Source organism: Pseudomonas sp. GW821-FHT04D07 (assembly GCF_059420225.1).
This window is the reverse complement of the sequence record NZ_JBWKTH010000035.1, coordinates 216-57,159: the sequence shown is the minus strand read 5'-3', so window position 1 is coordinate 57,159 and position 56,944 is coordinate 216. Positions and strand designations below refer to the sequence as shown.

The following is a 56,944-nucleotide window of genomic DNA, read 5'->3' as shown; positions in this document are numbered from 1 at the left end:
CCCTGAAGGTGCTGGTCGTGCTGGCGCCTACGCGTTGATGATCAAAGATGAGCAACAGTACCTGGAGAAGTACAGTAAGATCGCCCCCCTGACTTCGCCACGTGATCTGGTGATCATCGATTTCATGCTCTTGCATTGTTCTGGTTATAACAAGAGTGATAGGGCGCGCTGGTCCATGCAGTTCAGGTACTTCAATTTTGCAGATCCTGTCGGCCGCTCGCATGGCTGGAAAGGGTCCTATGCAGCTGGCGTCGATTTTCGCGCCGTACACCCAGAATTATTTCACGCGGAGTAAAAGATGATGCACTGCAATGTTTGTCTCACTGAGATCGAGAAGCCGTTCTACGCGGCCAACTCGAATCAGTCCCTGACTTCGCTGTGTGAGCTTCGCGATGGACAAGTCAATGTTTGGTCGTGCCCGGTGTGCTCGCATCTGCGCAGCGAAGCTTTTAGCGACACGGTCGCTTATTATGAATCCGATTATAAAATTCTTCTGAGTGACGAAGAGGAAGATCAGATTTATGAGGTCAAAGACGGTGAAATTATCTACCGTACCGACCACCAGATAACGACTCTGCTGAGCAAGCTGAGTTTACCTGAAGGCGCGACTGTTCTTGACTATGGTTGCGCGAAGGCCTCCACGCTCAAGAAGTTGAATAGCGTACGGACCGACCTGAATATTCATTTATTCGATGTCAGCTCAATGTACAAAGAGTACTGGGAGAAGTTCGTCAGTACCGAAAACTACGCGATTCACACGACGCCTCAATCCTGGGCTTCGAACTTTGATGTGCTGACCTCTTTCTTCGCCCTGGAGCATATCCCTGAGCCTATCGACACGGTAAAAAAGGTTCACGCCTTGCTCAAGGACGGTGGTGTATTCTATGGCATCGTTCCTGACACTTTCGGCAACGTCGCGGATTTTGTGGTGATTGATCACGTCAACCATTTCACCACGCCTTCACTGGCCTATTTGCTGGACGCTGCCGGATTCACCGATATCCAGATCGACGCCGCCGCGCATCGGGGCGCTCTTGTCTTTACTGCTCGTAAAGGTAGCAAGAAGCCAATAGCTTTCGAGATCGCTGAAACGATCAAGGCGTCGGAATCGTTGGCTCATTACTGGGAGTCGGTCAACCTGCGTATTTCCGAAACTTCGAAAGCTCATGCCGGTGTCACCAAGGCCATTTATGGGTCGGGCTTCTACGGCGCCTATATTGCAAGTGCAATGAATGACTTCGATAAGGTCAGCTGCTTCCTGGATGCCAGTCCTTTCCAGCAGGGCAAAGCGCTGTTCGGCAAGCCGATCCTTGCCCCTGATTCACTGCCAGAGGATGTGAAGGTGCTTTATGTGGGATTGAATCCCAGCATCGCTCACGCGATCATCGACGGTTTGAGCTGGCTGAAAGATCGTGATATCTCCCTGGTGTATCTGGACGAGCAATCGGCATGATCGTTGGGAAAAACGTCCTGCTCCGCACTTGGCAAGAGGCTGACCTGCCGTTGTTGCGCGGCATGCGCAACGATATTTCGCTCCAGGCTCAATTGTTGGCCCGTCCACGGGGCAGTGATGAAAGTCAGGTGCGTGAGTGGCTGAAAGGTTTTTCCGGGGCCAGCGACAGCTTCATTTTTATCTTGGCAGATCCTGCCGATGACAAGGCATTGGGCTTTCTGCAGTTCAAAAATACCGATTTCGTCAGCCGGAACACAGAGTTGGGCATTTGCCTGGCTTCCAGTGCCCAGGGACGAGGTATAGGCCCTGAGGTACTGGCCCTGGCCAGTGTCTACATGCGCGATACCTGGGGGTTGAGCAAGATCTGGCTGAAGGTCAGGGGCGATAACGCCGCGGCAATAAGATGTTATGAAAAGGCCGGTTTCAAGCACTGTGGGAAGCTCTCGAATCACGTGTTCATTTCCGGTGCATGGCATGATGTGGTGCTTATGGAACTTTTTTTGAGCTGAGTGGGTTATGAACATCGTCATTTCACAATCGATGCTTTTTCCATGGGTAGGGCTCCTGGAGCAAGTACGCCTGGCTGACGTTTTTGTTCATTACGACGACGTGCAGTTCTCAAAGGGCAGTTTTGTCAATCGGGTACAAGTCAAGACACCTCAGGGTATGCGCTGGATGGCGGTTCCCCTGGTGGATCTTCATCTTGGACAAAAAATAAATGAGGTGCAGGTGCCGCCCAGCGCGAAATGGCGAGATGCTCACCTGGCATTGCTGGAAAGCAGCCTGGCGAATGCTCCCTTTCGTCGAGACGCTCTTGAGCTCGTTGAAGGGGTCTATGCGGCGGATTACGCCAATGTCGGAGCACTGGCTCGAGCATCCTTGATGGCACTGGTCGAGTACTTTGGCCTGGATAGCCATTGTCGTTTTATTGACGTGGAGTCGCTGGATATCCCGGGAAGTAGCAGCGATCGCGTCCTGTCCGTGGTCAAATGCCTGGACGGGGACAAATATATTACGGGCCATGGTGCCAGCCGCTACCTCGATCACGAGCTGTTCGAGCGTTCAGGGGTCGCTGTCGAATATATGACCTATAACTGCACGCCTTATCCTCAGGCACATGGCGACTTTACGCCGTATGTTTCTGCCCTGGACCTGGTGGCGAACTGCGGCAAGCTGGGACTTGAGTCTATAAATTCTGGAACTACAGATTGGAGAAGTTTTAAAAATGAACCCGCATGAGCAGTTTCGTCAGGAAGTCGCAGAGAACATTGAAGCGCTGGGAGCTGACACCGATCTGCAAGCCTTGTCCCGGGTTTGGGTTCGTGAAATCAGCCGACACAAGTGGGCCTATAACTTTTCCTGGTTCGGTCGCCCGGCAATCCAGTTCCCCAACGATACCTGGGCGATGCAGGAACTGATCTGGGATATCAAGCCGGACCTGATCATCGAAACCGGGATCGCCCATGGCGGGTCCTTGATTTTCAGTGCCTCCATGCTGGCGATGCTTGATTACTGCGAGGCCGTCGAGCAGGGTGTCAGCCTCGATCCACGGGCAAGCAAACGTCGTGTGCTTGGCATCGACATCGATATTCGCCAGCACAATCATGATGCGATCAAAGCGCACCCGATGTCGAACATGATTGAAATGATCCAGGGGTCGAGTATCGATGAAGATACGATCTCCAAGGTTCGGGAGTATGCGAAAGGCTATAAACGCGTATTGGTCTGCCTGGATTCTAATCATACGCATGATCATGTCCTTGCTGAGCTTGAGGCTTATGCGGGGCTCGTCAGCGTTGGCAGTTATTGCGTAGTCTTCGATACCCTGATTGAAGATATGCCAAAAGACCTGATAGTGGACCGATCTTGGGGCGCGGGTAATAGCCCTAAATCGGCTGTTCACGAGTATTTGAAGTCGCATGACGGTTTTGAAATTGACAAGAATATAGACCACAAGTTACTGATTTCCGTAGCTCCGGATGGGTATCTGAAAAAAGTAAAATGATGGAGGTGCTGGCCACGTGCCGGCACACTTTCTATTGTTATGTTGGCTGATGTGTTTGATATCTATTCGCAATAATGTGCTGGCGAGCGACAAGGTCAAGTTCTACATCGGTGATGTGCGCGATTCCGACAGCCACTCCCAGGTCACGCTCAGCGTGGACCATATCTTCCACGCAACGTATGCGATCCATGAACCCCACTGGACTTGCCCCTACCAGATCGGACACCAACTCCCCGTTAAATTGATGCCGCTGCCAAGCGCCTAAATTCTCTCGGCGACCTATATTTCAGCGCGCTGTGCGGATGCTGCTCGTTGTAATGCTCGAAGGCAATCGTCAGATTGCGCAGCGCTGTTTCTCGATCAGGCTTGGGCATGTGCGCCACGTAATCTCGCTTGATCGTCCTCACGAAACTCTCCGCCATACCGTTGCTTTGCGGACTGCGTACCGGTGTGGTCACCGGCTGCAAGCCGATCTGGCGGGCAAACAAGCGGGTCTGCTCGGCGATATAGGCTGAGCCGTTATCGCTCAGCCACTGCACGGGCGTGTTCGGTAGTTGGTCGCCAAAACGCTTCTCCACGCTTTCCAACATCAAGTCTCGGATGTCATCGCCGCTATAGCCCGTCGGACTGGCAACCCAGCCGATGGCTTCGCGGTCACAGCAGTCCAGAGCAAAGGTTACGCTCAACTTTGCACCGTCGTCGCAGCGGAACTCGAAGCCGTCCGAGCACCAGTGCGGATTCCATGACCATCCGGACACCCATTCCACCAACATCCGGACACTGATTCCACGCTGATCCGGACACTCATTCCACGAGCATCCGGACACCGATTCCACGGCCATCTGGACACTTTCAGGCAGGCAGCAACGCAGGATTATTCACTACCATCGGCCTCTTTTCTCGAAGCGAAGAGGTCGTCGTTGAGCGTATATCCATGCGTAAAATCCGAGAGGTACTGCGCCTAAAGTTCGACGTCGGCCTGTCCGTGCGCAAGATTGCGAAAAGCTTGTGTATCGGCCATTCGAGTGCGGGAGATTACCTTTGCCGCTTCGCTGCTAGCGGCCTCAAATGGCCCATCAATCTCTCCGATGCTGAACTGAATCGGTGCCTTTTTCCGCCGACAGTGCCTGCACCCAGCGATCAACGTCCGACTCCGGACTGGACTCATGTCCATGCCGAGTTGCGCCGCCCCGGCGTCACTCTGGCCCTGCTTTGGCAAGAGTATCGACTCGCTCACCCGCAAGGCTTCCAGTACAGCTGGTTCTGCGAGCACTACCGCCTCTGGGCTGCCAAGGTCGACGTGGTCATGCGCCAGGAGCACCGCGCCGGCGAAAAGCTGTTCATCGATTACGCGGGCCAGACCGTGCCGGTCATCGACCGGCGAACCGGCGAAATCCGCCAGACACAGATCTTCGTCGCCGTCCTCGGCGCCTCCAGCTATACCTTCGCCGAAGCCACCTGGTCGCAGAAGTTGCCTGATTGGCTGGGCTCGCATGTGCGCTGCTTCGCTTTTCTCGGCGGTACCTCGCAGATCCTGGTGCCCGACAACCTTCGCAGCGGCGTTACCAAGGCTCACCGTTACGAACCGGATATCAACCCCAGTTACCGCGACCTGGCCGAGCATTACGGCGTAGCCGTATTGCCTGCTCGCTCCCGCAAGCCTCGGGATAAAGCCAAGGTTGAGGTCGGCGTCCAAGTGGTCGAGCGCTGGATCCTGGCGGTGCTGCGCAACCGCCAGTTCTTCTCGTTGGGCGAACTCAACATAGCCATCGGACTGCTACTGGATCGCCTCAATCACAAGCCCTTCAAGAAGCTGCCCGGCTCACGCCGGTCAGCCTTCGTGACCCTCGACCAACCGGCGCTGCAAGCGCTGCCGGAGCACCCATACGTCTATGCCGAATGGAAAAAGGTGCGAGTCCACATCGACTACCACGTCGAGGTCGACGGTCACTTCTACTCAGTGCCATACCAGTTGGTGAAGCACCAACTCGAAGTGCGGCTGACGGCGCAGACCGTCGAGTGTTTCCACGCCAACCAGCGTGTGGCCAGCCACCTGCGCTCGCTGCACAAAGGCCGCCACACCACTCAAACCGAGCACATGCCCAAGAGCCACCGCGAACATGCCGAGTGGACACCGCAACGGCTGATCCGCTGGGCCGAGCAGACGGGGCCCAACACCACTGGCGTCATCGCCTACATCCTTGAACGACGAATCCATCCGCAACACGGCTTCCGTGCCTGCCTGGGCATCCTGCGCCTGAGCAAACAGCACGGCGAAGAGCGGCTGGAAGCCGCTTGCCAGCGTGCGCTGGCACTGGGCGCATGCAGTTACAAAAGCCTCGAATCGATCCTGCGCCAAGGGCTGGAACGACTGCCACTGGCCCAGCAAAACCTGCCGCTGCTGCCCGACGAGCACATCAACCTGCGTGGCCCCGGCTACTACCACTGACTGAAAAAGGAACACGAACATGCTGCCCAATCCGACACTCGACAAGCTGCAAACCCTACGACTGCACGGGATGATCAAGGCGCTCGGCGAGCAACATGCAACGCCCGATATCAACGACCTCAGCTTCGATGAACGGCTCGGCCTGATGGTCGACCGCGAGCTGACCGAGCGCGAAGACGCCCGCCTGACCACTCGACTCAAAGCCGCCCGACTGCGTCATAACGCTTGCCTGGAAGACATCGACTACCGCAGCCCGCGTGGCCTGGACAAATCCCTGATCCTGCAACTGGGCAGCGGCCAATGGCTGCGCGACGGCCTGAACCTGATCATCGGCGGCCCCACCGGCGTGGGCAAAACCTGGCTCGCTTGCGCACTGGCCCACAAGGCCTGTCGAGATGGTTACAGCGTCCGTTACCTGCGTCTGCCGCGCCTGATGGAGGAGCTGGGCCTGGCCCATGGCGATGGACGCTTCGCCAAACTAATGGCGGGGTATGCCAAGACCGACCTACTGATCCTGGACGACTGGGGCTTGGCGCCGTTTACCGCCGCGCAACGTCGCGACATGCTTGAACTGCTAGATGACCGCTACGGCAACCGCTCGACGCTGGTCACCAGCCAGATGCCGGTGGACAAATGGCACGCACTGATCGGTGATCCGACCCTGGGCGACGCGATCCTAGACAGGCTGGTGCATAACGCTTATCGAATCGAACTGAAAGGCGAATCGATGCGCAGACGAGCAACGAAATTGACGGCAACAGGGACTTCAGACTAACAATGCAAACCTGCGTCGCTGCGCTCCGACTGCCTGTCCGAATGAGCGTGGAACGAGTGTCCGGATGTTGGTGGACTGAGTGTCCGGATGGCGTGGAATCCGCAAGCACCAGCGTGTATCACTGGTGGTGACGGCGATGCGGCCCTCATGCCGGCGCTGTACGCCTGGCTGTTTAATACGCCGCGCCAGCAGCAGGTCGTGATCACGCATGACCCGATAAACCCGCTTCACGTTGATCGGTGGCAACGACTGGGTTTCACGCTCGCAGCGTAACAAGCCCATGACGCGACGGTAGCCATAGCCGGGCAGTTCGCTGACTTGCTGCTTAATCTCGGCGACCAATTCCGTATCGTTCACGAGCCGGCGTCGCCGTGCGACGGGCGATATCGATTGCTTGCCTCGAACCGTTAATTGCGAGCGCGACACACCGAGACATTCTCTGACCAGTTTCACTGGTCGTCCCTCGGCAACAAGGGTGAGTGCGCAATCCATTTTCGCGACCGGGCGATCTCCACGGCCTCTTTGAGGACTTCCGCTTCCATCGTCTTCTTGCCCAACATCCGTTGCAATTCGCGGATCTGTTTGAGTGCATCACTCAGCTCGGACGCCGGCACCACGGCCTCGCCAGCACTAACCGCCGACAGGCTTTCGCCCTGGTACAGCTTGCGCCACAGGAACAGCTGGTTGGCGTTGATGCCGTTGCGCCGGGTAACCACGGACACGCTTTGCCCAGGCTCAAGGCTCTCGCGAACCATGGCCAGCTTCTGGTCAGTGCTCCAGCGGCGTCGGCGTTCCTGGCCGAGCAGCTCACCACCCTTATCGTTGCTGTTAGTCATAAACATACCCGTTTGCCTATCCCTTATCTTAAGGGGAGAAAGGTGTCCTGTCTTTCATGGGGCTCGTTCATGGTGGCAGCCGAATCGTTGTATGTCGCAAGGCGGAAAAATATTTCTTGGTTTTGCTGAATTCTTTCTGGCTGCTAGTGCGAATATCTCGCAAATAGCACTTTCGCCTGATGGGCTATGCTTGTTCTGTCTTACTGTCGCAGGCGAGGTGGTAAGCTCCTAACATATTGACCTTGCCTCAGAAGAGTGTGCCTGGCTCAGTTGTCATGTCGATTTGCCGCCATCAATCAACGGGACGGTCGTCGGCTTCGAGTGATCCAAAGCTGATCGGTAAGCTTGGTGCGGACGCACGCCATCCTTGTCGCCAGGGGCATTGAGTCGTGTGGGGGCTCGGATATATATTCTGCGACTTTGTAAGGTGGGTAAGGGGTGGCCAGTTCAAGCTTGTTTTGATCGAGGCTTTGACAAGGGTAGGGTGTTGTGTGAACATGAAAAAGCTTTGCTTTGGAGTTAAATTGTTGAGGTTTAATAGTTTTATCCGGGTGTGGAAGTGTTTTTATTTAGAAGGTGGCTCGTTGGGTCGGCTTTCGAGTGTGGGGTTTAAGTGTCAACTTGGTGCGTATTAATATTTAGTGGGTTGGTATTTTGAGTATAGATACAGTGAAGGGTTTGTTTGTTTTTCCTGCCGCATTTATGGCGAATACATTTGCTATGATGCTGGTGATGATCGGGTTGAGCCTATTTGGTAAGCCTGAGCTGGCTGCGGAATTTGGTATCGTTCATGGCGCAACGGTAGCGCTGTTTTACTCATTTTCCGGAAATGCCCGGAGTCTTATCCTGAGCGGAAATAATCAGATAGAGAGCGCATATATATTACGTTTGCGCTGTTTTTTAGTGCTTCCGCTCTGTGCTTTAGCTTTTATGTTGAGCATTGGCTTGGTGGCATCCGGTTGGTTGATGGTTCTGCTGTTGGTTGCGCGTCGTGCATGCGAGTGGCTGGCAGAAGTGTTTCTCTGTGAGCAAGAGTATGAGCAACGCTCCGCACAGGCGTTACGTTCTTTTTTGACTCAAGCAGTGAGCGGTTTTTTAGTCTTGGTGACGCTCACTCTTGAAAAGTCTATTAGTTACTGGGTGTTAGCTGTATGGGCTGTGTCGCCACTCTGTTGGTGCATTCGTCCGAGTATGTTTGCAGTAGCGTTTAAGGATCCTCTCTACAAGGAACGGCGCTTGACGCTCCTGTTGCCTCACTTTGGTTCGACAGCAGTGATTGGTGTTTCAGTTTATGTCTTTAGGCTCTTTATTATTCTATTGACCGGGAGGCAGGTAGCAGGCGATCTTTTCTCGGCCTTTGCTATTGGAGGTATTCTCGGGGCGGTATTTTCCCAGGCGCTGGGACCTACCTTGGTATACAGCCAGAAACATTCGCAGGGCGCAGGTCATAGAATGTCTCGTTTGGTGAGCTTATTAATTGGCTTTTCGTTAGTTGTTGGACTGTTGATCGTAGGCGTTGCATTGCTGCGACCGGGAGCGTTGTTGTGGGTAGGGAAGGATCTTTTGTTTTGGTATGCGGTGGGCTGCTCGCTGATAGGTGGGGGGATTATGGTGAAAGCTCAAGAGGTCCGGTTGCGGCTTTTACAGCACGGTGAGGGGCAAGATGTTTTTGGATCCGATCTGTTGGCCAATATCCTGCTCATTGGTTGTATCCCATTTCTTTATTACGGGGTGGGTGTGTCTTCGTTGGCCGTGCTTTATTTGCTGAGCGCCATGCTGTCGTTGGTTTTTTATTTTAGTGAGAGGGGGGCGCTTTTTAGCTACAGGGGATTAGGCTTTACTGAGCGATGGGTGTTGCAGGGGTTGGTGTTTTTATTGTTTTTTCCTTTGTTTTTTCAGCTCTCTGGAGGGATTTATCAGGGCGGAGACTATTTTTCCAGTGGCGGAAAATTAGCATTATTGCCCATTCCCGTGTCGGTGTTGGCATGTTATGCCGGTATTGTTGTATTGGGCGGGTATTCAAAAGCCCGTCTGGCATTGATTACCGTGTTTTTTCTATTCCTGGGCATGTTGTTTACAAGTTTGTTGCTGGCAAGAATTGACGGTGCTGAGGTTCAGGCAAAGCTGGTTTTACTTGTTCAGTATATTCTTCCAGTATTTGCGCTGGTGCTTGGGCAGCAATACGGGTTGAGGAAAGGCTCTATTTTTTACATGGCTAGGATATTGTTTATAATATTGTTGGTTGTCGTGCCGTTGGAGATACTATCCACGCTGACCAAAGGCCTGGTGTTTCTTTCTCCATCAGTTTATGTGTTTGGTATCTATCAGCACTTGCAGTATGTTCCGGTGATTTTTGCAGGGGGGTTTGTAATCGCGTTGTTCTCTCTATCCGAGGAGGCGCCAGCTTATCGCCCCGGTCTTATGGTGTTGTCGGCCATTATGGGGGTGTATGTGTCATTTTCGATTTCGCTACTTGCTTGTGGTTTAATGGCGGTTGGGGCGTTGGCTTATTTCTTACGTAATTTATTTTTTCGAAAAAACGTCCGTTACGGACTTTTTGTTGTGTTGATTGTTTTTTTGAGTATTTTTCTTGGCTGTATTTTTCTGGTGAATCCTGAGTTTCTCGCTAAGAAGCTTGGTTATGATTTGTTAGGTAGTAAGGTGTCGGTGGAGGGGCTTAATAATCGAACGGAGCGATGGGTGTATTGGCAGTTTTATCTGTCCGGGATATTTGATAGTTTTAGTTCGTTTTGGTTGGGGCACGTCGGTGCGCCAGATAGAAAGGAATTTCCCAGTGCTCACAATTACTATCTTGACTTCATCTATAATTTTGGGTTTTTGGCGATCTTGCCTCTGCTAGGCTTGATGGTGTTTACCCTCTATCTTTCGATATGTAATTTTTTCAGGATCTGTGCCTCTCCCCGCGTGTTTGGAGTGACGGGTGTGTTTCTCTTTCTCTTGCTCGCAGATAACATGTTGAAAGTAGGTATGCGGCAACCCTATCCGGGAATTATGACTTTTTTCCTATGGGGGATTTTGCTATCTGTTTTTATCGATCTCAGAAGCAAAAAGGTAAGTGCCCCGTGATGCGCTCCTTCTGAGCCTAAGAAAGTGGTGTTACCTTTATTTTGGCATCTTTGGCGTAGTCTCGCGGGTGGTCTTAAGCTGATGAGGCGAAGGGGAGATGCCAGTACATGGTACTGCCGCGATAGGGGAGGGCTTGGGCGTTGGTTTTGCCGACGTTGAGCGAGCGCTTAAGTTGAGCCTTGGCCTCGTACTCCAGTTCTTACAAGCGATAACGACGCGCCCTGTCGTCTGCTCGATAGTGTTATCTTTGACCCGCTAGGGGCCTAGACGGGTTGCCACTGCTGCGGGTGAAATTGGGCTGAAGTGCCTTGGGCTCCGAGCAGTTGGCGACCCTCGATAGCTAGCAATTCCCCCCGGCGATGGTTCGTCATCTGACGGAAACCGCTACCCTGGTTGTCGAGCTGCTGGCAATGGCGCGTGTTCCTGCGGTTGAGTCGTCAATTACTTTGAAGCCATACAATGAGATAAACGGCATAATGGGCTTTTTTCGGTTGCGAGGCTTAGGATGCCCCCTCCTGCTAGGTAATCCAGGCTTATGACCGCCGCAGGCAGGCATCTCCGGTGTGGGTGGCTATTCGGATCCTGCCAGCCAGGACGGGTTTGTTAATTTTGTAACATGAATGCAGTGTCAGAGGGGGGGCTGATGCATGGCGAGGCTGAGGTGGTGCGAGTGCTTGCCCGGGAATTGTAAGGCAGATAGGCGAAGGAAAACATCAGCGACGAGTGGTGATTTCTGGCGAGTTGAAGTGTTAATCGTTTAAGAATTAGCGAATGGGAGTTTTACCTGATGTCGGGCATCAAGCAGGCGAGTGTTGGCAAGTTCAAAAGCAGAGAGGCCCTAATTGGTATCGTCGGGCTAGGTTATGTCGGCCTGCCTCTGATGCTGCGTTACAGTGCTATTGGCTTTCGTGTGCTAGGCATCGATATTGATGAGACCAAGGTCTCTCGGCTGAATGCGGGGCAAAGCTATATCGAGCATATTCCTGCAGAGAAAATACGCAACGCCCGGCAGAGCGGTTTCGAGGCCACCACCGATTTCCAGCGGGCAAGCGAATGCGATGCCTTGATCCTGTGTGTACCGACCCCCTTGAACAAGTACCGTGAACCGGACATGAGCTTCGTGATCAACACCACTGAAGCGATAAAGCCCTATTTGCGTGAAGGGCAGGTTGTCTCTCTGGAGAGTACTACCTATCCGGGCACGACGGAAGAAGAGTTGCTTCCGCGCGTTCAGGAAGCCGGGTTGAAGGTGGGTGAAAACATTTTCCTGGTCTATTCGCCAGAGCGTGAAGATCCGGGCAATCCGAACTTTGAGACTCGCACTATTCCCAAGGTGATCGGCGGACATACCCCGGCGTGCCTGGAAGTGGGCATTGCGTTGTACGAGCAGGCGATTGACCGTGTGGTACCCGTCAGCTCCACCAAGGCGGCCGAGATGACCAAGTTGCTGGAAAATATCCACCGTGCGGTGAATATTGGCTTGGTCAATGAGATGAAAGTGGTCGCCGATCGTATGGGGATCGATATCTTTGAGGTGGTCGATGCGGCTGCGACCAAACCTTTCGGTTTCACCCCCTACTACCCGGGGCCCGGACTCGGTGGGCATTGTATCCCCATCGATCCCTTCTACTTGACCTGGAAGGCTCGCGAGTACGGCTTGCACACGCGTTTCATCGAACTCTCCGGCGAGGTCAATCAGGCCATGCCCGAGTATGTGCTCAGCAAGCTGATGGATGGCCTCAACAACGACAGCAAGCCCCTGAAGGGCAGTAAAGTGTTGGTGCTCGGCATTGCCTACAAGAAAAACGTAGACGATATGCGTGAGTCGCCTTCCGTCGAGATTATGGAGTTGCTCGAAGCCAAGGGCTGTGTAGTGGCTTACAGCGACCCGCACGTCCCGGTTTTCCCCAAGATGCGCGAGCACCACTTCAATCTGTCCAGCGTGACGCTGACAGCTGAAAGTCTTGCAGGCTTCGATGCCGTTGTTCTGGCCACCGATCACGATAAATTCGACTATGAGCTAATTCGCCAGCACGCGCGATTGGTGGTCGATAGTCGAGGCAAATACCGCGCCGCTGAAGCCCATATCATCAAAGCCTGATTGCTGGAGTGCTCCCTTTGAAACGTTTCGCCCTTATCGGCGCCGCCGGTTACATCGCCCCACGGCATATGCGCGCAATCAAAGACACGGCTAACGAGCTGGTGTCGGCTTATGACATCAATGATTCTGTAGGGATCATTGATAGCCTTTCACCGCAGAGCGAGTTCTTTACCGAATTCGAACGTTTCATCGAGCACGCCTGGCAGCTCAAGCGCGATACGAGCGCGGCCCTGGACTACGTCTCGATCTGTTCGCCCAACTACCTGCACCACGCGCATATCGCGGCAGGCTTGCGCCTTGGTTGCGATGTGATTTGCGAGAAGCCGCTGGTACCCACCCCTGAAATTCTGGACGAGCTTGCCCTGGTCGAACGTGAGACGGGCAAGCGTGTATACAACATCCTGCAGCTGCGTCATCACCAGGCTATTCTCGATCTCAAGGAGAAGGTTGCCGGTGAGGCCCGCGACGGTAAGTACGATGTAGAGCTGACCTACATCACTTCGCGGGGCAAGTGGTACATGGAGAGCTGGAAGGGCGATCCGCGCAAGTCCTACGGGGTCGCGACCAATATCGGCGTGCACTTCTACGACATGCTGCATTTCATCTTCGGCAAGCTGCAGCGTAACGTTGTGCACTTTGCCAATGACTACAAAGCTGCTGGCTATCTGGAGTACGAAAAGGCCCGGGTACGCTGGTTCCTTTCGATTGATGCCCAGGATCTGCCGGATTCGGTCAAGGGGCGGAAATCGACTTACCGTTCCATCACGGTTGACGGTGAGGAGATGGAGTTTTCCGAAGGCTTTACCGACCTGCACACCACCAGTTACCGGGAGATTCTCGCCGGCCGTGGTTATGGCCTTGAAGATGCGCGCCACTGTGTGGAAACCGTGAATACCATTCGTTCGTCCGCCATCGTTACACCGCAAAACCAAGAGGGCCACCCTTTCCTTGCAACCTTGAGTCGCTGAGGCAGGCATGAATTATCAGATCCATCCTTCCGCTATTGTCGACGAGGGTGCGCAGATTGGTGACGGCTCGCGGGTGTGGCACTTTGTACATGTCTGCGCTGGTGCGCGTATCGGCAGAGGTGTCTCCCTCGGGCAGAACGTTTTTGTCGGTAACAAGGTGATCATTGGGGATAATTGCAAGATCCAGAACAACGTTTCGGTCTACGACAATGTAACCCTGGAAGAGGGTGTGTTTTGCGGCCCTAGCATGGTGTTCACCAATGTCTACAACCCGCGTTCGCTGATCGAGCGCAAGAGCGAGTACCTCGATACACTGGTCGGAAAAGGCGCCACTCTGGGAGCCAATTGCACCATCATCTGCGGTGTCACTATTGGTGAGTACGCTTTTGTCGGTGCTGGGGCCGTGATTAACAGGCACGTGCCAGCGTACGCCTTGATGGTGGGTGTACCGGCTCGGCAAATCGGCTGGATGAGCGAGTTCGGCGAGCAGTTGGACTTGCCGCTGGAAGGTGATGGGGTCGCTGTTTGCGAGCACAGTGGTACGCGATACGTATTGAGCGGTAAAACGCTCACCAAGGAGGCTGGGCAATGATCGAGTTTATAGACCTCAAGGCCCAACAGGCCAGAATCAAGGACAAGATCGACGCTGGCATCCAGCGTGTCCTGGCTCATGGGCAATACATCCTCGGTCCGGAAGTGGCGGAGCTGGAAGAACGCCTCGCTGCTTTTGTCGGGGCCAAATATTGCATCACTTGTGCCAATGGTACCGATGCATTGCAGATTGCCCAGATGGCCCTGGGCATAGGCCCGGGCGATGAAGTGATCACGCCGGGCTTCACCTATATCGCTACCGCGGAAACCGTTGCTCTACTGGGCGCCAAGCCAGTCTACGTCGACGTTGATCCGCGCACCTACAACCTTGATCCGGCTCTGCTGGAGGCGGCGATAACACCGCGTACCAAGGCTATCATTCCGGTCTCCCTGTATGGACAATGTGCGGATTTTGACGCGATCAACACCATCGCTGCCAAATATGGAATTCCGGTGATTGAGGATGCGGCGCAAAGCTTTGGTGCAACATACAAGGGACGTCGTTCCTGCAATTTGACGACTATCGCCTGCACCAGCTTTTTTCCAAGTAAACCCCTGGGTTGCTACGGTGATGGAGGGGCGCTCTTTACCAATGACGACAAGCTGGCTGTTGTTATGCGTCAAATTGCCCGCCATGGCCAGGATCGTCGCTACCACCACGTGCGTGTTGGGGTGAACAGTCGCCTGGATACGCTGCAGGCGGCCATTCTTTTGCCCAAGCTGGAGATCTTCGCCGAGGAACTGATGCTGCGTCAGCGGGTAGCTGAGCGTTACAGCGCGTTGCTCGGTGAGGTTGGAATTGCCGCGCCCTATGTAGAGGCTTGCAACAGCAGCGCTTGGGCCCAGTTCACGGTACAGGTCAATGCACGTGATCAGGTCCAGGAACGCCTCAAGGCGCTCGGTGTGCCCACCGCCGTGCATTATCCGATCCCTCTCAATCGTCAGCCGGCAGTCAAGGATGAGATGGCCGAGCTGCCTGTAGGTGATTCTGCTGCTTCCCGTGTCATGAGCTTGCCGATGCATCCGTATATTGATGAGGCCGCGTTGCACTCCATTATCTTTGCATTGAACGAAGGGCTTCGTGTGGCTTAGTTGTCAGCTGCCCATCTCTTTTGCCGGGACACCAAAAAATTTTGAACCGCTTGGGACATCACGATTCACAAAACTCATGGCTCCAATAATTGCGCCATCGCCGATGTTAACCCCCATTTGGATTATGGAGTTTGGGCCAATAAAAACGCCATCACCTATTTTGGTTGGTTTTCGGCTCGGCTCTATTTTACCGAATGAGGTGCTCCACTCTACAGTGTGGTGTGTGTATATCTGGACGCCAGAGCTAACAGAGACGTAGCTTCCTAATTCAAGTCCGCCAGAGCCATCCAGTACAACATTTGGTCCTATCCACGTGTTGGAGCCGACTTTTACTTCACCAATGACGAGTACGTTGTTATAGCAGGATGTTCCTTCTCCGAAGCCATAGAATTTGGCCGTCTCCCATCTGTCAGAAAGCAGGTCGTTTATCGATACGTGTCGTTTGAATTTTGAAAACATATCGGTGCGTAAATTTTTAATTATTCTTTTTAGCTGCATCAGAAAAGCATCGTCTGCTTGGGGGGGTGATATGTTTGAGTTGTTTTTTTTAGTCATGATTTTTTCATCCTGCATACTGGAAAGCAAAAATTTACTAGCTTAAGCCCGTGCGAGTATAACGCTCCGGGCCGTTTTCAAGGTGGTTGTCGCATCAGTGTAAGTGACTCGGGTGCCTCCCCTGGCACAAGGTTGAGTTCTGGTTTGCCGTGGGAGCTCTGGTGGTGGTGCAGCGGCAGCAACGCTTCGGTTTTCCAGCGATACAGCTGCCATCGTTGGTCTGGTCGGCGGAGCGCTATGTCAGGCGGGGCTGGGTGCGGCTGATGGCCTCCAGTCGCACAGAGTCGGTAGGTGGTGTCTGGTGGGAGTGAACACCAGTTATGAGATTGGCTCGTGTTGCTGATAAAGTGTCGGTCATTTTTGAGGTTATCCAAGTCAAGGAGATTGAAAATTAAAGTTCCCTTCATTGATCTCAAGCGCTTGGAACCTGGGTTCCATGCCGTATTGATGGAAAAATTCCATGCAATGACGATCAACGCCCAGTTCATTGGCGGTTCCGAAATTGTCGCCTTGGAATCGCGTTTGCAGTCGGAGCTGCAGGTGGCTCACGCGGTGAGCTGTGCAAACGGTACGGATGCTCTTCAACTGGCCCTGCGTGCGGTGGGCGTTGGTGAGGGGGATGTGGTGCTGGTTCCGAACGTGACCTTCTGGGCAACTTTCGAGGCGGTGGTCAACGTAGGCGCCAAGCCCATCACCGTTGATGCCGACATCACTGATGGGGGCGTCAGTTTTGCTGCGTTCGAGCAAGCTATTCGCGAGGCGTCGCCCAAGGCAGCGATCATTGCTCATCTGTATGGCTGGGGCAGCGCTCGCCTGCAGGATCTACGCGATCTTTGCAAGAAGCACTCCGTGTCCCTCATCGAGGATGGCGCTCAGTCGTACGGTGCTGAATTTCATAGCGAACCGATCTGCAAGGGCGCGTTTATCTCCACCACGTCCTTCTACCCGGCCAAGGTGCTGGGTGGTGCTGGCGATGGTGGTGCGGTATTCACTAATGACACTGCTCTGGCGGACAAGGTTCGGCGTCTCGGCAATCATGGGCGCACCGCTCATTATGGTTATGGCGACGTAGGTTGGAACTCGCGCTTGGACTCGCTGCAGGCGGCCTTCCTTAACTTGTCCCTGGAGCACATCGAGCAACGTATTGCCTCTCGTCGCAAATCGGTCGCGTTCTACAAAGATGCGCTGCCTTCAACTGGCATCGAATTGATGTCCGCGCCGGCATCTTACGAAGAAAATGGTTACTGCAATGTCTGCCTGGTGCCGGATGCGCAGACCAAGATCGCCTTGGAGTCTGCACTCAAGGCGGCAGAGATCGGTTTTGCGAATATCTATCCCGGAGTCATGTCGAGCCAGCCGGGCGCGGCGCCCTTTATCAAGGGGCACTTTGGTGGTCAGGTCGGTGAGCAGCTGTGTGCTTCGGTGCTTAACCTGCCACTGTTCCCCTACATGACCGATGAAGAACTGCACAGCGTGGTGTCTGTGGTCCGTGCAACGCTGTCCGGGGGTACCCATGGTCAATGACGTCTATATCCATCCGACGGCGAATGTCTCGGACAAGGCCAGCATTGGTGGGGGAACAAAGGTCTGGATCAATGTCCAGATCCGTGAGGGTGTGACAATAGGGGAGGGCTGTATCCTGTCCAAAGACGTCTATGTCGATCATGCCGTCAAGATAGGAAATCGTTGCAAGATCCAGAACAGCGTCTCTATCTACAATGGCGTGGAGATCGGCGACGACGTTTTCGTAGGTCCCAACGCTTGTTTCACCAATGACAAGGTACCGCGTGCTTTCAATGCCGACTGGTCCATCACCCCGACCTTTGTGCAAAACGGTGCCAGCGTCGGTGCCAACGCAACCATTGTTTGCGGTATCACCATCGGTGAGTACGCCATGGTCGCAGCTGGTAGTGTCGTGACCAAGGATGTACCGCCTTACACCTTGGTCATGGGTAATCCCGCTCGTGCGGTCGCCAAGATCGACAAGGCAGGCAATCGTGTTTCCGGAGACGTTTGAGATATGCAAGAAGTACTCAAGGTAGGCCTGATAGGCCTTGGGAATATGGGGCGTAATCACTTGCGTGTGCTGTCCCTGCTCAAGGGCGTGGAACTGGCCTTTGTCGCTGATGCCGATGCTGCCGTGGCGGCTCGTGCAGGCGAGGCTCACGGTGTGCCCGGAGTGGTCGATCCGGCCCCGCTACTCGCGAATGTCGATGCGGTAGTGATTTGTACACCGACCGTAACCCATGCTGACTACATCCGGCTGTCGGCTGGTCAGGTGAAGAACATTTTCGTTGAAAAACCGCTTGCTGCGACTTTGGGGGAGTCCCGTGATATTGCGACCTTCGCCAAGGAGCACAACCTGAATATTCAGGTCGGCTTCATCGAGCGCTTCAATCCGGCGGTACAAGCGCTGAAGGTGGTTCTGGACAAGAGTGAGCAGGTCATCAGCATCGACTTCACTCGTACCAACAAGGTGAGCTCACGTATCACCGATGTTGATGTCGTCACTGATCTGATGATCCATGACATTGATCTGGCGCTGTTTCTCAACGGCCCGGCGAAGTCCGTGGTTGCCCATGGTTTTGCTCACGGTAGCATGATCGATTTCGCCTCTGCCCTGATTACCCATGAAAATGGCCACTTCTCGAGGATCCAGGCGAGCCGTGTAACCGACAAGAAAAAGCGTCAGATCGAGGTCACCTGTACGGATATGTTCGTCGATTGTGATCTGTTGCGTAAGGAAATCATCATCAATCGTCAGTCCGAGACCAAGCAGGGTGACGTATTGCCCTACACCATCTCGGCGATTCAAGAGGCGGTTGCGGTTCCTCCTCAGGAAGCTTTGTTGTCCGAATTGCAGGCTTTCATGGCCAACTGCCGGCAGCCGTCCTCGGTTAACGTGCCGGGGGTTGATGCGGGTGTCGAGGCAATGAAGATTTGTGCGGTGATTCAAGCGGCGGTGCAGGCATGACGATTCGTGATGATTTGAAAGGCAAGAGCATTCTTGTCACCGGCGGTGCTGGCTTTATCGGTAGTCATCTGGTGGACAAACTACTTATCGAGGGCGCAGCGCATGTTGTCGTGATCGACAACCTGTTCGTTGGCTCGGAAGATAACCTGGAGGAGGCGCTGGCAACTGGCAAAGTCACCTTCTATCGTGACGATGCGGAGTTCAATACCAGCCTGGAGTACATTTTCTCCAGTCACCATATCGATATCGTCTTCAACTGCGCGACCAAGGCGCTGAACTACTCGTTCCTGAATCCGGCCAATGCTTTCGATACCAATGTGCGTGTTACGCTCAACCTTTTGGAACTGCAGCGTCGTGGACTGTTCAAGACGCTCTGTCATTTCTCCACTTCGGAAGTCTATGGGTCCGCCGTATATGAGCCGATGGACGAAGCCCATCCGCGCAACCCTACTACCACTTATGCAGCAGGTAAGGCCGCTGCAGATCTAGCGGTGGAAAGCTATGTGCGGATGTTCGAATTGGATGCCTTTATCGTGCGCCCATTCAATAACTATGGCCCGCGACAGAACTATAAAGGCATGCTCGCTGGCGTTATACCGATCACCGCCATGCGTTTACTGACTGGTGGTACTCCAGAGATTCATGGCGAGGGTACCCAGAGTCGTGACTTCATTTATGTGCAGGACACGGTAGATGCGGTGGTGAAGCTGTATTCGGTGCAGCCGTCGGGCGAAACGGTAAACATCTCCACGGACAACCAGATTTCGATCACGGAGTTGATTGAACGTATCTGCAAGGCATATGGCTACAGCGGTGAGATTCTGCGTAAACCGGCGCGTCATTCGGACGTGCTTTGCCACAATGCGAGCAACGAGAAGGTCAAAGGCCTGATCCAGTATTCGTTGACGCCCTTCGAAAAGGGGCTGAACGACACCTTGGACTGGTATACGCAACGAATTGGGGAGCGCTCATGAGCCAGATCCGTTTGATGAGACCCTATATAGGCTTTGATGAGGTCGAGGCTGAGTTCCGCGAAGTTTTCGAGAGCGGTATCTTTACCCGAGGCCAGCACGTGGAGGCCTTTCGTCAAGAACTGGCGGCCTACACCGGTGCCAAGCACGCCTTCCTGACTACCTCGGCGACTACCTCGTTATGGGTTTGTCTGAAGCTGCTTGGTGTTGGCGTGGGCGATGAGGTCATCGTCTCTGATTTTTCCTTCCCCGCCTCGGCGAACGTGATCGAGGATTTGGGGGCGCTGCCGGTGTTCGCCGATGTATGCCCAACAAGCTTCAACATGCGTCCTGAGGTTCTAGAAACCTTGATCGGGCCACGTACCAAGGCGGTCATTATCGTCGATGCATTGGGCAATCCGACCGGTATGGCCGAGATAAAGCGCATTTGCACTGAGCGGGGAGTCCCGTTGATCGAGGATGCGGCTTGCGCGATGGGCAGTTCGGAGCACGGCTTACACTGCGGGTCCATCGCCGATCTGACCTGTTTCAGTTTCCATCCGCGTAAGCTCATCAGCACCGGTGAAGGGGGCGCAATAACCACAAATCGTGACGATTGGGCTGAATGGCTGTCGGTCAAGTTGGCCCATGGTGCACAGGGGATGAAGGGGGTGGCGCTGGACTTTGTTGATTATGGCTACAACTTCCGCCTTTCCGAGTTGCAGGCGATCATGGGCCGTAAGCAGTTGGCTAAGATCGATGAAATCGTTCGTGAGCGGAACAACATTCGAGATCGCTACATCGCGCTTCTTGAACCAATGGGTTTTGTTGCTCAGGCCGTTGGCCCCTCTGTCGCTTACAATGTGCAATCGATGGTGTTCAAGGTGCCAGAGGGTTGTGCCCGTGACGGGCTGATTGCCAAATTGCGAGGTCAGGTAGAAACCACTATCGGTACATATGCTTTGAGCTCGGGAAGTTATTTCCTGAAGAAATATAACAGTCCGCAACCCGTCTCAACAGCACTGGAAGCCACCACGATCACCTTCCCATGTTTCACTGGCCTCGATGTTGATGTGGTTGCTCGGGCGGTGAGTAGAGCTCTGCCGTGTGTTCGATGACACTACTGAATATCTGCCTAAATTTAGGGGGTATATAGTTTAGGGATGGTTTGGAGTGGAAAGCCAGTGCTTTCCATTTTCTCCATCTTCCGTATGTTACCGTATCAATTTTTTGAGATTTTTTGAGGGGGGCGGCGTTGAGAGTTTGTATCGGGCCTCAAGAAATTGCTGGCATTGCGAGTGGACTGGCAAGAGGCTTGCGCGAGCTTGGTGTGGATGCCCGTGTACTGATTTCTATGCCTCACCCCTTTGGCTATGAGCAGTCCGCCCCGACGGGTTGGGTTTTTCAGGTATGGCAGCGTTTGGGATCTGCTCGTTTGTCTACTGCGCGTGCCCAGCTTGTGCGTAAGATCTTTCTGGTGACCGCACATAGTCTCTGGGGCTGGCTTGTGCTTGCCCGTGTATTGTTTCGGTTTGATGCTTTCTTGTTTATCTTTGGCCGGACCATTACAAATTCCCGCTTCGAGCTCTGGTTGCTACGTCGTCTGGGGAAACGAGTGGTGTTTATATACGTTGGCAGCGACGCTCGGCCGCCCTATATGGACGGCGGCCTGTTCCCGGGGGCGGTCGAAGATGCCTTGCCTGCTCAGGCACTGCTGCAGGCTGCAACCCGCCGAGGGAAGCGGCGTATCCAATTGCACGAGCGCTATGCTGACTACCTGGTCAATTCGCCAGCTACTGCGCAGTTCCATGAGAAGCCTTATATCAATTGGTTTGCCATGGGCCTGCCAAAAATGTTGAGCGCCCGGTCGGTGCCGCCGCGAGAGTTCAATGGCAAGGTGCGCATTTTGCACGCGCCATCCAATCCGTTGGTCAAAGGTTCACCGCAGATCCTTGAAATAATAGAGCGACTGCAGGCAAAGGGACATCTGATCGAACTGGTAAAGATTCAGGGCATGTCTAATGAGCGCGTCCTGGAGGAGTTGGCACGCTGCGATTTTGTCGTTGACCAGTTGTATTCCGATACGCCGCTTGCGGCTTTTGCCACCGAAGCGGCGTTTTTTGGTAAACCTGCGGTGGTCGGTGGTTATTTTTCCACTCAGGTGCATGAATATGTGGCGGCAGATGACATACCACCGAGCCTGTTCGTGCTCCCCGACGAGCTGGAGTCGGCAGTTGAGCGTCTGGTTCTAGATCCAATACTACGTGCGGAGTTGGGAGCGCGGGTTCGGCGCTTTGTCACTGAACGATGGGGTGTTAGGAATGTGGCCGAGCGTTATTGGGCTCTGCTGAATGGAGAGGTCCCCGCTCATTGGTGGAGCGATCCACGTGATATTCGTTATGTGGAGGGGTGTGGTCTACCGCGTGAGCGGGTGCAACGTCTGGTTGCCAGTTTGTTGACACAAGGGCCGGGGGATCTGCACGTGACCGATAAACCGGTGCTTGAAAAGGCACTTCTTTGTCTGGCGAGTGGCGTTTCGGCAGATCATAAGGCTTAAGGCTATGCCTTTCATTTCCTCGCCAGATCAGTGGGTACTAATGGCTGGCATGAAAGACATTGTCCATATAGCGGGTTTGAAGGTTGATGCTGCTTTGGCTGCCGGACATTAGCAGTTAAGGCTCATTGTATTAAATGGTCTGTAGTAAAGGCGTGGCGGACAGTGAGCAAAATTTTTGAGGTGGGTGCCCGTGCTTAAGGCCGCGCTGCGTGATAGTTTGATCTACGGCTTGGCTTCTATTTTGACCAAGGGGCTGGCTATTTTTTTATTACCACTTTATACAAGGGTGCTCTCGACTGGCGATTACGGCGCTTTCGACTTACTCATCACCCTGGGTGCGCTGTTGAATCTTACCGTTGCGCTGGAAGTGTCGCAGGGATTGGCGCGCTACTGGGGGGATGTCGAAGACCCGTCCGAGCGTCGGAAGCTTGCCAGCACGACGTTTTGGTTCACCCTGGGCATGTACGGCGTGTTTCTCGTGGCTGGCCTGCTGGCGTCATCACGTTTAAACCAGTTGATTCTCGGTGATGCGGTTTATCTGGATGCCTTTCGCTTTGGGCTGGGTTTCATCGCTATCAATGGCGTCTATTACCTGCTGCTCAATCAGTTTCGTTGGGAGTTGCGCAGTAAGGCTTATGCCATGGTCAGTTTCTCTTATGCGCTGATGACCTTGGTCTTCGCCGTTGTATTCTGCCTGCTACTTCGCAAGGGGCTGGTAGGGGTGATGCTCGCTCAGCTATTGGCTGCGTTTTGCTCAACCTTGATCTGTCTCTGGCTTCTGCGCAGCACCTTCGGTTTTTCCTTCGACGTTAACAGGCTGGGGGCGATGCTGAAGTTTTCTGTACCGCTGGTTCCTGCTGGCTTGGCCGTCTTTGTGAGTCTCTATATCAATCGCGTTGCGTTGATCCATTTTGGATCGCTGGAAGACGTGGGCTTGTTCGGCATTGGCAGCCGTATTGCAGGCCTTTCTGCTTTGCTGATTCTTGGCATCCAGGCGGCGCTGACGCCACTGGTCTACCAGCATTACCGGGAACCGGAGACTCCACATCAGGTTGCCCGGTTATTCGGCTGGTTTACTGCGGTGGCTCTGGCCGGCTGTCTGTTCTTGGCGGTGTTTGCACGTGACCTTATGGCTATTTTCGCAACAGCTGAGTACCTCAGGGGGGCGTCGTTGGTTGTCTTTCTGGCACCTGCCCTGCTTTTATCGCAGATGTATATTTTCGCACCGGGTATTGCCATCCGGAAGAAAACCATCTGGCAGCTTTGGGTGACGCTGCTGTCCGCTACCGTCAGCGCTGCCGGTAACTGGCTGTTGGTTCCGCGGTGGGGCGGGGCGGGTGCGGCAGTGGCAACACTCTTGGCCGCTCTGGTTTTCTTCCTCACCTGGCTGTTGATTAGCCAGCGCCTCTATCGGATTCCCTACAACTGGCGTGCCAGCCTCTTAGGCGTGGCGGCCTTTATTGTGTGTGCATTTCTGAGTGCACAACTGGATCGATTGGATCTCTATTTACCGTTGACCCTGATGCTGAAATCGCTACTACTGGCTGCACTGTCTGTCGTTGTGGTGGCGAGTGGTCTGTTGCCACTTGCAGATATTCGTGCGTTGCTGATTCAGCTTCGCCAGCGTGCCGGTCGACGATCTAATGTGTGATTCTGCAGGCTTGTTTGCCTTGTTTCTGGAGATTGGATAGTCATGTGCGGTATTGCAGGGGGATGGTGGCCGGCTCGGTCGTCCTTGGTGGATGACAGCCTGGCAAGGGCACTCAGCGCCATGCGCCGACGTGGTCCGGACGACCAGGGATATGAGCTGCTTGAGGTTGCAAACGCCGTCGTCGGCCTGGGGCATACACGCCTGTCGATCATCGATCTGTCATCGGCCGGGCATCAGCCGATGCATACGGCTGATGGGGCGCTATCAATCGTTTTCAACGGCGAGATATACAACTATCGGGAATTACGCGAGGAGCTTCGGTCGCTCGGTCATGGCTTTGTTTCTGATTCTGATACCGAAGTGCTGTTAGCCGCGTGGCGTCAATGGGGTAGGGCATGTCTGCCACGCCTGACCGGCATGTTCGCCTTTGCGGTGTTCGATCGGGTTGCGGCAACCTTGACCTCTGTGCGTGATGCTTTTGGCATCAAGCCTTTCTTTTATAGTCAGGAACAAGGTGCATTTTTGTTCGCCTCGGAGGTCGCGGCGATCAAAGCGCTGAAGCGGGAAAGGGCTGCGCTGGACTGGCAGAGTGCCTACGACTATCTGATTCACGGCGATTATGACAGTGGCCCCAGGACCTTTTTTGACGGCATTTCGAATCTATTACCCGGGTATTTGTTGACGGTTGACCTCAAGACCGGTTCGGTTAGCGACCCGCAACGTTGGTGGGTGCCCTCGATTACCGAGCGCGTGGATATGAGCTTTGCTGATGCCGCAGAGCTTGTCAGGGAGCGTTTTCTGCAAAGTGTTCGTTTGCACTTGCGCAGTGATGTGGCGCTTGGAGCTGCATTGTCCGGAGGGATCGATTCATCTGCTGTTGTATGTGCCATGCGTCATGTCGAGCCGAACTTGCCAATCAATACCTTCAGCTATATCGCTCGGGGGAGTGATGTAAGTGAGGAGATATGGGTTGATAGAGTCAATGAGCATGTCGGCGCCACGCCATACAAAATGGTCGTCAGTGCCGATGAGCTTGCACGAGATCTGGATTCAATGATCCTGGCGCAAGGTGAACCTTTCGGTAGTACGAGCATTTACGCTCAGTATCGGGTGTTTCAGTTGGCTAGGGAGCAGGGAGTTACTGTCACTCTGGACGGCCAGGGGGCCGATGAAATGTTGGCGGGTTACAGCGGGTATCCAGGGCAGCGTCTGCGGAGTCTGATTGAAAAGGGACATCTGTCCGAGGCTTGGAGCTTCCTTGATGAGTGGTCCAAGTGGCCCGGGCGCAGTCGGATGGGGGGGGCCAAACGATGCGTGGCTGAAATGACCCAAGGCGCACTGAATCAGGCGTTACGCTCATTGAATGGCATGAACGCATTACCTGCCTGGATCAAAAGTGAACCGCTTGTCGAGCGGGGTATTATCCAGCGTTATCCGCTTCAGCGTTCTGATGTGACTGCGTCCGGCCGACGTGTGGTTGCCGAGCTGGCGCTTTCGTTGACGCGGCGTGGCTTGCCCGCTCTGCTACGCCAGGGAGACCGCAATTCCATGCGTTTCTCTGTTGAAAGCCGGGTGCCTTTCCTTACTTTGGATATGGTGAACCTTTTACTTTCATTGCCAGAGTCCTATCTGATTTCTCCCCAGGGGGAGACGAAGTCTGTGTTCCGTGCTGCCATGCGAGGTATCGTGCCCGATGATATTTTAGATCGCCGTGACAAGATTGGTTTTTCCACTCCGGAACAGGTTTGGCTGACATCAATGGTGGATACAATTCGTGGTTGGCTACGAGTCGACTTGAAATTACCATTTTTCGATCAGGCCGAGGTGTTGCGTGAGTTTGAGTTGATTATGGCTGGCAAAAAACCTTTTTCCTGGCAGGTCTGGCGTTGGATTAATTTTTGTCGCTGGCATAGTCATTTTATTTCTTGATGCTGGGTCGTGGTTGCGCTGGTGTAACATGACAGGTAAGTAAGTATTTGGTTTTTTGAGGGTAAGGGTGTTATGAAGGTATTGTCTGTTGTGGGTGCGCGCCCCCAGTTTGTTAAGGCAGCTGTTGTGTCTCGTGCTTTCTCTGAGTATCCAGAAGAGATCACTGAAATTCTAGTACATACTGGTCAACATTATGATGCCAATATGTCGGAAATTTTCTTTGAGGAGCTGAATATTCCTCATCCGGACTACAACCTGGGTGTTGGAGGCGGTAGTCATGGTCAGAATACGGGGCAGATGCTTGAAAAGCTTGAAGGCTTGATGTTGAAGGTCAAGCCGGATTGGGTCTTGGTATATGGTGACACCGACAGCACTCTTGCCGGGGCGTTGGCGGCAGCGAAGTTACACATTCCTGTCGCTCATGTTGAGGCGGGGCTCCGGTCATTCAACCGACGAATGCCGGAAGAAATTAATCGCGTGTTAACAGATCACGTTTCGACCAAGTTGTTTGTGCCAACAGTTGCCGCACTCCAGAATTTGCAGGCGGAAGGGATATCACCTAGTAAAATTCACGTCGTTGGCGATGTGATGTGCGATGCCACTCGTTATTATGGTGAGCATGCGCGTAAACCAAGTTGGTTTGATGATCTCATCCTTGACAGCAATGATTTTTTACTCTGTACTGTTCATCGAGCTGAAAATACCGACTCTGCTGAGCGCATGCAAGGTATTATTGAAGGTTTGAAGAGGTCTGGTCGCTCAATTGTTTTGCCTTTGCATCCGCGGACTCGTAATAAGCTTGAGCAGTTTAAGATTATACTGCCGAATAATATTCGCGTGGTGGAACCCGTAGGGTACCTTGAGATGAACTGGTTGGAGGCGAACTGTCAGTTAATAGCCACTGATTCTGGTGGGGTACAAAAAGAGGCCTATTTTCATGGGAAGCCTTGCGTAACATTGAGGGATGAAACTGAGTGGGTTGAACTGGTTGAGGGTGGCTTTAATACCCTTGTAGGTGCAGATCCTGGTCTGATTGAGGCGGCTATAACGACAGGCAGAGATCTCAATTTCGATCTCTCTATCTATGGTGACGGGCACTGCGCACTTAAAATTGTCCAAGGGCTGTTGGCTTAAGGCGTTTATTGGCCATGCGCGACTAAAATAGGTAAAGTGAACGTTTGATGAAAATAGTTTTTATTGTGCATTATTTTCCACCTGTTAATAGTGCGGGTGCTAAACGAATTGAGGCTGTCTCAAAGTATTTGGCTGCGGCCAATCATACTGTTACGGTCATCACTACAAAAAAAACCTCTGCAGATGGTAAGTTTACAGAGGCTTTTCCTTGTGGTGTGGATGTTATTGAGCTCAATAATTTTGGTCGATGTTCAAGGTCGATAGAGGCTAATGTCTCCCCGGCGTCTACCCTTGTACTAAAGCCTTCCTGGCAGGGACGGCTAAAAAAGCGTGTTCAGAAGTATTTTGGGCAGATTCCAGATCCAAGGCTACTTTTCGCGTTTTCGTTTTTGAGCCCGATGCTGGATAAACGTGCGTGTCTGGCGTTGTCTTCTGCCGATGTCGTTATAGGATCCTCGCCACCATGGCCGTTACTTTTGGCGGCTGTTTTTTGCAAGAAGAGATTTGATGTTCCCTGTATTTTGGACTATAGGGATCAATTCAGTGAGTGCCATGGAATGCCAGGAGGGGCTTTCGCTAAATGGCTCGAGCGCCGCATTGATCAGTATTTGGTTCGTCTTGCGGACCATGTAGTCACTATTTCTGAACCGATGGCCTCTTACTATAAAGCGATGAATCCTGAGGTTTCGGTCATTATGAATGGCTATGATCACCAGGTTTTTGACGTCGTTCGTTCGAGGGCTGCAGAACCGCCGGCGGGGAAGGTGAGGATTCGTTATATGGGCTTCGTCTATCCTGGACGAATTCCGCATAACTTCATGAAGGCGCTCGTTCGTTTAAAAGAGAAGGATTTGCCTCGTTTCGAAAGTATCAGTGTGGAGTATTATGGTGGCTCAGATCTTGTAAAGGAAGCGGTAAGTGGCTGCTATCCTTCTATTCTGTCTGCGTTTCACTTTAGTTCATCGGTTCCTTACTTGGAGTCGTTACGATTAACCGTTGAGTCGGATTATCTTTTGTTTGCTGAAACCTCCTCAAAGGCGTCACTCAGTGCGCAGGGCATATTGACAACAAAGCTATTCGAGTACATAGGTTCCGGGCGGCCTGTCTTGGCGGACATCTCCGCGGATACTCTGGCGGGGTCGTTGTTACGCAGTGCAAGTAATCGGCATGTTATTGGCGATGAAGAGGAACTGTTTCTGGAGGTGCTAAGCCGTTCAGATTTTTATGTTCGTCAAGAAGACACGTTCTCAGAGTTTTCTCAGGGGTTGTCTCGTCAGGCTCAGGCTCTTCAGTATGCGGATCTAATCTGTTCCATCGCTAGGAAATAGTCAACATTACGAGGAATATTGGAAAATCAAGTGCGTTTGGTGATGCGGAGCATTAGCGTCGGGTTGAATTTCCTCTTCAGTCTCTCCAACGACCCGTGCTGGTCCATTTTCGGTTTGGTGATCCAGCACCTTTAAGCGGCAACTGCTTGAGTAAAATGGGATCGTCAGGACGGTCGTAGGCCATGGCAGTCAGGCTCGGATTATGCCGGGTCAAACCACGAAAGGTGGTGCCAAAACCTGACGCGCAAGGTTGTGTCAGAGGTTAAGCCCAGTGAGCCGCCAGTTCAGTCCCTGAGCGCTCAGCACGAGGGCGGGCTCTTGAAAAAAATCGGGAACGCAGTATCTGAATTCATACACAGCTGGTTGTGCCGCGTTGCCGCCTTTCGCCATGGCAGAATGGGGTGAGCCATGGCACCTTGCCTGGGGGCAACAATCACTGTCAAAATGCGAGCGTATTTCTGAGGCAGGGTCCTAAAATCCAGGTACTCATTTCAACCGAATAGAATGTGAATTTTTTGAAGCTATTAATTTTTTCCCAATATTTTAGTCCTGAAAGCTTCATTATCAATGATATAGCACGAACACTTGCAGCCCAAGGTCATGAGGTTGTGGTGGCTACCGGCAAGCCCAATTATCCAGATGGCAAAATATTCCCGGGGTACCGTGCCTGGGGCTGCCAGCGTGAGCGTTATCTCGAGCGCATCGATGTTTTGAGAGTGCCCTTATGGCCGCGAGGTGAAGGCGGCGCGAAAAACATGGTTCTCAACTATCTTTCATTTGTTATTGGGGGACTGTTGTTTTTCCCTTGGTTGCTGCGAAAGCGAGAATTTGACGCCATTCTGGTTTTCGCCCCGTCACCTATCACCCAGGCTATTCCTGCGATTGTGCTCAAGTGGCTGAAAAAAGCACGTCTTGCCTTGTGGGTGCAGGATCTTTGGCCTGAGAGTCTTGCCGCAACAGGGTTTGTAAAAAATCGGTATCTGCTAAGGATGGTTGGCTGGATGGTCAGGGGGATCTATGCCTGTTGCGATCAACTGCTGGTCCAGTCTCATGCCTTTATCGAACCCGTCGCTGACTATGCATCCCGGAACAAAATTGTCTACTACCCAAACTCTGTAGATGTTCAGGCCCCCAAGGTCGTGGTGCCAATTCCTCATGATTTGTCTGCGGTACTGGAGCGTCATTTTTGTGTCGTCTTTGCTGGCAATCTCGGGACTGTCCAGGCGCTGAGCACACTTCTGCAGGCGGCAATACATTTGCGTGATGACTGCGATATCTGTCTGGTGCTGGTTGGCAGTGGTAGCCGACTGGATTGGCTCAAGGAGCAAAAGCAAGCGCACGGACTGGAAAACCTGATTCTACCAGGCCGTTTTCCCGTTGAAGCCATGCCGGAAATTTTTGCGCGCTCCTCGGCTCTATTGGTTTCTCTCAATGATGAGAGCATTTTCTCCCAAACCATTCCGAGCAAAATCCAGTCTTACCTGGCCGCTGGAAAGCCTATCATTGCGTGCTTGAACGGTGAGGGCGCTCGAATTGTCCAAGAGGCCGGTGCGGGTTTATCCTCTCCCGCCGAGCAGGTACTGCCGCTGGTCGCCACTATTCGTAAGATGCGGAGCCTCAGTGACGTCGAGAGAGAGGCAATGGGACGCTCTGGTCGTGACTATTTTGATCAGCATTTCGAAATGGGGCGGCAGGTCAGTCGTTTGGTCGAGTTGCTGCAGGGCTGATTTTGGCGCTTTAGCCCATCAGCACGCAGTGAGCAGGATTAATTCAAGATTTGGATCTGAGTGGCATCATGAAGATATTAGTGTTGGGCATTACCGGAATGCTCGGTAGTGCTGTATTCAAAGCATTCAGCCAAGATTCTCAGCATGAGGTATGGGGGACTCTGCGTGGTTCGGCGGCCCTCAAGCATTTTTCTGCATTCGATTACGAGCGCATTCTGACGGGAGTCGATGTGCTGGATCAGGACACGCTTGTGACGGCGTTCGCACAGGTACGTCCGGACGTGGTCATCAACTGCGTCGGGCTGATCAAGCAACTGGCCGATGCCAAGGACCCGCTGACGGCGCTGCCGATCAATGCCATGTTGCCGCATCGGCTGACACGGCTCTGTGCCCTGAGCGGTGCGCGCCTGATTCATGTCAGCACCGATTGCGTCTTCTCTGGACGTAAAGGTGGTTACCTGGAAAGTGATCTTTCGGATGCCGAAGATCTGTACGGAAAATCCAAGTACATCGGCGAACTGCACGACCTGCCCAATGCGATCACCCTGCGCACCTCGATCATCGGTCATGAGTTGAACTCCAGTCACTCTCTGGTGGATTGGTTCCTGGCGCAACAAGGCAGTGTGCGAGGCTTTTCCCGGGCTATTTTCTCCGGGCTGCCCACCGCTGAGCTGGCTCGGGTCATGAAAGACTTCGTCCTGCCGCACCCGGAGCTCAATGGCCTGTATCATGTCGCGGCAGAGCCGATTGCCAAGCTGGACCTGTTGACCTTGATTGCCGGTCAATACGGCAAGTCCATCGAGATCCACCCAGACGCGGCACTAGTGATCGATCGTTCGCTCAACAGCGAACGCTTCACTCAGGCTACTGGATACAAAGCCCCAACCTGGCCCCGGCTCATCGAGCTGATGCACGCCACTCGCTAACGAATTCGGAAGGTTTACATGTTCGACGACAAGGTATTGATGATCACCGGTGGTACCGGTTCTTTCGGCCATACGGTCCTCAAGCGTTTTCTCAATACCGCTGTGCGCGAGATTCGCATCTTCAGTCGTGATGAGAAGAAGCAGGAAGACATGCGTATTGCCTTGGCCAATGACAAGGTCAAGTTCTACATCGGCGATGTCCGCGATTACGACAGTTTGTCCCAGGCGATGGTCGGTGTGGATTACATCTTCCACGCCGCGGCACTGAAACAGGTGCCGTCCTGCGAGTTCTATCCGATGGAAGCGGTGCGCACCAATGTGCTGGGTACCGAGAACGTGCTGAATGCCGCGATTGCCAGTGGTGTGCAGCGGGTTGTGGTGTTGAGCACCGACAAAGCCGTCTATCCGATCAACGCCATGGGTATCTCCAAGGCCATGGCGGAAAAGCTGATGGTGGCCAAGTCGCGCATGATCCCGGCCAAAGGCCCGGTTATTTGCGCCACCCGTTATGGCAACGTCATGGCCTCGCGTGGTTCGGTGATTCCATTGTTCGTCGATCAACTGCGCTCAGGTGAAGTGCTGACGGTGACTGACCCGCACATGACCCGCTTCCTCATGTCGCTTGAAGACTCGGTCGACCTGGTTTTGCATGCTTTCGAACACGGCCAGCAGGGTGATTTGTTCGTCCAGAAAGCCCCGGCTTCTACTGTCGGTGATTTGGCCGAAGCGCTCAAGCAACTGTTTGGCAAGAGCAACGAAGTCAAGGTTATCGGTACTCGCCACGGCGAGAAACTCTATGAGTCGCTGGTTTCCCGAGAGGAAATGGCCAAGGCCGAAGACATGGGGCGTTACTACCGGATTCCGGCGGATAACCGCGACCTGAACTACAAGAAGTACTTTGTCGAGGGCGAACAGCGGATCTCCGAGCTGGACGATTACACCTCCCACAATACAACGCGCCTGGATGTGCCTGGGATCAAGGAACTGTTGCTCAAGCTCGACTACATCAAGGAGCAACTCGATGCTTAAGGTCATGACGCTGGTCGGCACACGTCCCGAGCTGATCAAGATGAGCCGGGTTATCGCCGAGCTGGATCGCCAGGTCGATCATGTGCTGGTGCATTCCGGGCAGAACTACGATTACGAACTCAATCAAGTGTTCTTCGACGATCTGGAGATCCGCAAACCGGACCATTTCCTTGGTGCTGCCGGCGATACGGCGGCCAAGACCATCGCCGAAGTCATTGCCAAGTCCGATGAAATCTTCGAGCTGGAAAAGCCTGACGCGTTGCTGCTGTATGGCGACACCAATACTTGCCTGGCGGTGATCGCAGCCAAGCGTCGCAAGATTCCGGTGTTCCATATGGAAGCGGGCAACCGCTGCTTCGATCAACGGGTGCCTGAGGAGCTGAACCGCAAGGTGCTGGATCACCTCAGTGACATCAACATGGTGCTGACCGAGCATGCTCGCCGTTATCTGATCGCCGAGGGCATTCGTCCTGAAACGATCATCAAGACCGGCTCGCACATGCAGGAAGTCCTCGACTACTACATGCCCAAGATCGAACAGTCCGATGTGTTGGAACGCAGTGGTCTGGAGCAGGACAAGTTCTTTATCGTCAGTGCTCACCGTGAGGAGAACGTCGATACGCCGGATAACCTGCGTGATTTGCTCGATACCCTGCGGGCCCTGGCCGATCACTATGGCTTCCCATTGATCGTTTCGACGCATCCACGTACCCGCAAGCGTCTGAAAGCCTTGGGGGAGTCGCTCGATCACCCGTTGATCCGCTTCGTCAAACCGTTCGGCCTGCTGGACTACATCAAGCTGCAGATGTCGGCGTTCTGTGTGCTCTCTGACAGCGGCACCATCACCGAAGAAGCTTCGCTGCTGAACCTGCCCGCTGTCACCCTGCGCAATGCCCACGAGCGTCCCGAGGGGATGGATGAAGGCACGCTGATCATGAGCGGCTTGAAGCGTGGTTCGGTGATGGATGCGGTACGGGTGGTTACCAGCCAACATTCTCGCGATGAGCGCAAAGTGCCGTTGGTGCCGGACTATCAAGGTGGGCCGGTTTCGTTGCAAGTGGTTCGTGTGGTGCTGAGTTACACCGACTACATCAACCGTACGGTATGGAACAAAGTTTGAACTCACTATGATACGAGTCCTTTTGACAGGGGCCAGCGGTTTTGTCGGTGCTGCGGTTCAAGCTCGGTTGCTGGATGACCCAAGGTTTACATTGCGCTCTGCCTATCGACAGGTGCCAGTGCAAGTGTCACCCCGCCTGCAGGTGTGTCAGGTGCCTGGTCTTGAGCCGGGCACCGATTGGCGGGCATCCCTTGAGGGCGTTGAAGTGGTGATCCACTGCGCGGCTCGCGTTCATGTCATGAACGAGCGTGAAGCCGATCCTCTGGCCGCCTTTCGCCAGGCGAACGTACAGGGCACTTTGTGTCTGGCGGAGCAGGCAGCCCAGTCCGGGATTCGGCGGTTCATCTATCTGAGTTCGATCAAGGTCAACGGTGAGGGCACATTGCCCGGTCGCCCTTATACGGCAGATGACCAGCCCGCTCCGCTGGATCCTTATGGTGTCTCCAAGCTGGAGGCCGAGCAGGGATTACAGGCATTGGCGGCGAAAACCGGAATGGAAGTGGTGATTATTCGTCCGGTGCTGGTCTATGGTCCTGGGGTGAAGGCCAACTTCCGCAGCATGATGGGGTGGCTCAATAAAGGCGTGCCATTGCCGCTGGGAGGCATTACCAACAAGCGCAGCCTGGTGGCGTTGGACAATCTGGTCGACCTGATCGTGACCTGTATCCATCATCCTGCCGCTGCCAACCAGATTTTTCTGGTGAGTGACGATGAAGACCTGTCTACCAGCGAACTGCTACGACGGATGGCTCAGGCGTTGGGCCGGTCGGCGCACTTGTTGCCATTGCCGATGTGGTTGTTGAGCGGCACCGCGCGACTTCTGGGGAAAAAGGCACTGGCCCAGCGGCTATGTGGGTCGCTGCAGGTCGATATCGGGAAAACCAAGGCGTTGCTTGAGTGGGCGCCGGCGATCGACGTGGATGGGGCGCTGCTAAAGACGGCGAAGGCCTTTCTGGAGCCGCGAGAGTGAGAGGGAGAGGGAGAGCGTGGTTTGCAAGTAAAGAAGCATCTTCTGATGCGTGAGCGTTTGTTGGGCCTGCCTCGTAGCTACAAGCGCGTCTTGCAGCTGCTGGTTGATGTTGTTTTGGTCTGGGCTGCGCTCTGGTTGTCGTTTGTCGTGCGTCTGGGGATTGAGCAGCCGGTGGATCTTTTCGGGGACTATGCCTGGTTGTTCATAGGTGCGCCCGTAATCAGTGTTCCGATCTTTATCCACCTGGGTTTGTATCGTGCGGTAATGCGTTATTTTGGCAACGCCGCCCTGATCAGTATCTTCAAAGCCGTGACCTTGTCAGCACTGTTGTTGACAGTTTATGTCTATTTGTACCGTCCCGGCGTATTGGTGCCACGTTCGTTGATCATCAACTACTGGTGGTTGAGTTTGTTGATGGTCGGTGGATTGCGTTTATTCATGCGTCAGTATTTTCTCGGCGACTGGTTTTTCGCCGGCCAGTATGTGCCGTTCCTGCGTCAGGATGATGAGTCGCTCAAGGTCGCAGTCTATGGTGGTGGAGCGGCAGGTAATCAGTTGGTGGCGGCACTGCGCATGGGTAAGGCGATGCGTCCGGTGGCTTTTATCGACGATGACGAAAGCATCTCCAATCGGGTGATCGCCGGGCTCAGGGTCTACCCGTTTGCAGATATTGAACGGCTGATCGAGGACACTGGCGTAACCGAAGTCTTGCTGGCCATTCCGTCGGTGTCACGCGCCAGGCGTCGCGAGATCCTGACGGCGCTCGAGTCTCATCCGATACATGTGCGTACTATTCCTGGTTTCATGGATCTGGCCAGTGGCCGGGTCAGTGTCAGCGATCTGCAGGAAGTCGATATCATCGATCTGCTCGGGCGCGACACGGTGGCAGCGCAACAAACTCTCTTCGAGCGCTGTATCCGTGGCCAGGTTGTTATGGTGACAGGTGCCGGTGGCTCCATCGGTTCGGAGCTGTGCCGGCAAATTCTCACCAGCAAGCCAACGGCCTTGGTCCTCTTTGAGCACAGCGAATTCAACCTCTACAGTATCCAGACCGAGCTGGAGAAGCTGATCCATAGTGAGGGGCTGAATCTGGAGCTGGTACCGATCCTCGGTTCGATTCGCAACAGTGAGCGCCTGCTGGATGTGATGCGAACCTGGAGCGTGAAGACCGTCTATCACGCCGCAGCCTATAAACATGTGCCGATCGTCGAGCATAACGTTACCGAAGGCGTGCTGAACAATGTCCTGGGAACCCTGCAGACCGCGCAGGCGGCAGTGCAAGCAGGCGTTGAACATTTCGTATTGATTTCTACCGACAAGGCGGTACGGCCCACCAATGTCATGGGGTGCACCAAGCGGTTGGCCGAGATGACGCTACAGGCCCTCAGCCGTGAGTCGCAGCCGCTGTTGTTGGGCGACCATTTCACGGCGCCTTGCGTCAACACAACCCGGTTTACCATGGTACGTTTCGGCAATGTGCTGGGCTCATCCGGTTCGGTTATTCCGCTGTTTCGCGAGCAAATCAAGAGTGGTGGGCCGATTACGGTGACCCATCCGAACATGACCCGCTATTTCATGACCATTCCCGAAGCCGCGCAGTTGGTGATTCAGGCGGGTTCCATGGGCCAAGGCGGTGACGTGTTCGTGCTTGATATGGGAGCGCCGGTGAAGATCGCCGACCTCGCGGAAAAAATGATCCATCTGTCGGGCCTTTCCGTGCGTAGCAAGAACCGTCCCAACGGCGATATTGCTATCGAGTTCACCGGGCTGCGCCGTGGCGAGAAGCTCTATGAGGAGTTGTTGATCGGTGACGATGTCTGCCCGACCGAACACTCGATGATCATGCGCTCCAACGAGGAGCATCTTCCGTGGGAGGACTTCAAGCTGGCGATTTCAGCGTTGCTGAAGGCGGTCGCAGAGGATGACTATGGACGGGTTCGCACGCTGCTGTGCGATACGGTCAACGGCTACGCACCAGAGTGCCAGATCGTCGACCTGATTCATCAGCACCGTCAGATTTCTGGGTGTTCCGGCGGCGATTAACCAATCCGTGTGCTGAACGACCGTCCCCACGCAGGACGTGGGGACGGTTGGTACTCAGTGCAACTTCAACCGCGGATCCGTCCCACGTCCGATCCGGCTGCCGAGCATCAGCATCAGGGTGCGGAAGGTGCCATACAGCGCCATCTGGTGCATCCGGTACAGCGACACATAGAACATCCGCGCCAGCCAGCCTTCCAGCATCACGCTACCGGTCAGGTTACCCATCAGGTTGCCGACGGCGGAAAAGCGTGACAGCGAAATCAGCGAGCCGTAATCGGTATAGCGATACTCCGGCAAGGTCTTGCCTTCGATACGCAGTTTCAGCGACTTGGCCAGCAATGACGCCTGCTGATGCGCGGCTTGCGCCCGTGGCGGTACATTGCGGTCGCTCCCCGGCTGCGGGCAGGCGGCGCAATCGCCGAAGGCAAAGATATTCTCGTCGCGGGTGGTCTGCAGCGTCGGCAATACCTGCAGCTGATTGATCCGGTTGGTTTCCAGGCCATCGATTTCCTTGAGAAAGCCCGGCGCGCGGATCCCCGCCGCCCAGACCTTGAGGCTCGCGGCAATCACCTGACCGTCGGCAGTCACCAGGTTTTCCGCGGTCACTTCACTCACGGCCGCATTGGTCATGACCCGCACCCCGAGTTTTTCCAGGGTCTTGTGCACCGGTCCGCCGATGCGCTCCGGCAAGGCCGGTAATACCCGAGGACCGGCCTCGATCAGGGTGATGTGCATGTTTTCCGGTTTGATACGGTCCAGGCCATAGGCCGCCAGTTCATGGGCGGCGTTATGCAGTTCGGCCGCCAGCTCCACGCCGGTGGCGCCAGCGCCGACAATGGCCACGCTGATCTGCTCGACCGCATCGCTTTGCCCGGCATGGGCGCGCAGGTAATGGTTGAGCAGTTGCTGGTGGAAACGCTCGGCCTGTTTGCGGGTGTCGAGGAACAGGCAGTGTTGCGCCGCGCCTTCGGTGCCGAAATCGTTGGTGGTGCTGCCCACCGCAATCACCAGCGAGTCGTAGCCCAGTTCCCGGGCAGGCAGCAGCTCCACGCCGTGTTCGTCGTAGGTGGCGGCCAGCTGGATCTTTTTCTGCTCGCGGTCGAGCCCGCTCATGCGCCCCAGCTGGAACTCGAAGTGGTTCCATTTTGCCTGGGCGACATAGTTGAGCTCGTCGGCCGAAGAATTCAGCGAGCCGGCCGCCACCTCATGCAGCAGGGGTTTCCAGATGTGGGTCAGGTTCGCGTCGACCAGCATGACGCTGGCAATGCCGCGCTTGCCCAGGGTCTTACCCAGGCGGGTCGCCAACTCCAGGCCGCCGGCGCCGCCGCCGACGATCACGATACGATGGTTCATGGGGATATCTCGCAAGGCTAAAGGAAATCTGTGCCTGCGTTATCCGGGCGAGCGCGAAGCAGCTCATAGCAGCAGATAACTCAGGAAGCGGCTCAACAGGCCCAGGCCGATGACCACGGCGAGCACCACCACCAGGAGTATCCACGGCCGAAATGGCCGGCGCTCGACTTGGTGTTGGGGGAGCTGCAGGTACTGATCGACATGCTGCTGGTCGTCGGGGTTCAGGTGGCTGGTCATGGGAGCCTCGTCAGGTAGACGTTACCAAGATGCTTTGTATCACTGGTGCAGTGATTACGCCATGGGCTTACAAACTGATGCCGACGTCGAAAACAATGCTGCGCCCCAGGTTGCCGCGCAGGAAGTCCGGGGCGTCGGGGTGGGCGAACAGCACCCGGGCGAAGGTCGGCCCCACCAGCGACAACGAGCGCCAGCCCTGGCGCAGGTATTCGGTCGGGGGCGGGAAGTGGCTGTTGAGGTCGAGCACTTCGCGCTTGAGACTGGCGAAGGCGATGATGTCCAGCTCGCCCAGGTCCAGCCCGCGCTCCTGGTAGTTGTGGGCTTTCTTGCGCAGGGTCGGCGCCAGCCGCTGCAGTAGCTCGGAGGCGGGAATACGCCTGGGTTTGGCCTCGCGGCGCACCAGCTGGCTGAGGGAAAAAGCGCTGCGTCGGCGCTGCAACTCTTCGCGCCACTCATCGTTGAGGCGCCGGCCTTCGTCGAGGACGAAAAACACCTCGAAGCAGGCGTCGCGAAACAGCACGTCCGGCGGCTCCTGGGCGGGGTGGAAGTCTTCGGCGCGATAGGCAATGTTCAGCCCTTGCAGCAGGCGCTGGCAGACCCAACGCTCACGCTCCCATTTGCGGGCATTGGAAAGAAACGTGTTGGCTTGCTCCGCCTGGATGGTCAGCAAGCGTAAAAAGTCTGAGTCGTCCATGGCCCAAGCTTAGCGTTGAAACTGTAAGGTCTGGAAGTCTGGAGCAATTTTTGTCGACATGGTGCGTCGTAACCGGCGGTGTAGACTTCAGGACTCAAGCAGGCAAGGGTTGTCGAGCCCGCGGAGGGTGGAGAGGTTTTTATGATCGGCGCGCAACTGCTGTCACCGGCCAGCCTGGTTATTGGCTGGCTGATCTATCTGCCGGTGGTGGTCTGGGCGATCTGGCGTTCGCCCTGGGTCGAGCTGTTCACTGACAGCCGCCGCCAGCACCTGCTGTTCGGCACGGTCTTCGCGCTGTTCCTGCTCTGGCTGGTGCGGCGCGACTTCGACACCGGGGTGTCCTATCACTTTATCGGCTTGACAGCGGTGACCCTGCTGCTGGACTGGCCGCTGGCGATTGTCGGCGGGCTGGTGGCGCAGCTCGGTTTGGTGCTGTTGGGGCACCAGGATCTAGTCGCGCTCGGCGTCAATGGCAGCTTGTTGATCCTGCTGCCGGTGCTGGTGACGGAGAGCTGCGCAATCCTGGTGGAGCGGGCGCAGCCGCGTAATCCCTTTGTGTATATTTTCTGTTCGGGGTTTTTCGCCGCCGCCCTGGCGGCCTTGCTCTGCCTGCTGGCGAGCCTGGGCCTGCTGTGGTTCGACGGGCGTTTCGCCCTGCCGGAGTGGCTGGGGGATTTTGTCGGTTACCTGTGGCTGATCATTTTCCCCGAGGCCTTTATCAACGGCATGGTGGTCAGCGCGCTGGTGGTGTTCTGTCCGGAGTGGCTGGAAACCTTCAACCGCACCCGCTACCTGTCGGCGCCGTGGAAGGACAATGAGCCTCGTTGACCTGGGTCAACCTCGCAGACGCGCCCCGCGACCATGCTGCGGAAAAAACCGGGAGCAAGGTCATGAGTGTGTACGAATGGGCGCGTCAGCAGGTGCAGGCCAGTCTGGAAGATGCGCAAGTGGAGGGATTCGAGCCGGGGCTGGGCCTGCGCGCCTTGCTCAGTGCGGTGGTGCAACAGAGCAAGGCGCTACGCAGTGCCGAGGATCTGGCGGATGAACTGCAATTTCTCGCCGAGAACCTCGATGACGACCAGGACTACGATTTTATGCGGCCCTGATCCCTTGGCGATCAGTGGGCGTGGGGCGGCAGATCGTCGGAGAACAGGTCGTCCTCGGCATCAGGGCTGACGGGAATCTTGTGTTCCTCAGAAGCCCAGGCACCGAGATCGATCAGTTTGCAGCGGTCGGAGCAGAACGGCCGCTGGAGATTGGTGGCGGTCCATTCCACGGGGGCGCCGCAGGTCGGGCATTCAACGGTCAAGGGTTGGCTCATCAGTGGCCTCCACGCAAAGTCAGATAAAAGTGATGCAGACGCTCGACCTCGCTACGTAGCCAGGCCTGGTCGCGGTCGTTGACCAGCACATCGTCGGCATGGCGCAGGCGTTCTTCGCGACTGGCCTGGACCTTGAGGATGGCCTGCACCTGTTGTTCGCTGGTCTGGTCGCGTTGCTGGGTGCGCTGGATCTGTAGCGCCTGCGGAGCATCGATCACCAGCACGCGCTGGGTGTTCTTGTATTGTCCCGATTCGATCAGCAGCGGTGAGACCAGGATCGCATAGGGCGATTGTGCCTGGGCCAGATGGCTGGCGATCTCTTCGCCGATCAGCGGATGCAGCAGGGCCTCGAGCCAGCGGCGTTGTTCCGGCGCTTCGAAGATCAGCGTGCGCAGGGCGGCGCGGTCCAGTTGGCCGTCGGCTTGCAGCACACGGGGGCCGAAGCGTTCGACGATCTTTTCCAGCGCCGGACGACCGGGCTCCACCACCCAGCGGGCGGCGTGATCGGCGTCCACGGTGTGGACGCCGAGGTCGATAAAGTGTTGGGCCGCGGCGCTCTTGCCGCTACCGATGCCGCCGGTAAGGCCTAGAATCCAGGGTGTTGAAACGGCTGTGGTCATTTGAAACCGGCAAACTGCAGATAGGAAGCGGTTATTTGACCACCCCAGAGCAAGGCAATCCAGCCGGCAATCGCCAGATAGGGACCAAAGGGGATCGGCGTCGAGGTCTGGGCGTTGCGCAGGCGTAGCAGAATCAGACCGAGCACGGCGCCCACCAGGGATGACAGCAGGATGGTCAGCGGCAGGATCTGCCAGCCGCCCCAGGCGCCGAGCATCGCCAGTAGCTTGAAGTCGCCATGGCCCATGCCTTCCTTGCCGGTGAGCAGCTTGAACAGCCAGTAGACCGACCAGAGGCTCAGGTAACCGGCCACGGCGCCCCACAGGGCGGCGTCAAGGCTGGTGAAGAGGCCGAAGTGGTTGGCGATCAGGCCGAGCCAGAGCAGTGGCAGGACCAGGGCGTCAGGCAGGAGCTGGTGGTCGGCGTCGATCAGGCTCATGGCCAGCAGGCCCCAGGTCAGTACCAGCATCAGGGCGGTGGACCAACCGAAACCGAAATGCCAGGCGACAAAGGCTGAGAGCAGGCCGCAGGCCATTTCAGTGAGGGGGTAGCGCTTGCTGATGGGAGCCTTGCAGCTGGAGCATTTGCCGCGCAGCAGGGTGTAGCTGATCAGTGGCAGGTTTTCCCAGGCGCGCAGTTGATGGTTGCAGTGCGGGCAATGGGAATGGGGCAGCAGCAGGTTGTAGGTCGGGCCGGGCGCGGGTTGGGGCAGGCCGAGCACTTCGTGGGCCTGGGTGCGCCAGTCGCGTTCGAGCATTTTTGGCAGGCGCCAGACGACGACGTTGAGGAAGCTGCCGACGATCAGGCCGAGGAGCAGGGCGAATAAAACAAAGGCCAGCGGGTTGCTGGCCAGGAAGTCGGGTAGGGGCATGTTCAGACTACTGAGCCGAGTTTGAAGATAGGCAGGTACATGGCGATCACCAGACCGCCGACGATCACGCCGAGTATGGACATGATGATGGGCTCCATCAGGCTGGTGAGGCTATCGACCATGTTGTCGACTTCGACTTCGTAGTAGCCCGCCACTTTGTCGAGCATGTCGTCCAGTGCACCGGATTCCTCTCCAATGGCTGTCATCTGAATGGCCATGTTGGGGAACACGCCAGTACTCCGCATGGAGAAGTTCAACTGCATGCCGGTGGAGACGTCCTGCTTGATGCGATTGACAGCATTCTTGAAGACAATATTGCCGGTGGCGCCGGCTACGGAGTCAAGGGCCTCGACCAGCGGTACCCCCGCGGCGAATGTGGTCGACAGTGTGCGGGCGTAGCGGGCCACGGCGGATTTATAGAGTAACGGACCGATGATCGGGAGTTTCAGCAGTGCCCTGTCCATCCAGTTGCGAAAACGCTCGGATGTCTTGTGCGCCCGTCTCAGGCAGTAGATGCCTCCAACCAGCGCCAGAATAATGATCCACCACCATTCCTGCACGATGTTGGAGAGTCCGATCACCATCAGAGTGAAGGCCGGAAGGTCTGCGCCAAAACTCTTGAAGATCGCCTGGAACTGCGGCACAACTTTTATCAGGAGGATCCCGGAAACGATGATCGCCACGAGCACGACGGCAATGGGGTAGTTCATGGCCTTCTTGATCTTGGCTTTCAGAGCTTCGGTTTTTTCCTTGTAGGTCGCTACCCGTTCCAGCAAGCTTTCCAGGGCACCGGCCTGTTCGCCCGCATCCACCAGGTTGCAGTACAGATCGTCGAAATACTCCGGTTGCTTGCGCAAGGCGGTCGCGAAGCTGTTGCCGGCGGCGACTTGTTGCTTGATGTCATCCACCAGCTTGCGCATGTTCGGGTTCTCGAAACCCTCGCCGATGATGTCGAAGGACAGCAGCAATGGCACGCCCGCTTTCATCATCGTCGCCATCTGGCGGGTGAACAGGGCGATATCCAGAGGCTTGATGCGCTTGCCCTTGCTGAAGATCGAGTTGCTTTTTTTCCGTACCTTGCCCGGGTTGATGCCTTGCTTGCGCAGTTGTGCCTTGACCAGTGCCGGGTTATGGCCGGTGAGCTCACCGGACATCTTGTTGCCTTTCTTGTCGGTCCCTTCCCAGGCATAAAGGCTGACTTTGACTGCTTTGGTCGCCATGGTTTAGTCCTTGGTCACGCGGTTGACTTCTTCCAGGCTGGTCAGCCCTTGCATGGCTTTTTGCAGGCCAGAAGTACGCAGGTCATTGAAGCCGTCCTTGCGCATCTGGGTGGCGATTTCGATGGAATTGCCTTCGGCCATGATCAGCCGTTGTAGGTCCGGGGTGTTCTTGACCACTTCGTAGATCCCGATTCGGCCTTTGTAGCCACCGTTGCATTGCTCGCAGCCGACGGGCTCGTAAATTTTGAAGGTGCCGATTTTATCGGGAGGAAAACCTTCCTTGATCAAGGCCTCCTCGGGGATATCGATTTCCTTCTTGCAGTGGCTGCACAGTTTGCGTGCTAGCCGCTGGGCAATGATCAGATTGATCGAGGTGGCGATGTTGAAGCCGGGAATGCCCATGTTATGCAGGCGGGTCAAGGTTTCTGCTGCGCTGTTGGTGTGCAGGGTGGACAGGACCATGTGGCCGGTTTGGGCCGCCTTGATGGCAATCTCGGCAGTTTCCAAGTCGCGGATCTCACCGACCATGATGACATCCGGGTCCTGGCGCAGGAACGAGCGCAGGGCCTGGGCAAAGTCCAGGCCCTGTTTCGGGTTGACGTTGACCTGGTTGATGCCTTCCATGTTGATTTCCACCGGGTCTTCGGCGGTGGATATATTGATGTCCACGGTATTGAGGATATTCAGGCCGGTGTAGAGCGAAACGGTTTTGCCCGAGCCGGTCGGGCCGGTGACCAGAATCATGCCCTGCGGTTGTTTCAGGGCTGCCATATAGAGTGCTTTCTGGTCCGGCTCATACCCGAGTGCATCAATCCCCATCTGGGCGCTGGACGGGTCGAGGATCCGCATCACGACTTTTTCGCCCCACAGCGTCGGCAGGGTGTTGACCCGGAAGTCGATAGCCTTGGTCTTCGAGATACGCATCTTGATGCGTCCGTCCTGGGGTTTACGGCGCTCGGAGATATCCATGCTGGCCATGACTTTCAGGCGTGCGGCGATACGGCTGGCGAGATGGATCGGCGGTTTGGCCACTTCGCGCAGGATTCCGTCGGTACGCAGGCGAACGCGGTAGACCTTTTCATAGGGCTCGAAGTGCAAGTCCGAAGAGCCACCTTTGATGGCATCCAACAACATCTTGTTGACGAAACGCACCACGGGGGCATCGTCGGCATCCTGGCCGGCGATCTGTTCGTTCTTCTTGTTCTCATCGACCGACTCGATATCCAGGCCTTCGAGGTCGACATCCCCCATCTCTTCAAAGCCGCTGCTGCTGCTGTCGAAAAACTTGTCGATGGCATCGGCGAGCTTGTCGTCCTCGACCAGGATGGCCTCGGTCGTGAGGCCGGTGCTGAACTGGATATCGGTAATAGCCTGGTGATTGCTGGGGTCGGAAATGCCGACGAACAATTTATTGCCACGCCGCCAAAGTGGCAGGACATGGTGCTGGCGGATCAATTTCTCGCTGACCAGGCCTTTGGGTTGGCTTTCCTTGTCGAGGCAGCTCAGATCGAGCAGGGCAACACCGAAATGCTCCGAGGCGATTTCCGCGACCTGGCGGCTTTTGACCAGCTTGTTCTGGACCAGATAGCTGACGAGGGATACCCGATTGCGCTGGGCCTGTTGATACGCCTGCTGAGCGTTCTTGTCGGTAATCAGCTCGGCGGCAACCAGTTGCTTGGCCAGACCGGAAAGGGCGATATCGTTCATTTGAGCACCAAACGCAAACAGTCGGAGTCTTATAGCGTAGTCGGGCGATGGTGCCAAATCGGGGGAGGGTAGGTGACAAAAAATGTCAGGTTTTGTTGTTCTGACGCAGCATTCCGAGCGTTGAAGGGCATTTCAACAGGTGCTGGGCTGCACGGAGGGGGATGGCACGGGCTGTGCTAACCATTAAGACGAGTCATCACGCCTTTGCTCACGTTTGGAGACGAAATATGAATGCTCAAAAGGGTTTCACCTTGATCGAACTGATGATCGTTGTGGCGATCATCGGTATTTTGGCGGCGATTGCGTTGCCTGCGTATAACACCTATACAACAAAGGCCCGCTTTGCCGAGGTCGTTTCGATTGCGGATGGATACAAGAGTGCTGTGGCAATTTGCATGTCAGAAAACAATCTGAGCCCCACTAACTGTACTGCGGGTTCAAATGGTATACCGTTGGTAACGACGACGAGCAACCTGACTTCGATGACGGTCGCGAATGGGCTTATCACAATGAATGCGTCAGGTGCGGCAGGTAATGTCACCTACACGCTTAATCCTGGTACCAGCGGTAATGCGATTGTTTGGACTGTTGGCGGTACCTGCTTGCAGGCTGGTCTCTGCAGATAATATTTGTTGTTATGCGTGAGGCCTAGAGCCTCTGCGTAGTAAAATAAAACCGGCATTCCCTTCAAGGTATGCCGGTTTTTATAAGCACTGAGCGTTTGGAAGACTGAATATAGGAGCACTATGGTTTCGCGCCGATTGGTTTTTTTGCTACTTGCTGTTCTTTCTGCTGGCCTGTTGTTGATACTTTGTTTTTCCTTCCTGAATAATCCCCTGGTTTTTGACGATGAGGCCTTTTTTCGCGAGGGTTGGCCCGCTGCGTTGTTATCCATGGGATTTAGCCTGACTCCACGGCTGTGGGTGCACGATTCCATGGCCGCTACCGTCGTCTACCTCAGTGACAAGCTCATCTTGTTGCGAGTGGAGAACCTGCTTCTTCACGGCTGCACGGCACTGGTACTGTTTGGTTTTGTTCGGCAACTCCTGCGTAGTCTGGAGCAGCGCTCGTCTTTTTTTCTGAATGCGGACACTGCAGCCCTTATCGCTGCCTTTCTATTCGCTATACACCCGCTGGCTATTCTGACTCAGGGTTACCTAATCCAGCGGACCATCGTGTGTGCCACTCTTTTTGGCCTGCTGGGGTTATGGGCTTTTTGGCAGGGGCTTTGCGGGAAACGTTGGGCTCTTTGGGCGTCTTGCCTGTGCATTCTGTTGTCCCTGTATGCCAAAGAGCATGCAGTGATGCTGCCAGCGTTGTGCTTTCTACTCTGGGTATTGCATCGCCGTAGCCGACTCCCTGCGTCATTCAGTGCCCGGGAGATTTTTTCGGTGTTGGCTGTCCAAGCGACTGTTGCTGTGTCCGTCGTACTCTGGTCCAAGGGGGTAATCGGTCATGCCTATGAGATCAAGAGCGAAGAAGTGCTCAGTGATGAAGTCTTCCAGCCGGATGGCTCGCTCTATGTGTTGAGTGTGCTGAATCAGATGGGGCTGTTCTTCAAGTATCTCTCGCTCCTGATCTTGCCTCAGGGTAGCACCCTGGGACTTGACCTTCGTGTGCCCTTTCCCCTGAGTTACGGCGTCTGGTGGGCTTGGGCCGGTCTGGTGGCGTTTGTGGCCTATGGTCTGGCAGCTTTCATATTGCTGCTGCGTGGGGCGAGTAAAGGTCTCCTGGGGTTCGCGCTACTGTTCCCATGGGTGCTGTTTGCCACGGAGTTGGTATCAGTCCGATTGCAGGAGCCTTTTGTACTGTATCGCAGCTATCTCTGGATACCCGGGTTGTTTATTGCCTTGGCGTTGGGGCTGCGACGACTCAAGAGGATTTATCTGGTCACCTTGACTCCTGTTTTTGCATTGTATCTGTTCGGTCTTTCCTATGATCGCCTGATGACCTTGTCTGCGCCTGTATTGGTGTGGAGTGAAGCAGTGCAATATTATGAAGGCCAGGGCGACAAGCCGGGGCTCTTTGGTGGTTACCGGGTTTATTACAATCTGGGGATTACCTACCTCAATGAGGGGATCGTTGATTTGGCATTGGGGAGCATTGATAAAGCCATCGCACTGAAGCCGAAATATGAATATGCCCATTATCAACGGGGCAAGATTTTTCTTTTGCGTGGAAAGGCAGAAGAGGCCAAGTTGGAGTTCGAGCGCGCCATAAGCCTCAGACCTAGTTATACAAAACCTTACATAGGCATGGCAGACGCCTTGAAAAGCATGGGGCAGCCTGACGAGGCTCAGCGCTACCTTGAACTCGGATGCAATCAAGGGAGCCAGCTTGCCTGCGACCGGGCGCACCCCAAGCCACTCTTGATGCTGGCTCCGAAAGCCTGATGTATCTGTAAACTGCCTGAAATGGAAATTCCGAGGTTGTAATGGGCGCTGCCTGGACTGGGCGAACAAAGATTTGGCTGGTACTCGCGCTGCTTATCGCTGTCGTGATGGTCTTTGGGCACGGTCTGGGCGGACATACGCTTCAGCGTCTTGGGCAACTCGTCGTTGCCGGTACGGCGGTGGTTTTCCTGCTTTGCTGCCGAATACCCCGCGCGTTCGGTCTTGTCGATCGGCCCACGCTCTTGGCCTGTGGGTTGATTTTGCTGGCAGGTATCGTCTCTTCCCGTCATGCGCATCAGCCACTCTGGGCATTCACAGAGGTCGCCTTGCTTGCTGCCTCTTGCTGCTGCGCTGAAGCCTTTGCCTATACACGTCGAGCCAATGGGGTCTCCGCTGATCAACTGCTGATGCTGTTTGTCGTGTTTATCTGCGCCTTCAAGGGCTTTGACTTTCTGACATTGGCATTCCATTCGCTGTCCTCGGGTACAAGGATGCTGGATCCCGACGAACTTCTGAGTGGCTTTTCCAACAAGCGCTTCTATGGCCAATTCCAGACCTTCACCCTACCGCTTTTAGCCCTCCCACTTCTGATGTCTACCACCAGACGTTCAGCTCAACTCTGGATGTTTTCACTCCTGAGTCTCTGGTGGCTGATCGCTGTGACCGGAGGGACGCGTGGTACTTGGCTTGGCATGGGTGTCGCTGCCTGCGTGCTATTCATTTGTGGTCACTCCGGCAGACGATGGATCACCTGGCAACTGCTCGCTGTTGCGGTGGGCGTGATGCTCTACTGGCTGTTGTTTGGTGTTCTTAGCGACTACCTCGGTATGGAGGTGAGCAACGCTGCCAGTGATCGCTTGACCACCTCGTTGTCTGATCGAGGCCCACTCTGGCAACAAGCCTGGGACATGATTCGCGAACGCCCTTGGCTTGGTTTCGGTCCCATGCATTTCGCCGATATCCACAACCCCATCGCCGCCCATCCGCATCAAGCCATCCTGCAATGGGCCAGTGAATGGGGCATCCCCTCCACTTTGCTGGTCATGGGCTTGGTTGGACGCGGCCTGTGGGCCACCTTGCTCCTCATCCGCGAGCGCGCGACTTCCGATGATCCAACTGACCTGCTGCGCCTGTGCCTGTTCGCCAGCCTGATCGGCGCCCTGACCCAATCCATGGTCGACGGCGTGATCGTGATGCCTTACTCCCAGCTCTGGCTGTCGCTGGTCGTCGGCTGGTTAGTGGCCCTGCATGTCTGGAAGCGCGAGCCGGCCAAACCCAATGCTTTTATCCATTGGTCGTGGATGGGGATCGGCACTGCCGCCGTGCTGTTCCTGGTCTATGTGGCGATCCGCGATGTTCCTCACCAGGACGAGCGCAACAAACTCTACCAACAGCAATATGGCGGCCATTTCCAACCGCGCTTCTGGACCCAGGGCGTGATTGCGATCAAGCCCGAGTAACTTGCCCGCAGCGGCATCGGATGCTAGCTTTAGCGCCACGCCGGTGTAGCTCAGTCGGTAGAGCAGCGCACTCGTAACGCGAAGGTCGTAGGTTCGATTCCTATCTCCGGCACCATATCAAGATCAGTTCGTATCAACCCATCCGAAGAATCCCCCTGGGCCAAGACCTTGCGGGGATTTATCTGCCTCAACCCATCCTGACCTTTACGCTTTTCCAGATACGGAAATCAGTCAGGCTCGTGTTCTTCGAGAGCCTTACCACGTCGAACCTGCAACACCTTCGATATGGTGTTGCGAAGATGATTATCGACTACGCCAAGCAGACGTTTTCCATGCTCTTCAGGGCGGCCGCTGAATGAGGTCACATGAAAATACTCGTCATTGTCAGGCGACGTCTTCGAGAAGTAGTAGTTGGACACGCAGCAGCGTGGGGTGTCGACTACGACCTTGCTGACGGAGTGCCATGAGTCACGGTTCGTATCCATGACGACCAGTCTGTTGAATGCGGAAACGATGGTCTTTTGTTTCTTGACCTTGGTATCCCACAGCTCAAAGTTTCCACCATTCTCCAGAACCCAGTCGGGGGTCACGTAATAGAGGAGGTTCAGGCGCCGATAAAGGCCTCGACCGCCGTCGTGACTGTTATCGATGTGCGGGTTCAGAAAGTTATCCTTGAACATCATCGACAAGCCGCCAGCGTAAAGGGACGGGTCGGGGATGATGCTCTCGACGCCAACCAGTTCGGCGACCTTGCCAACCACCTCCTGACTCTGCATGGCGTAGGTGACATCGCGCAGAATCTGCGGGCGATCAGCTAGATTGGCCAGGGTTTTCTTTTTTTCGCGGAACGATTGCTGGTCAAGAAAACCGTCAGCGTTGCGCGGAAAAGCGGCATAAATATCCAGGGCTATTTCTTCAGGAAGAAGGCCGTCGATAACGAAATGGCGCGTATGGGTGTCTTGCGGGTTGTTCCACTGATTTTGGATATCTGCCCGGCAGCCCTCAAGGCGTTCGACGATAAGTGCTGCGATGTCTTTGACGTCCATTTCGATTCCTGACTGACGTGATGGCTTATTCATGGCAGGCATTTTCATGTTGGGGGCCGGATTTATCAAACTATTTTGATTGGGGTACAGATCGGCTTGCTGGCGGTTGGGCCAGTGAGTCTTGTATCGCCTGAGCGGACGCCATCGCCAGCAAGCTGGCTCCTACAGGGGCTGTGTGCAACCCGAAAAATGTCGCCGCATTCACGTCCGAAAATGGCGAGAACAGCCCCATCACCGGTGCTAGTCTCTGCCCATGAACACGATTATTGCCTCCTCATTTCCCTCGGCCGATATCTGCGAAAAGGCCCGCCTGAGCCGCGATGCGCGCTTTGACGGAGTCTTTTTTACCGCCGTTCTCAGCACCCGGATCTACTGCCGTCCCGTCTGCCCGGCGCGTCCGCCCAAGGTCGAGAACGTGCAGTACTACCCGAGTGCCGCAGCCGCCGAGGCCCTGGGTTTTCGGCCCTGCCTGCGTTGCCGCCCGGAACTGGCGCCGGGCAACAATATCTGGCTGCACGGCGAACATCTGGTCGGCCGTGGGCTGAAGCTGATCCATGAAGGTTTTCTCGCCGAACAGTCCCTCGACGATCTCGCCGCCCGGCTCGATGTCGGCGCCCGGCAACTGCGGCGCCTGTTCGTCAAACACCTTGGCGCTCCGCCCATCGCGGTCCATGCCACCCAGCGCTTGCTGTTCGCCAAGCAACTGCTGACCGAAACCGCGCTGTCGATTACCGAAGTGGCGCTGGCCTCGGGTTTCCAGAGTCTGCGCCGCTTCAACTCGGCCTTTGCCGAGGCCAACCATGCACCGCCCCGGGAGTTTCGCCGCAAGCCGTTGACCAATCCCAACAACGCACTGGTCCTGCGCCTGGGCTATCGACCACCCTATGATCTCAAGGCTGTGTTGGCGTTCCTCGCCAGTCGTGCCTTGCCGGGCATCGAAGTGGTCGACGAGCAGGGCTACAGACGTGTGTTCGGCAATCGCGAGTCGCCCAGTTGGTTGCAAGTCAGCACCTGGCCGAACGGTGGTCATGCCTTGAAGCTGGAACTGTTCAATGTCCCGCCCGGCCAGATGTTGCCGGTGGTCACGCGGATTCGCCGGATGTTTGACCTGGATGCTGATCCGCAGGCCATCGCCGCTACCTTGGGCGCGAGCCCAGTGCTTGCGCCTCTGGTCGAACGCTATCCCGGTCAGCGCCTGCCGGGTGGCTGGGACGGTTTCGAGATTTCGGTGCGCGCGGTGCTGGGGCAGCAGGTCAGTGTGGCGGCGGCACGTACCCTGGCATCACGGCTGTTGACTCGTTTCGGCACTGTTCTTGAGACACCGCCGGCACCCGGCCTGGATCGGTTGTTTCCGGCACCGGAGCAGCTGGTCGACGCGGACCTGGGTTCAATCGGCGTGATCAGGACGCGCACCGCCACCATTCAAGGGATCGCCCAGGCCTTGCTCGATGGCCGGGTAAGCTTTCGTACAGAACAACGTCTCAATGATTTCGTCAAAAGCTGGGTCGCGCTCCCGGGTATTGGGGAGTGGACCGCGCACTACATTGCCATGCGCGCCCTCAATCATCCCGATGCCTTCCCGGCGGCGGATCTGATCCTGCGCCGCGAAGTGGTCAGGGATATGCCGCCCTTGAGTACCAAGGCCCTGGAATTGCTCGCCGAAGACTGGCGCCCATGGCGCGCCTATACGGTGATGTACCTGTGGCGTGGGGCGAGTGAGGCAGAATCGATACGCAGGAGTCAAAAATGACAGCAAGCCTGATTTACTACGACATCATTCCTTCGCCCATCGGCCCCATGATGTTGGTGGCTGACGATGACGGACTGCGCGAGCTGCGCTTCGAGCTGGACTATCGGCCGCAGACGCCCTTGGACGGCTGGGTGCATGCGCCGGATAAACTGGCGCAGGTGCGTACGCAACTGGAGGAGTACTTTGCCGGCGAGCGCGTCGAGTTCGATCTGAAGCTCAATATGCAAGGGACGGACTTCCAGAAAGACGTCTGGCAGGCCCTGGTGACCATTCCTTATGGCGTGACCACCAGCTATGGCGAAATTTCCCAGCAGATCAATCGACCCAAGGCGTCACGGGCGGTCGGGGCGGCCAATGGCCGTAATCCGGTGCCGGTGATCGTGCCTTGTCATCGGGTGATTGGCAGTAACGGCAGCTTGACCGGGTTTGGTGGTGGGCTGGCGGCCAAGCAATGGTTGTTGGAGCTTGAGTCGCGGCGCTTTTCGTTGCGTTGAGCCGCTGGGAATCCAATCCTGGGGGGAGCTTGTCGGCGATGGCGATATTGCAAGCGCCGTCGAAAGACCAGCCTGCCGGCTGATCGCGAGCAAGCTCGCTCCTACATGGATTTAGGTACGACGATGGTTTGGGGTGAGCACGGATCTGTGTAGGAGCTAGCTTGCTAGCGATGGCGATATTTCAAACACCATCGAAAGACCAGCCTGCCGGCTGATCGCGAGCAAGCTCGCTCCTACAGTGGAGAGGGGGCTCAGGCTTTCTGTCAGAGACTCAGGCGCATCGACAGGTCCACTGCCTTCACATCCTTGGTCATGGCACCAATGGAGATGTAATCCACACCCGTCTCGGCAATCGGTCGCAGCGTGCTTTCATTGATCCCACCGCTGGCTTCCAGCTTCGCCTTGCCCGCATTCAGGCGCACCGCTTCACGCATATCGTCCAGGCTCAACTCATCGAGCATGATGATGTCCGCCCCCGCCGCCAGCGCTTCCTTGAGCTCGACAAGGCTTTCCACCTCGATCTCCACCGGCTTGCCCGGGGCGATCTTGTGTGCCGCGTTGATCGCCCGGGCGATCCCGCCGCACGCGGCGATATGGTTTTCCTTGATCAGGAACGCATCGTACAAGCCAATCCGATGGTTATGGCAACCACCGCAAGTCACCGCGTACTTCTGCGCCAGGCGCAGGCCCGGCAAGGTCTTGCGGGTATCCAGCAGCTTGACCGCAGTATCGGCGACCTGGTCGGCGTAATAGCGCGCATGGGTCGCGACCCCGGACAGCAACTGGAGGAAATTCAGTGCGCAACGTTCGCCGCTGAGCAGCGAGCGCGCCGGGCCTTCCAGGTGGAACAGCGGCTGGTTCGGCTGTACCCGGTCGCCATCGTGCACCTGCCAATGCACGGCCACCCGCGGATCGAGCTGGCGAAACACCGCATTCACCCAAGCCGTGCCGGCGATGGTCGCCGCGTCGCGAGTGATGATGGTGGCCTTGGCCAGGCGCTCGGCGGGGATCAACTGGGCGGTGATGTCGCCACTGCCGATGTCCTCGAACAACGCACGGCGCACGTTGGCTTCGATTTCGGCGGTCAGGTCGGCGAGGCGTAGATTCGGCATAACGGACTCCACAAACAAAGTGTCTCGATTATAGGGCCTGGGTGCCGCCCAACCCAAGGCGTGTGGCCGAGACTGGCTGCCCGGACTTTGCCTTTGGTCGCTTGCCGCGAGCGTTTTGCCCGTTCGACGGTCTATTTTCATATCGATATAAAAAGGCATTGCGGAGGCACTAGTAAAAGTGACATCTTTTACAAGATAATCTGCCTTGTAATTGACGTCATGGATTTGACGTTCGTGTGATTCCCCGATTATCGATAGCCGGTGAACGCCTGAGGTGTTCGCCGAGAAGCGGTCGTGGGCCATTTGGCTTACGCCCCGCACAGACCGATCTTTCACGCAGAACTGACAGAACCGCTGCGGCAGGAGGCTTTGATGCAAAATGACGGGAAGGTCGTGCCTTTGCACAAGGCCGCCGACGATCAAGCGACGCCGTCGCCGCTTGCCCGTTTGCCCGTGGTTCTCGTCCAGGTCCGTGACAAGGCCGCGCTGCAGCTCAAGCAGGGCTTGCAGGTGCTGTTCGATAATGCCGACGACACCTTGTTCGAAATGGCCGACAAGGCCCAGAACAACGTCGACCAGAACACCTTTTTCGAAGCCATGCGCGACCTGCGCCTCAAGCGCAAAAGCATCGAGCGCGGTTTTCTCGAGCGCTTTTTCGAGGCCTTTGATAGCCTTGGCCAGTACGACATCAGTGAGCCGACGCTGTCCACGGCGGTGTCCTACGAAACCCTGGCGCTGGTGCCCAACGATGAGTTGGAACGCACCGTGGCCCTGGACGCCATGGTCTCCAAGGTCCTCAGCCGCGACGGTTTTGCCCTCGGGCAACTCAGCACCCGCTTCAACGCCCTGATCGCCCGACGTGTCGACGACGCGAGCAATCCCATGGGGCCGGCGATGCTCTGCGGGTATTTCCTCGAGGCCGGGCGCAACCTCGGGGTGGAGATCAAGGTCAAGCTGATCATCCTCAAGCTGTTCGAGAAATATGTCCTCCGCGATGCCGACCAGTTGTTTACCGAAGCCAATCAATTGCTGATTGCCACCGGTGTGCTGCCGGAGCTCAAGGCCGCCCCGGCGCGCCGTGCCAGTGATCGCTCGGCGGCCAGCGCCCCTGGCCGGCAGTCCCCGAGCGCCGGCGCCAAGCCCCTGGATGAAAGCGTGCAAGAGGTGTTCGCCGCCTTGCAGGAACTCCTGCTGCATGTGCGTGGCAGTGTCGCGCCCAAGCTTGAGGCCGGCTCCGAGGTCCAGCCGATTTCCACCAACGACCTGCTGCGTCTGCTCTCGCATTTGCAACAATATGTGCCGGAGCCCAATTCGGTGGAAGATTTCGACCTGCGCAACCAGTTGGAACAACTGTTGACCCGGGTCAGCGTAAAAAGCGGCAAGTCCCGGGTGGTCGGGGGCATGGACGAGGACGTGATCAACCTGATCGCGATGCTCTTCGAATTTATCCTCGATGACCGCGTCTTGCCGGACTCGCTGAAAGCGCTGATTGGCCGCTTGCAGATCCCAATGTTGAAAGTGGCGGTGCTGGACAAGAGCTTTTTCAGTCGTGGTAGCCATCCGGCACGACGGCTGTTGAATGAAATTGCCTCCGCCGCCCTGGGCTGGGGTTCTCGTGACGACTATCAGCGCGATGCTCTGTACGTGCGCATCGAACAGATCGTGCAACGGCTGTTGAATGATTTCGTCGACGATCCGGCGATCTTTTCCGAGTTGCTGGTGGAGTTCCTCGCCTTTACCAGCGACGAACGCCGGCGCAGCGAATTGCTTGAGCAGCGCACCCGCGATGCCGAAGAAGGTCGGGCCAAGGCCGAACAGGCGCGCCAGCGGGTCCAGGAAGTGTTGAACGAACGGCTGTTGGGTCGCACCTTGCCCGAGGTGGTGGTACGCCTGCTCCAGGAGGCCTGGAGCAAGGTGCTGTTGCTGACCTGGCTCAAGCAGGGCGAAGCGTCCGCCGAATGGCAGGCCGGTTTGCAAACCATGGACGATTTGATCTGGAGTGTCGAACCCCAGGACCCGGTCGATGCCCGGCTCAAACTGCTGGAGTTGGTCCCCGGTTTGCTCAAGGCCCTGCGTGACGGCCTGACCAGCGCCGCGTTCGACCCCTTCGCCACCAGCGAATTTTTCAGCCAGTTGGAAGGCCTGCATGTCCAGGTGCTCCAGCAGCTTGCCAGGAAGAGCGCCGAGCCCGTGGTGAGCACCCAGGCACCGGCGATGGTCGAGGTGGTGGAGGAGATTGTCCTCAGTGCGCCCCACGAGCCCCTCGCCGAAGACACCGCCTTCGAGTTGCCGGCCGATGACGCGGCACTGCTCTGGGTCCGGCAATTGCACATCGGCCAGTGGGTGGAAATCCGCGAGGACGCGGAGAACAGCCTGCGCTGCAAACTGACGGCGATCATCGAGCCGGGTGGCAAGTACATTTTCGTCAATCGCACCGGCCTGAAGGTGCTTGAGCGAACGGCCCAGGCCCTGGCCGTGGAGTTCCGCCGTGGCGCGGTGCGCCTGCTGGACGACGCCTTGTTGTTCGACCGGGCGTTGGCCTCGGTCATCGGCAATTTGCGGCGGATGACGACGCGCTGAGTGCGCCTTGCTTGTCCCGTCGCCGTGCGTTCGCCGAGAAAATTTCCGGCATAAGCGCGGATTGCTGACCCATCCGCGTGCCTATCGCGGCATACTGAGCCTGTCGTTTTTGTCTTCGAAGGAATCGGTATGCAGTTGGATCCCGCCAGCGGTTGGTGCCAGGACGTGCGTCACTGTCCGTCGCCCAACTTCAACCAGCGTCCGGCTGGGGAAATCTCCCTCCTGGTGATCCATAACATCAGCCTGCCGCCGGGGCAGTTCGCCACGGGCAAGGTGCAGGAATTCTTCCAGAACCGCCTGGATGTCACGGAACATTCCTACTTTGAAGGCATCGCAGACTTGCGCGTGTCCGCGCATTTTCTGATTGAGCGTGACGGTATAGTCACTCAGTTTGTCTCTTGTCTGGAGCGCGCCTGGCATGCCGGGGTGTCGTCTTTCGAGGGGCGGGAAACCTGTAACGATTTTTCCCTGGGCATCGAGTTGGAAGGCACCGACGATCTGCCTTTCAGCGAGGCGCAGTACGTGGCGCTGATCGGTTTGACCCGTCAGCTGCGGGCTGCTTACCCGGCCATTACCCCGCAACGGATTTGCGGCCATAGCGATATTGCCCCGGGCCGCAAGACCGATCCGGGGCCGGCGTTCGACTGGGGGCGCTTTCGTGCCGCCGTGCTGGAAAAAGGAGAGTCACAATGAGTTTTCTGGTGTTGCTGCTGGCGGTCTGGGTCGAAAAATTCTCGGCCTTGCGTCAACGGGTCCAGCGTGACGGCGCCTGGCTGCGGGAGCTGGCCAGGCTGGAGGCCGGCCCGCGGACGGCCGGGCAGCCATGGCTGGTGTTGATCCTGCTGGTGCTGTTGCCGGTGGTCGTGCTCGGTCTGGTACTGATGGCGCTGCAACCGCTGGCCTATGGTTTGCTGGCTTTGCCGGTGCACCTGCTGGTGGTGATTTACAGCCTGGGCCGTGGCGATCTGTTGGCGGCCCTGGGGCCGTTTCGCGATGCCTGGCGGCGCGGTGATGTGCAGGCGGCCGTGCATGTGGCCAAGCGTGACCTGGAGGTGTGCGCCGAGGATGGCGACGATCTGCTGGAACGAGTCCAGGGTTATCTGTTGTGGCAGGCCTACCAGAGTTTCTTCGTGGTGATTTTCTGGTACTTCCTCCTGGGCCCGGTGGCGGCGCTGAGTTATCGGCTGCTGGCGCTGGCGGCGGAGCGCGGCCAGAACCCGGCGCTGGTGGAGCGCGCGACCTTGCTGCGGCACGCCTTCGACTGGTTGCCAGTGCGCTTGCTGGCGGCCAGCCTGGCGTTGGTGGGCAACTTTGTCGGGGTCAGCCGGGTGATGCTGCATGAGTTGCTCAACTGGGACATCACGGCGCGGCAACTGGTGGAGAAAGTCGGTCGTGTCGCAGGGGAGGTCCCGGCGCCGGTGGTGGGCGCCGATGGCGTCACCAGCCTGGACAGCCTGTGGGAGTTGCTGCTGCGGGCGGCGGTGCTCTGGTATGCCGGGTTTGCCCTGTGGACCCTGTTGATCTGATCCGAGGGAACACACGGCCCTCACAAACACCGCGGACCTTGTAGGAGCCCGGCTTGCCGACGATGGCGTCCTTATAAGCGGCGCAAGGCCCAAGGGCCTCTTCGCGGGCAAGCTCCGCTCCCACAATGTCCGGGGCTGACCGAGGGTTTGCGGTGTGACTCGGTCCTGTGCTAGCACCGCGAACCTTGTGGTCCGGCTTGCCAGCAATGGCGTCCTTATAAGCGGCGCAAGGCTCAAGGGCCTCTTCGCGGGCAAGCTCCGCTCCCACAATGTCCGGGGCTGACCGAGGGTTTGCGGTGTGACTCGGTCCTG

Annotated in this window: 49 protein-coding genes, 1 tRNA gene and 2 pseudogenes (1 of these 52 running past the window's edge); 39 read left to right on the top strand and 13 right to left on the bottom strand. The window is 56.0% G+C overall.

The genetic code is table 11. The annotated features are described in order from the left end of the window. The 5 genes in view from AC07T0_RS28110 to AC07T0_RS28090 are tightly spaced (at most 7 nt apart) and all read left to right on the top strand, a layout consistent with a single transcriptional unit that may run on beyond the window. On the top strand, positions 1-295 hold the 3' portion of the coding sequence (locus tag AC07T0_RS28110; protein ID WP_495004238.1) for a phytanoyl-CoA dioxygenase family protein. 548 nt of this gene lie to the left of the window's left edge; only the last 295 of its 843 coding nucleotides appear in the window; its start codon lies beyond the left edge, outside the window; the stop codon is at positions 293-295. Between the two features lie 3 nt (positions 296-298). Beyond that, entirely contained in the window at positions 299-1,453 is a 1,155-nt protein-coding gene (locus AC07T0_RS28105; protein ID WP_495004237.1) for a class I SAM-dependent methyltransferase, read from the top strand. Continuing rightward, entirely contained in the window at positions 1,450-1,962 is a 513-nt protein-coding gene (locus tag AC07T0_RS28100; RefSeq protein WP_495004236.1) for a GNAT family N-acetyltransferase, read from the top strand. Before AC07T0_RS28105 ends, AC07T0_RS28100 begins: the two co-directional genes overlap by 4 nt. Before the next feature lie 7 nt (positions 1,963-1,969). Further along, on the top strand, positions 1,970-2,692 hold the full coding sequence (locus AC07T0_RS28095) for a WbqC family protein (protein WP_495004235.1): 723 nt from the start codon (positions 1,970-1,972) through the stop codon (positions 2,690-2,692). After that, positions 2,679-3,458: a cephalosporin hydroxylase family protein gene (locus AC07T0_RS28090; RefSeq protein ID WP_495004234.1), complete on the top strand. Its 780-nt coding sequence runs from the start codon at positions 2,679-2,681 to the stop codon at positions 3,456-3,458. The genes AC07T0_RS28095 and AC07T0_RS28090 overlap by 14 nt, the downstream gene beginning before the upstream one ends. A 236-nt stretch (positions 3,459-3,694) precedes the next feature. On the opposite strand, the pseudogene AC07T0_RS28085 reads toward AC07T0_RS28090, so the two are convergent. Beyond that, positions 3,695-4,198: pseudogene (locus AC07T0_RS28085) on the bottom strand (integrase core domain-containing protein); the annotation flags it as partial. Positions 4,199-4,392: 194 nt separating this feature from the next. On the opposite strand from AC07T0_RS28085, the gene istA reads away from it, so the two are divergent. Further along, positions 4,393-5,907: an IS21 family transposase gene (gene istA / locus AC07T0_RS28080; protein ID WP_495004233.1), complete on the top strand. Its 1,515-nt coding sequence runs from the start codon at positions 4,393-4,395 to the stop codon at positions 5,905-5,907. Between the two features lie 19 nt (positions 5,908-5,926). Then, entirely contained in the window at positions 5,927-6,682 is a 756-nt protein-coding gene (istB, locus tag AC07T0_RS28075) for an IS21-like element ISPsy14 family helper ATPase IstB (RefSeq protein ID WP_177145424.1), read from the top strand. Between the two features lie 410 nt (positions 6,683-7,092). Here istB and AC07T0_RS28070 read toward each other — a convergent pair. Continuing rightward, positions 7,093-7,518: pseudogene (locus AC07T0_RS28070) on the bottom strand (transposase); the annotation flags it as partial. Between the two features lie 669 nt (positions 7,519-8,187). On the opposite strand from AC07T0_RS28070, the gene AC07T0_RS28065 reads away from it, so the two are divergent. From AC07T0_RS28065 to AC07T0_RS28045, 5 genes are all read left to right on the top strand, one after another. Beyond that, complete coding sequence (locus AC07T0_RS28065) at positions 8,188-10,605, top strand: O-antigen ligase family protein (RefSeq protein WP_495004232.1); 2,418 nt, start codon at positions 8,188-8,190, stop codon at positions 10,603-10,605. Positions 10,606-11,392: 787 nt separating this feature from the next. Next, the gene (gene wbpA, locus AC07T0_RS28060; RefSeq protein WP_495004231.1) at positions 11,393-12,706 is read left to right on the top strand and encodes a UDP-N-acetyl-D-glucosamine 6-dehydrogenase; all 1,314 of its coding nucleotides are present in this window, start codon (positions 11,393-11,395) and stop codon (positions 12,704-12,706) included. Between the two features lie 17 nt (positions 12,707-12,723). Next, entirely contained in the window at positions 12,724-13,674 is a 951-nt protein-coding gene (gene wbpB, locus AC07T0_RS28055) for a UDP-N-acetyl-2-amino-2-deoxy-D-glucuronate oxidase (RefSeq protein WP_495004230.1), read from the top strand. A gap of 7 nt (positions 13,675-13,681) precedes the next feature. Beyond that, positions 13,682-14,266 carry a UDP-2-acetamido-3-amino-2,3-dideoxy-D-glucuronate N-acetyltransferase gene (gene wbpD, locus AC07T0_RS28050; protein ID WP_495004229.1) on the top strand — a complete coding sequence of 195 codons (585 nt, stop codon included), beginning with the start codon at positions 13,682-13,684 and terminating at the stop codon, positions 14,264-14,266. Then, positions 14,263-15,357: a DegT/DnrJ/EryC1/StrS family aminotransferase gene (locus tag AC07T0_RS28045; RefSeq protein WP_495004228.1), complete on the top strand. Its 1,095-nt coding sequence runs from the start codon at positions 14,263-14,265 to the stop codon at positions 15,355-15,357. The genes wbpD and AC07T0_RS28045 overlap by 4 nt, the downstream gene beginning before the upstream one ends. Before the next feature lie 3 nt (positions 15,358-15,360). Here AC07T0_RS28045 and AC07T0_RS28040 read toward each other — a convergent pair whose 3' ends face one another. Continuing rightward, positions 15,361-15,912, bottom strand: a complete 552-nt coding sequence (locus AC07T0_RS28040) for an acyltransferase (protein WP_495004227.1) — start codon at positions 15,910-15,912, stop codon at positions 15,361-15,363. Positions 15,913-16,296: 384 nt separating this feature from the next. Between AC07T0_RS28040 and AC07T0_RS28035 the strand changes: the two genes are divergently transcribed. The 16 genes from AC07T0_RS28035 (at position 16,297) to AC07T0_RS27960 (ending at position 36,250) form a co-directional block, all read left to right on the top strand. Next, positions 16,297-17,436, top strand: a complete 1,140-nt coding sequence (locus AC07T0_RS28035; RefSeq protein ID WP_495004226.1) for a DegT/DnrJ/EryC1/StrS family aminotransferase — start codon at positions 16,297-16,299, stop codon at positions 17,434-17,436. Beyond that, positions 17,426-17,929 carry an acyltransferase gene (locus AC07T0_RS28030; RefSeq protein WP_495004225.1) on the top strand — a complete coding sequence of 168 codons (504 nt, stop codon included), beginning with the start codon at positions 17,426-17,428 and terminating at the stop codon, positions 17,927-17,929. Before AC07T0_RS28035 ends, AC07T0_RS28030 begins: the two co-directional genes overlap by 11 nt. A 3-nt stretch (positions 17,930-17,932) precedes the next feature. Continuing rightward, on the top strand, positions 17,933-18,886 hold the full coding sequence (locus AC07T0_RS28025) for a Gfo/Idh/MocA family oxidoreductase (RefSeq protein WP_495004224.1): 954 nt from the start codon (positions 17,933-17,935) through the stop codon (positions 18,884-18,886). Beyond that, the gene (locus AC07T0_RS28020; protein WP_495004223.1) at positions 18,883-19,860 is read left to right on the top strand and encodes an NAD-dependent epimerase/dehydratase family protein; all 978 of its coding nucleotides are present in this window, start codon (positions 18,883-18,885) and stop codon (positions 19,858-19,860) included. Before AC07T0_RS28025 ends, AC07T0_RS28020 begins: the two co-directional genes overlap by 4 nt. Continuing rightward, positions 19,857-20,954: a DegT/DnrJ/EryC1/StrS family aminotransferase gene (locus tag AC07T0_RS28015; RefSeq protein WP_495004222.1), complete on the top strand. Its 1,098-nt coding sequence runs from the start codon at positions 19,857-19,859 to the stop codon at positions 20,952-20,954. Before AC07T0_RS28020 ends, AC07T0_RS28015 begins: the two co-directional genes overlap by 4 nt. Positions 20,955-21,166: 212 nt before the next feature. Then, on the top strand, positions 21,167-22,393 hold the full coding sequence (locus AC07T0_RS28010; RefSeq protein WP_495004221.1) for a glycosyltransferase: 1,227 nt from the start codon (positions 21,167-21,169) through the stop codon (positions 22,391-22,393). 190 nt (positions 22,394-22,583) lie between these two features. Then, complete coding sequence (locus AC07T0_RS28005; protein ID WP_495004220.1) at positions 22,584-24,044, top strand: oligosaccharide flippase family protein; 1,461 nt, start codon at positions 22,584-22,586, stop codon at positions 24,042-24,044. Between the two features lie 87 nt (positions 24,045-24,131). Continuing rightward, the gene (asnB, locus tag AC07T0_RS28000) at positions 24,132-25,973 is read left to right on the top strand and encodes an asparagine synthase (glutamine-hydrolyzing) (protein WP_495004219.1); all 1,842 of its coding nucleotides are present in this window, start codon (positions 24,132-24,134) and stop codon (positions 25,971-25,973) included. Positions 25,974-26,045: 72 nt separating this feature from the next. Continuing rightward, positions 26,046-27,107 carry a non-hydrolyzing UDP-N-acetylglucosamine 2-epimerase gene (gene wecB / locus AC07T0_RS27995; RefSeq protein WP_495004218.1) on the top strand — a complete coding sequence of 354 codons (1,062 nt, stop codon included), beginning with the start codon at positions 26,046-26,048 and terminating at the stop codon, positions 27,105-27,107. Between the two features lie 47 nt (positions 27,108-27,154). Next, positions 27,155-28,435, top strand: coding sequence for a glycosyltransferase (locus AC07T0_RS27990; RefSeq protein WP_495004217.1), 1,281 nt, complete (start codon positions 27,155-27,157; stop codon positions 28,433-28,435). A gap of 515 nt (positions 28,436-28,950) precedes the next feature. Beyond that, a complete protein-coding gene (locus AC07T0_RS27985) occupies positions 28,951-30,162 on the top strand; it encodes a glycosyltransferase family 4 protein (protein ID WP_495004244.1) in 1,212 nt (403 codons plus the stop codon). 68 nt (positions 30,163-30,230) lie between these two features. Next, positions 30,231-31,088, top strand: coding sequence for a dTDP-4-dehydrorhamnose reductase family protein (locus AC07T0_RS27980; protein ID WP_495004216.1), 858 nt, complete (start codon positions 30,231-30,233; stop codon positions 31,086-31,088). Between the two features lie 18 nt (positions 31,089-31,106). Next, the gene (locus tag AC07T0_RS27975) at positions 31,107-32,117 is read left to right on the top strand and encodes a polysaccharide biosynthesis protein (protein ID WP_495004215.1); all 1,011 of its coding nucleotides are present in this window, start codon (positions 31,107-31,109) and stop codon (positions 32,115-32,117) included. Next, positions 32,110-33,237, top strand: coding sequence for a non-hydrolyzing UDP-N-acetylglucosamine 2-epimerase (gene wecB / locus AC07T0_RS27970; protein WP_495004214.1), 1,128 nt, complete (start codon positions 32,110-32,112; stop codon positions 33,235-33,237). The genes AC07T0_RS27975 and wecB (AC07T0_RS27970) overlap by 8 nt, the downstream gene beginning before the upstream one ends. Before the next feature lie 7 nt (positions 33,238-33,244). Beyond that, on the top strand, positions 33,245-34,207 hold the full coding sequence (locus tag AC07T0_RS27965) for a UDP-glucose 4-epimerase family protein (protein ID WP_495004213.1): 963 nt from the start codon (positions 33,245-33,247) through the stop codon (positions 34,205-34,207). A gap of 45 nt (positions 34,208-34,252) precedes the next feature. Continuing rightward, a complete protein-coding gene (locus AC07T0_RS27960; protein WP_495004212.1) occupies positions 34,253-36,250 on the top strand; it encodes a polysaccharide biosynthesis protein in 1,998 nt (665 codons plus the stop codon). A gap of 54 nt (positions 36,251-36,304) precedes the next feature. Here the strand turns inward: AC07T0_RS27960 and AC07T0_RS27955 are convergent, their stop codons facing one another. The 3 genes from AC07T0_RS27955 to AC07T0_RS27945 form a co-directional block, all read right to left on the bottom strand. Further along, complete coding sequence (locus AC07T0_RS27955) at positions 36,305-37,603, bottom strand: NAD(P)/FAD-dependent oxidoreductase (protein WP_495004211.1); 1,299 nt, start codon at positions 37,601-37,603, stop codon at positions 36,305-36,307. Positions 37,604-37,666: 63 nt separating this feature from the next. After that, entirely contained in the window at positions 37,667-37,840 is a 174-nt protein-coding gene (locus tag AC07T0_RS27950; RefSeq protein WP_495004210.1) for a DUF3094 family protein, read from the bottom strand. A gap of 67 nt (positions 37,841-37,907) precedes the next feature. Further along, entirely contained in the window at positions 37,908-38,534 is a 627-nt protein-coding gene (locus AC07T0_RS27945) for a DUF1780 domain-containing protein (RefSeq protein WP_495004209.1), read from the bottom strand. A gap of 141 nt (positions 38,535-38,675) precedes the next feature. Here AC07T0_RS27945 and AC07T0_RS27940 point away from each other — a divergent pair, with 141 nt between their 5' ends. Both AC07T0_RS27940 and AC07T0_RS27935 read left to right on the top strand, forming a co-directional pair. Continuing rightward, positions 38,676-39,362 carry an energy-coupling factor ABC transporter permease gene (locus AC07T0_RS27940; RefSeq protein ID WP_495004208.1) on the top strand — a complete coding sequence of 229 codons (687 nt, stop codon included), beginning with the start codon at positions 38,676-38,678 and terminating at the stop codon, positions 39,360-39,362. A gap of 62 nt (positions 39,363-39,424) precedes the next feature. Beyond that, entirely contained in the window at positions 39,425-39,640 is a 216-nt protein-coding gene (locus AC07T0_RS27935; RefSeq protein ID WP_495004207.1) for a hypothetical protein, read from the top strand. An 11-nt stretch (positions 39,641-39,651) separates the two neighbouring features. On the opposite strand, the gene yacG is transcribed toward AC07T0_RS27935, so the two are convergent. Genes yacG through pilB form a run of 5 tightly spaced genes read right to left on the bottom strand, consistent with a single transcriptional unit; the run spans position 39,652 to position 44,271 of the window. Continuing rightward, positions 39,652-39,855: a DNA gyrase inhibitor YacG gene (yacG, locus tag AC07T0_RS27930; RefSeq protein WP_495004206.1), complete on the bottom strand. Its 204-nt coding sequence runs from the start codon at positions 39,853-39,855 to the stop codon at positions 39,652-39,654. Next, a complete protein-coding gene (gene coaE / locus AC07T0_RS27925) occupies positions 39,855-40,475 on the bottom strand; it encodes a dephospho-CoA kinase (protein ID WP_495004205.1) in 621 nt (206 codons plus the stop codon). The genes yacG and coaE overlap by 1 nt, the downstream gene beginning before the upstream one ends. Next, positions 40,472-41,344 carry a prepilin peptidase gene (locus tag AC07T0_RS27920; protein WP_495004204.1) on the bottom strand — a complete coding sequence of 291 codons (873 nt, stop codon included), beginning with the start codon at positions 41,342-41,344 and terminating at the stop codon, positions 40,472-40,474. Before AC07T0_RS27920 ends, coaE begins: the two co-directional genes overlap by 4 nt. A gap of 2 nt (positions 41,345-41,346) precedes the next feature. Continuing rightward, positions 41,347-42,564: a type II secretion system F family protein gene (locus AC07T0_RS27915; RefSeq protein ID WP_495004203.1), complete on the bottom strand. Its 1,218-nt coding sequence runs from the start codon at positions 42,562-42,564 to the stop codon at positions 41,347-41,349. Between the two features lie 3 nt (positions 42,565-42,567). Beyond that, a complete protein-coding gene (gene pilB, locus AC07T0_RS27910; RefSeq protein WP_495004202.1) occupies positions 42,568-44,271 on the bottom strand; it encodes a type IV-A pilus assembly ATPase PilB in 1,704 nt (567 codons plus the stop codon). Positions 44,272-44,498: 227 nt separating this feature from the next. Here pilB and AC07T0_RS27905 point away from each other — a divergent pair, with 227 nt between their 5' ends. From AC07T0_RS27905 to AC07T0_RS27890, 4 genes are all read left to right on the top strand, one after another. Then, complete coding sequence (locus AC07T0_RS27905; RefSeq protein WP_495004201.1) at positions 44,499-44,897, top strand: pilin; 399 nt, start codon at positions 44,499-44,501, stop codon at positions 44,895-44,897. Positions 44,898-45,017: 120 nt separating this feature from the next. Then, positions 45,018-46,664 carry a tetratricopeptide repeat protein gene (locus AC07T0_RS27900; protein ID WP_495004200.1) on the top strand — a complete coding sequence of 549 codons (1,647 nt, stop codon included), beginning with the start codon at positions 45,018-45,020 and terminating at the stop codon, positions 46,662-46,664. Between the two features lie 41 nt (positions 46,665-46,705). Further along, a complete protein-coding gene (locus tag AC07T0_RS27895) occupies positions 46,706-48,124 on the top strand; it encodes an O-antigen ligase family protein (protein WP_495004199.1) in 1,419 nt (472 codons plus the stop codon). A gap of 39 nt (positions 48,125-48,163) precedes the next feature. Beyond that, positions 48,164-48,239, top strand: a tRNA-Thr gene (locus AC07T0_RS27890). 112 nt (positions 48,240-48,351) lie between these two features. Here AC07T0_RS27890 and AC07T0_RS27885 read toward each other — a convergent pair. Then, complete coding sequence (locus AC07T0_RS27885) at positions 48,352-49,170, bottom strand: 2OG-Fe(II) oxygenase (protein WP_495004198.1); 819 nt, start codon at positions 49,168-49,170, stop codon at positions 48,352-48,354. Between the two features lie 253 nt (positions 49,171-49,423). On the opposite strand from AC07T0_RS27885, the gene AC07T0_RS27880 reads away from it, so the two are divergent. Together AC07T0_RS27880 and AC07T0_RS27875 are read left to right on the top strand one after the other, a co-directional pair. Beyond that, entirely contained in the window at positions 49,424-50,920 is a 1,497-nt protein-coding gene (locus AC07T0_RS27880; RefSeq protein ID WP_495004197.1) for an AlkA N-terminal domain-containing protein, read from the top strand. Continuing rightward, positions 50,917-51,414 carry a methylated-DNA--[protein]-cysteine S-methyltransferase gene (locus tag AC07T0_RS27875; RefSeq protein ID WP_495004196.1) on the top strand — a complete coding sequence of 166 codons (498 nt, stop codon included), beginning with the start codon at positions 50,917-50,919 and terminating at the stop codon, positions 51,412-51,414. The genes AC07T0_RS27880 and AC07T0_RS27875 overlap by 4 nt, the downstream gene beginning before the upstream one ends. A gap of 263 nt (positions 51,415-51,677) precedes the next feature. On the opposite strand, the gene nadC is transcribed toward AC07T0_RS27875, so the two are convergent. Then, positions 51,678-52,526, bottom strand: coding sequence for a carboxylating nicotinate-nucleotide diphosphorylase (nadC, locus tag AC07T0_RS27870; RefSeq protein WP_495004195.1), 849 nt, complete (start codon positions 52,524-52,526; stop codon positions 51,678-51,680). Between the two features lie 372 nt (positions 52,527-52,898). Between nadC and AC07T0_RS27865 the strand changes: the two genes are divergently transcribed. The 3 genes from AC07T0_RS27865 to ampE all read left to right on the top strand — a co-directional run bounded on the left by AC07T0_RS27865 (position 52,899) and on the right by ampE (position 56,632). After that, on the top strand, positions 52,899-55,106 hold the full coding sequence (locus tag AC07T0_RS27865; protein WP_495004194.1) for a DUF1631 domain-containing protein: 2,208 nt from the start codon (positions 52,899-52,901) through the stop codon (positions 55,104-55,106). Between the two features lie 129 nt (positions 55,107-55,235). Continuing rightward, entirely contained in the window at positions 55,236-55,799 is a 564-nt protein-coding gene (gene ampD / locus AC07T0_RS27860) for a 1,6-anhydro-N-acetylmuramyl-L-alanine amidase AmpD (RefSeq protein ID WP_495004193.1), read from the top strand. After that, a complete protein-coding gene (gene ampE / locus AC07T0_RS27855; protein WP_495004192.1) occupies positions 55,796-56,632 on the top strand; it encodes a regulatory signaling modulator protein AmpE in 837 nt (278 codons plus the stop codon). Before ampD ends, ampE begins: the two co-directional genes overlap by 4 nt. Positions 56,633-56,944 lie beyond the last annotated feature (312 nt).

What these genes read in the sequence shown, in the direction of transcription:
- AC07T0_RS28105 (WP_495004237.1), top strand. Translation starts at nt 299, where the DNA reads ATGATGCACTGCAATGTTTGTCTCACTGAGATCGAGAAGCCGTTCTAC.
- AC07T0_RS28100 (WP_495004236.1), top strand. Translation starts at nt 1,450, where the DNA reads ATGATCGTTGGGAAAAACGTCCTGCTCCGCACTTGGCAAGAGGCTGAC.
- AC07T0_RS28095 (WP_495004235.1), top strand. Translation starts at nt 1,970, where the DNA reads ATGAACATCGTCATTTCACAATCGATGCTTTTTCCATGGGTAGGGCTC.
- AC07T0_RS28090 (WP_495004234.1), top strand. Translation starts at nt 2,679, where the DNA reads ATGAACCCGCATGAGCAGTTTCGTCAGGAAGTCGCAGAGAACATTGAA.
- istA (WP_495004233.1), top strand. Translation starts at nt 4,393, where the DNA reads ATGCGTAAAATCCGAGAGGTACTGCGCCTAAAGTTCGACGTCGGCCTG.
- istB (WP_177145424.1), top strand. Translation starts at nt 5,927, where the DNA reads ATGCTGCCCAATCCGACACTCGACAAGCTGCAAACCCTACGACTGCAC.
- wbpA (WP_495004231.1), top strand. Translation starts at nt 11,393, where the DNA reads ATGTCGGGCATCAAGCAGGCGAGTGTTGGCAAGTTCAAAAGCAGAGAG.
- wbpD (WP_495004229.1), top strand. Translation starts at nt 13,682, where the DNA reads ATGAATTATCAGATCCATCCTTCCGCTATTGTCGACGAGGGTGCGCAG.
- AC07T0_RS28045 (WP_495004228.1), top strand. Translation starts at nt 14,263, where the DNA reads ATGATCGAGTTTATAGACCTCAAGGCCCAACAGGCCAGAATCAAGGAC.
- AC07T0_RS28040 (WP_495004227.1), bottom strand. Translation starts at nt 15,912, where the DNA reads ATGACTAAAAAAAACAACTCAAACATATCACCCCCCCAAGCAGACGAT.
- AC07T0_RS28030 (WP_495004225.1), top strand. Translation starts at nt 17,426, where the DNA reads ATGGTCAATGACGTCTATATCCATCCGACGGCGAATGTCTCGGACAAG.
- AC07T0_RS28025 (WP_495004224.1), top strand. Translation starts at nt 17,933, where the DNA reads ATGCAAGAAGTACTCAAGGTAGGCCTGATAGGCCTTGGGAATATGGGG.
- AC07T0_RS28020 (WP_495004223.1), top strand. Translation starts at nt 18,883, where the DNA reads ATGACGATTCGTGATGATTTGAAAGGCAAGAGCATTCTTGTCACCGGC.
- AC07T0_RS28015 (WP_495004222.1), top strand. Translation starts at nt 19,857, where the DNA reads ATGAGCCAGATCCGTTTGATGAGACCCTATATAGGCTTTGATGAGGTC.
- wecB (WP_495004218.1), top strand. Translation starts at nt 26,046, where the DNA reads ATGAAGGTATTGTCTGTTGTGGGTGCGCGCCCCCAGTTTGTTAAGGCA.
- AC07T0_RS27990 (WP_495004217.1), top strand. Translation starts at nt 27,155, where the DNA reads ATGAAAATAGTTTTTATTGTGCATTATTTTCCACCTGTTAATAGTGCG.
- AC07T0_RS27980 (WP_495004216.1), top strand. Translation starts at nt 30,231, where the DNA reads ATGAAGATATTAGTGTTGGGCATTACCGGAATGCTCGGTAGTGCTGTA.
- AC07T0_RS27975 (WP_495004215.1), top strand. Translation starts at nt 31,107, where the DNA reads ATGTTCGACGACAAGGTATTGATGATCACCGGTGGTACCGGTTCTTTC.
- wecB (WP_495004214.1), top strand. Translation starts at nt 32,110, where the DNA reads ATGCTTAAGGTCATGACGCTGGTCGGCACACGTCCCGAGCTGATCAAG.
- AC07T0_RS27965 (WP_495004213.1), top strand. Translation starts at nt 33,245, where the DNA reads ATGATACGAGTCCTTTTGACAGGGGCCAGCGGTTTTGTCGGTGCTGCG.
- AC07T0_RS27960 (WP_495004212.1), top strand. Translation starts at nt 34,253, where the DNA reads ATGCGTGAGCGTTTGTTGGGCCTGCCTCGTAGCTACAAGCGCGTCTTG.
- AC07T0_RS27955 (WP_495004211.1), bottom strand. Translation starts at nt 37,603, where the DNA reads ATGAACCATCGTATCGTGATCGTCGGCGGCGGCGCCGGCGGCCTGGAG.
- AC07T0_RS27950 (WP_495004210.1), bottom strand. Translation starts at nt 37,840, where the DNA reads ATGACCAGCCACCTGAACCCCGACGACCAGCAGCATGTCGATCAGTAC.
- AC07T0_RS27945 (WP_495004209.1), bottom strand. Translation starts at nt 38,534, where the DNA reads ATGGACGACTCAGACTTTTTACGCTTGCTGACCATCCAGGCGGAGCAA.
- AC07T0_RS27940 (WP_495004208.1), top strand. Translation starts at nt 38,676, where the DNA reads ATGATCGGCGCGCAACTGCTGTCACCGGCCAGCCTGGTTATTGGCTGG.
- AC07T0_RS27935 (WP_495004207.1), top strand. Translation starts at nt 39,425, where the DNA reads ATGAGTGTGTACGAATGGGCGCGTCAGCAGGTGCAGGCCAGTCTGGAA.
- yacG (WP_495004206.1), bottom strand. Translation starts at nt 39,855, where the DNA reads ATGAGCCAACCCTTGACCGTTGAATGCCCGACCTGCGGCGCCCCCGTG.
- coaE (WP_495004205.1), bottom strand. Translation starts at nt 40,475, where the DNA reads ATGACCACAGCCGTTTCAACACCCTGGATTCTAGGCCTTACCGGCGGC.
- AC07T0_RS27920 (WP_495004204.1), bottom strand. Translation starts at nt 41,344, where the DNA reads ATGCCCCTACCCGACTTCCTGGCCAGCAACCCGCTGGCCTTTGTTTTA.
- AC07T0_RS27915 (WP_495004203.1), bottom strand. Translation starts at nt 42,564, where the DNA reads ATGGCGACCAAAGCAGTCAAAGTCAGCCTTTATGCCTGGGAAGGGACC.
- pilB (WP_495004202.1), bottom strand. Translation starts at nt 44,271, where the DNA reads ATGAACGATATCGCCCTTTCCGGTCTGGCCAAGCAACTGGTTGCCGCC.
- AC07T0_RS27905 (WP_495004201.1), top strand. Translation starts at nt 44,499, where the DNA reads ATGAATGCTCAAAAGGGTTTCACCTTGATCGAACTGATGATCGTTGTG.
- AC07T0_RS27900 (WP_495004200.1), top strand. Translation starts at nt 45,018, where the DNA reads ATGGTTTCGCGCCGATTGGTTTTTTTGCTACTTGCTGTTCTTTCTGCT.
- AC07T0_RS27895 (WP_495004199.1), top strand. Translation starts at nt 46,706, where the DNA reads ATGGGCGCTGCCTGGACTGGGCGAACAAAGATTTGGCTGGTACTCGCG.
- AC07T0_RS27885 (WP_495004198.1), bottom strand. Translation starts at nt 49,170, where the DNA reads ATGGACGTCAAAGACATCGCAGCACTTATCGTCGAACGCCTTGAGGGC.
- AC07T0_RS27880 (WP_495004197.1), top strand. Translation starts at nt 49,424, where the DNA reads ATGAACACGATTATTGCCTCCTCATTTCCCTCGGCCGATATCTGCGAA.
- AC07T0_RS27875 (WP_495004196.1), top strand. Translation starts at nt 50,917, where the DNA reads ATGACAGCAAGCCTGATTTACTACGACATCATTCCTTCGCCCATCGGC.
- nadC (WP_495004195.1), bottom strand. Translation starts at nt 52,526, where the DNA reads ATGCCGAATCTACGCCTCGCCGACCTGACCGCCGAAATCGAAGCCAAC.
- AC07T0_RS27865 (WP_495004194.1), top strand. Translation starts at nt 52,899, where the DNA reads ATGCAAAATGACGGGAAGGTCGTGCCTTTGCACAAGGCCGCCGACGAT.
- ampD (WP_495004193.1), top strand. Translation starts at nt 55,236, where the DNA reads ATGCAGTTGGATCCCGCCAGCGGTTGGTGCCAGGACGTGCGTCACTGT.
- ampE (WP_495004192.1), top strand. Translation starts at nt 55,796, where the DNA reads ATGAGTTTTCTGGTGTTGCTGCTGGCGGTCTGGGTCGAAAAATTCTCG.